General features: G+C 74.3%; 49 protein-coding genes. 26 read left to right on the top strand and 23 right to left on the bottom strand.

Translation table 11 applies throughout. The features are described from left to right. From ACFWJ4_RS21025 to ACFWJ4_RS21015, 3 genes are all read left to right on the top strand, one after another. The coding region (locus tag ACFWJ4_RS21025; protein WP_380545955.1) for an electron transfer flavoprotein subunit alpha/FixB family protein at window positions 1-698 on the top strand (698 nt) is incomplete at its 5' end. 271 nt (window positions 699-969) lie between these two features. Then, a complete protein-coding gene (locus tag ACFWJ4_RS21020) occupies window positions 970-2,391 on the top strand; it encodes an AMP-binding protein (protein ID WP_380545953.1) in 1,422 nt (473 codons plus the stop codon). A 299-nt stretch (window positions 2,392-2,690) separates the two neighbouring features. After that, on the top strand, window positions 2,691-3,560 hold the full coding sequence (locus ACFWJ4_RS21015; RefSeq protein ID WP_380545951.1) for a C40 family peptidase: 870 nt from the start codon (window positions 2,691-2,693) through the stop codon (window positions 3,558-3,560). Here ACFWJ4_RS21015 and ACFWJ4_RS21010 read toward each other — a convergent pair. After that, the gene (locus ACFWJ4_RS21010; RefSeq protein WP_380545949.1) at window positions 3,544-4,569 is read right to left on the bottom strand and encodes a ribokinase; all 1,026 of its coding nucleotides are present in this window, start codon (window positions 4,567-4,569) and stop codon (window positions 3,544-3,546) included. The two genes, ACFWJ4_RS21015 and ACFWJ4_RS21010, sit on opposite strands and share 17 nt — an antisense overlap. A 443-nt stretch (window positions 4,570-5,012) precedes the next feature. On the opposite strand from ACFWJ4_RS21010, the gene ACFWJ4_RS21005 reads away from it, so the two are divergent. Continuing rightward, window positions 5,013-6,080 (top strand): NUDIX domain-containing protein, encoded by a 1,068-nt coding sequence (locus ACFWJ4_RS21005; protein ID WP_380545947.1) that lies wholly within the window; start codon window positions 5,013-5,015, stop codon window positions 6,078-6,080. Window positions 6,081-6,280: 200 nt separating this feature from the next. Then, a complete protein-coding gene (locus ACFWJ4_RS21000; RefSeq protein ID WP_380545945.1) occupies window positions 6,281-7,177 on the top strand; it encodes a DUF4184 family protein in 897 nt (298 codons plus the stop codon). On the opposite strand, the gene ACFWJ4_RS20995 is transcribed toward ACFWJ4_RS21000, so the two are convergent. Next, window positions 7,153-8,517: a dipeptidase gene (locus ACFWJ4_RS20995; RefSeq protein WP_380545944.1), complete on the bottom strand. Its 1,365-nt coding sequence runs from the start codon at window positions 8,515-8,517 to the stop codon at window positions 7,153-7,155. The two genes, ACFWJ4_RS21000 and ACFWJ4_RS20995, sit on opposite strands and share 25 nt — an antisense overlap. Window positions 8,518-8,693: 176 nt before the next feature. Between ACFWJ4_RS20995 and ACFWJ4_RS20990 the strand changes: the two genes are divergently transcribed. Further along, the gene (locus ACFWJ4_RS20990; RefSeq protein WP_380545942.1) at window positions 8,694-9,950 is read left to right on the top strand and encodes a geranylgeranyl reductase family protein; all 1,257 of its coding nucleotides are present in this window, start codon (window positions 8,694-8,696) and stop codon (window positions 9,948-9,950) included. A gap of 104 nt (window positions 9,951-10,054) precedes the next feature. Here the strand turns inward: ACFWJ4_RS20990 and ACFWJ4_RS20985 are convergent, their stop codons facing one another. Then, window positions 10,055-12,358, bottom strand: coding sequence for a glycosyl hydrolase family 18 protein (locus ACFWJ4_RS20985; RefSeq protein WP_380545940.1), 2,304 nt, complete (start codon window positions 12,356-12,358; stop codon window positions 10,055-10,057). A gap of 189 nt (window positions 12,359-12,547) precedes the next feature. Continuing rightward, window positions 12,548-13,537, bottom strand: a complete 990-nt coding sequence (locus ACFWJ4_RS20980; protein WP_380545938.1) for an ArsR/SmtB family transcription factor — start codon at window positions 13,535-13,537, stop codon at window positions 12,548-12,550. 105 nt (window positions 13,538-13,642) lie between these two features. Between ACFWJ4_RS20980 and ACFWJ4_RS20975 the strand changes: the two genes are divergently transcribed. Further along, window positions 13,643-15,148 carry an MFS transporter gene (locus ACFWJ4_RS20975; RefSeq protein WP_380545936.1) on the top strand — a complete coding sequence of 502 codons (1,506 nt, stop codon included), beginning with the start codon at window positions 13,643-13,645 and terminating at the stop codon, window positions 15,146-15,148. 21 nt (window positions 15,149-15,169) lie between these two features. Here the strand turns inward: ACFWJ4_RS20975 and ACFWJ4_RS20970 are convergent, their stop codons facing one another. Beyond that, window positions 15,170-15,574, bottom strand: coding sequence for a RidA family protein (locus ACFWJ4_RS20970; protein ID WP_380545934.1), 405 nt, complete (start codon window positions 15,572-15,574; stop codon window positions 15,170-15,172). A gap of 63 nt (window positions 15,575-15,637) precedes the next feature. After that, entirely contained in the window at window positions 15,638-16,456 is an 819-nt protein-coding gene (locus ACFWJ4_RS20965; RefSeq protein ID WP_380545933.1) for an ATP-grasp domain-containing protein, read from the bottom strand. Window positions 16,457-16,695: 239 nt separating this feature from the next. Here ACFWJ4_RS20965 and ACFWJ4_RS20960 point away from each other — a divergent pair, with 239 nt between their 5' ends. Continuing rightward, on the top strand, window positions 16,696-17,469 hold the full coding sequence (locus ACFWJ4_RS20960; RefSeq protein ID WP_380353113.1) for an enoyl-CoA hydratase family protein: 774 nt from the start codon (window positions 16,696-16,698) through the stop codon (window positions 17,467-17,469). 106 nt (window positions 17,470-17,575) lie between these two features. On the opposite strand, the gene ACFWJ4_RS20955 is transcribed toward ACFWJ4_RS20960, so the two are convergent. Continuing rightward, the gene (locus tag ACFWJ4_RS20955; RefSeq protein ID WP_380545931.1) at window positions 17,576-18,343 is read right to left on the bottom strand and encodes a maleylpyruvate isomerase family mycothiol-dependent enzyme; all 768 of its coding nucleotides are present in this window, start codon (window positions 18,341-18,343) and stop codon (window positions 17,576-17,578) included. Between the two features lie 106 nt (window positions 18,344-18,449). On the opposite strand from ACFWJ4_RS20955, the gene ACFWJ4_RS20950 reads away from it, so the two are divergent. Next, window positions 18,450-19,205: an acyltransferase gene (locus ACFWJ4_RS20950; RefSeq protein WP_380545929.1), complete on the top strand. Its 756-nt coding sequence runs from the start codon at window positions 18,450-18,452 to the stop codon at window positions 19,203-19,205. A 65-nt stretch (window positions 19,206-19,270) separates the two neighbouring features. On the opposite strand, the gene ACFWJ4_RS20945 is transcribed toward ACFWJ4_RS20950, so the two are convergent. Then, window positions 19,271-20,584: a PucR family transcriptional regulator gene (locus ACFWJ4_RS20945; RefSeq protein ID WP_380545927.1), complete on the bottom strand. Its 1,314-nt coding sequence runs from the start codon at window positions 20,582-20,584 to the stop codon at window positions 19,271-19,273. A 113-nt stretch (window positions 20,585-20,697) separates the two neighbouring features. On the opposite strand from ACFWJ4_RS20945, the gene ACFWJ4_RS20940 reads away from it, so the two are divergent. Further along, window positions 20,698-21,681 (top strand): esterase/lipase family protein, encoded by a 984-nt coding sequence (locus ACFWJ4_RS20940; RefSeq protein WP_380545925.1) that lies wholly within the window; start codon window positions 20,698-20,700, stop codon window positions 21,679-21,681. A 165-nt stretch (window positions 21,682-21,846) separates the two neighbouring features. On the opposite strand, the gene ACFWJ4_RS20935 is transcribed toward ACFWJ4_RS20940, so the two are convergent. Further along, the gene (locus ACFWJ4_RS20935) at window positions 21,847-22,419 is read right to left on the bottom strand and encodes a HutD family protein (protein ID WP_380545923.1); all 573 of its coding nucleotides are present in this window, start codon (window positions 22,417-22,419) and stop codon (window positions 21,847-21,849) included. Window positions 22,420-22,534: 115 nt separating this feature from the next. After that, window positions 22,535-23,818: an MFS transporter gene (locus ACFWJ4_RS20930; protein ID WP_380545921.1), complete on the bottom strand. Its 1,284-nt coding sequence runs from the start codon at window positions 23,816-23,818 to the stop codon at window positions 22,535-22,537. Between the two features lie 17 nt (window positions 23,819-23,835). On the opposite strand from ACFWJ4_RS20930, the gene ACFWJ4_RS20925 reads away from it, so the two are divergent. Both ACFWJ4_RS20925 and ACFWJ4_RS20920 read left to right on the top strand, forming a co-directional pair. Continuing rightward, a complete protein-coding gene (locus ACFWJ4_RS20925; protein ID WP_380353122.1) occupies window positions 23,836-25,116 on the top strand; it encodes an ROK family protein in 1,281 nt (426 codons plus the stop codon). A 158-nt stretch (window positions 25,117-25,274) separates the two neighbouring features. Next, window positions 25,275-26,417 carry a PLP-dependent cysteine synthase family protein gene (locus ACFWJ4_RS20920; RefSeq protein WP_380545919.1) on the top strand — a complete coding sequence of 381 codons (1,143 nt, stop codon included), beginning with the start codon at window positions 25,275-25,277 and terminating at the stop codon, window positions 26,415-26,417. Window positions 26,418-26,559: 142 nt separating this feature from the next. On the opposite strand, the gene ACFWJ4_RS20915 is transcribed toward ACFWJ4_RS20920, so the two are convergent. From ACFWJ4_RS20915 to mscL, 5 genes are all read right to left on the bottom strand, one after another. Beyond that, window positions 26,560-26,859 (bottom strand): DUF6191 domain-containing protein, encoded by a 300-nt coding sequence (locus ACFWJ4_RS20915; RefSeq protein ID WP_380545917.1) that lies wholly within the window; start codon window positions 26,857-26,859, stop codon window positions 26,560-26,562. A gap of 88 nt (window positions 26,860-26,947) precedes the next feature. Next, on the bottom strand, window positions 26,948-29,449 hold the full coding sequence (locus ACFWJ4_RS20910) for a right-handed parallel beta-helix repeat-containing protein (RefSeq protein ID WP_380545915.1): 2,502 nt from the start codon (window positions 29,447-29,449) through the stop codon (window positions 26,948-26,950). A gap of 337 nt (window positions 29,450-29,786) precedes the next feature. Beyond that, window positions 29,787-30,662 carry an MOSC domain-containing protein gene (locus ACFWJ4_RS20905; protein ID WP_380545913.1) on the bottom strand — a complete coding sequence of 292 codons (876 nt, stop codon included), beginning with the start codon at window positions 30,660-30,662 and terminating at the stop codon, window positions 29,787-29,789. A 196-nt stretch (window positions 30,663-30,858) separates the two neighbouring features. Further along, window positions 30,859-31,638: a DUF6643 family protein gene (locus tag ACFWJ4_RS20900; RefSeq protein ID WP_380545911.1), complete on the bottom strand. Its 780-nt coding sequence runs from the start codon at window positions 31,636-31,638 to the stop codon at window positions 30,859-30,861. Between the two features lie 460 nt (window positions 31,639-32,098). Continuing rightward, on the bottom strand, window positions 32,099-32,545 hold the full coding sequence (gene mscL / locus ACFWJ4_RS20895) for a large conductance mechanosensitive channel protein MscL (protein WP_380353130.1): 447 nt from the start codon (window positions 32,543-32,545) through the stop codon (window positions 32,099-32,101). Window positions 32,546-32,991: 446 nt separating this feature from the next. Here mscL and ACFWJ4_RS20890 point away from each other — a divergent pair, with 446 nt between their 5' ends. The 3 genes from ACFWJ4_RS20890 to ACFWJ4_RS20880 all read left to right on the top strand — a co-directional run bounded on the left by ACFWJ4_RS20890 (window position 32,992) and on the right by ACFWJ4_RS20880 (window position 36,109). Next, complete coding sequence (locus tag ACFWJ4_RS20890) at window positions 32,992-34,266, top strand: glycosyltransferase family 4 protein (RefSeq protein WP_380545909.1); 1,275 nt, start codon at window positions 32,992-32,994, stop codon at window positions 34,264-34,266. Between the two features lie 174 nt (window positions 34,267-34,440). Further along, window positions 34,441-35,115, top strand: coding sequence for a thiol:disulfide interchange protein DsbA/DsbL (locus tag ACFWJ4_RS20885; RefSeq protein WP_380545907.1), 675 nt, complete (start codon window positions 34,441-34,443; stop codon window positions 35,113-35,115). Window positions 35,116-35,233: 118 nt separating this feature from the next. Next, window positions 35,234-36,109, top strand: a complete 876-nt coding sequence (locus tag ACFWJ4_RS20880) for an alpha/beta fold hydrolase (protein WP_380545905.1) — start codon at window positions 35,234-35,236, stop codon at window positions 36,107-36,109. A 111-nt stretch (window positions 36,110-36,220) separates the two neighbouring features. Here ACFWJ4_RS20880 and ACFWJ4_RS20875 read toward each other — a convergent pair whose 3' ends face one another. After that, a complete protein-coding gene (locus ACFWJ4_RS20875) occupies window positions 36,221-36,967 on the bottom strand; it encodes an SAM-dependent methyltransferase (RefSeq protein ID WP_380545903.1) in 747 nt (248 codons plus the stop codon). A 57-nt stretch (window positions 36,968-37,024) separates the two neighbouring features. Beyond that, window positions 37,025-38,212, bottom strand: a complete 1,188-nt coding sequence (locus ACFWJ4_RS20870) for a glycosyltransferase (RefSeq protein ID WP_380545901.1) — start codon at window positions 38,210-38,212, stop codon at window positions 37,025-37,027. An 18-nt stretch (window positions 38,213-38,230) separates the two neighbouring features. Here ACFWJ4_RS20870 and ACFWJ4_RS20865 point away from each other — a divergent pair, with 18 nt between their 5' ends. Further along, window positions 38,231-39,001 (top strand): glutamate racemase, encoded by a 771-nt coding sequence (locus ACFWJ4_RS20865; protein ID WP_380545899.1) that lies wholly within the window; start codon window positions 38,231-38,233, stop codon window positions 38,999-39,001. A gap of 820 nt (window positions 39,002-39,821) precedes the next feature. Here ACFWJ4_RS20865 and ACFWJ4_RS20860 read toward each other — a convergent pair. Continuing rightward, a complete protein-coding gene (locus tag ACFWJ4_RS20860; protein ID WP_380545898.1) occupies window positions 39,822-40,637 on the bottom strand; it encodes a polysaccharide deacetylase family protein in 816 nt (271 codons plus the stop codon). Window positions 40,638-41,507: 870 nt separating this feature from the next. On the opposite strand from ACFWJ4_RS20860, the gene ACFWJ4_RS20855 reads away from it, so the two are divergent. From ACFWJ4_RS20855 to ACFWJ4_RS20845, 3 genes are all read left to right on the top strand, one after another. Next, complete coding sequence (locus ACFWJ4_RS20855; RefSeq protein ID WP_359914598.1) at window positions 41,508-41,732, top strand: hypothetical protein; 225 nt, start codon at window positions 41,508-41,510, stop codon at window positions 41,730-41,732. Between the two features lie 284 nt (window positions 41,733-42,016). Then, complete coding sequence (locus ACFWJ4_RS20850; protein ID WP_380545896.1) at window positions 42,017-42,568, top strand: sugar transferase; 552 nt, start codon at window positions 42,017-42,019, stop codon at window positions 42,566-42,568. Between the two features lie 10 nt (window positions 42,569-42,578). Continuing rightward, on the top strand, window positions 42,579-43,067 hold the full coding sequence (locus ACFWJ4_RS20845; RefSeq protein ID WP_359914604.1) for an NUDIX domain-containing protein: 489 nt from the start codon (window positions 42,579-42,581) through the stop codon (window positions 43,065-43,067). Between the two features lie 123 nt (window positions 43,068-43,190). Here ACFWJ4_RS20845 and ACFWJ4_RS20840 read toward each other — a convergent pair whose 3' ends face one another. Then, window positions 43,191-43,730 carry a PTS fructose transporter subunit IIA gene (locus ACFWJ4_RS20840; protein ID WP_359914607.1) on the bottom strand — a complete coding sequence of 180 codons (540 nt, stop codon included), beginning with the start codon at window positions 43,728-43,730 and terminating at the stop codon, window positions 43,191-43,193. A 363-nt stretch (window positions 43,731-44,093) separates the two neighbouring features. On the opposite strand from ACFWJ4_RS20840, the gene ACFWJ4_RS20835 reads away from it, so the two are divergent. The 4 genes from ACFWJ4_RS20835 to ACFWJ4_RS20820 all read left to right on the top strand — a co-directional run bounded on the left by ACFWJ4_RS20835 (window position 44,094) and on the right by ACFWJ4_RS20820 (window position 47,280). Further along, window positions 44,094-44,321, top strand: coding sequence for a DUF397 domain-containing protein (locus tag ACFWJ4_RS20835; protein ID WP_359914630.1), 228 nt, complete (start codon window positions 44,094-44,096; stop codon window positions 44,319-44,321). Between the two features lie 734 nt (window positions 44,322-45,055). Then, window positions 45,056-45,550, top strand: coding sequence for a hypothetical protein (locus ACFWJ4_RS20830; RefSeq protein WP_030058989.1), 495 nt, complete (start codon window positions 45,056-45,058; stop codon window positions 45,548-45,550). 79 nt (window positions 45,551-45,629) lie between these two features. Then, the gene (locus tag ACFWJ4_RS20825) at window positions 45,630-45,713 is read left to right on the top strand and encodes a putative leader peptide (RefSeq protein ID WP_350526312.1); all 84 of its coding nucleotides are present in this window, start codon (window positions 45,630-45,632) and stop codon (window positions 45,711-45,713) included. 397 nt (window positions 45,714-46,110) lie between these two features. Beyond that, window positions 46,111-47,280, top strand: coding sequence for an acyl-CoA dehydrogenase family protein (locus ACFWJ4_RS20820; protein ID WP_380545893.1), 1,170 nt, complete (start codon window positions 46,111-46,113; stop codon window positions 47,278-47,280). A gap of 196 nt (window positions 47,281-47,476) precedes the next feature. On the opposite strand, the gene ACFWJ4_RS20815 is transcribed toward ACFWJ4_RS20820, so the two are convergent. Beyond that, on the bottom strand, window positions 47,477-48,487 hold the full coding sequence (locus tag ACFWJ4_RS20815; protein WP_359914633.1) for an aminoglycoside phosphotransferase family protein: 1,011 nt from the start codon (window positions 48,485-48,487) through the stop codon (window positions 47,477-47,479). Window positions 48,488-49,216: 729 nt separating this feature from the next. On the opposite strand from ACFWJ4_RS20815, the gene ACFWJ4_RS20810 reads away from it, so the two are divergent. Continuing rightward, on the top strand, window positions 49,217-50,698 hold the full coding sequence (locus ACFWJ4_RS20810; RefSeq protein WP_380545891.1) for a hypothetical protein: 1,482 nt from the start codon (window positions 49,217-49,219) through the stop codon (window positions 50,696-50,698). Between the two features lie 61 nt (window positions 50,699-50,759). On the opposite strand, the gene ACFWJ4_RS20805 is transcribed toward ACFWJ4_RS20810, so the two are convergent. Beyond that, window positions 50,760-51,329 carry a hypothetical protein gene (locus ACFWJ4_RS20805; RefSeq protein WP_380545889.1) on the bottom strand — a complete coding sequence of 190 codons (570 nt, stop codon included), beginning with the start codon at window positions 51,327-51,329 and terminating at the stop codon, window positions 50,760-50,762. A gap of 288 nt (window positions 51,330-51,617) precedes the next feature. On the opposite strand from ACFWJ4_RS20805, the gene ACFWJ4_RS20800 reads away from it, so the two are divergent. Further along, window positions 51,618-53,129, top strand: a complete 1,512-nt coding sequence (locus tag ACFWJ4_RS20800) for a HEAT repeat domain-containing protein (RefSeq protein WP_380545887.1) — start codon at window positions 51,618-51,620, stop codon at window positions 53,127-53,129. Between the two features lie 88 nt (window positions 53,130-53,217). On the opposite strand, the gene ACFWJ4_RS20795 is transcribed toward ACFWJ4_RS20800, so the two are convergent. Both ACFWJ4_RS20795 and ACFWJ4_RS20790 read right to left on the bottom strand, forming a co-directional pair. Beyond that, on the bottom strand, window positions 53,218-54,060 hold the full coding sequence (locus tag ACFWJ4_RS20795; RefSeq protein ID WP_380353153.1) for an undecaprenyl-diphosphate phosphatase: 843 nt from the start codon (window positions 54,058-54,060) through the stop codon (window positions 53,218-53,220). 253 nt (window positions 54,061-54,313) lie between these two features. Continuing rightward, complete coding sequence (locus tag ACFWJ4_RS20790) at window positions 54,314-55,009, bottom strand: class I SAM-dependent methyltransferase (protein WP_380545885.1); 696 nt, start codon at window positions 55,007-55,009, stop codon at window positions 54,314-54,316. Window positions 55,010-55,153: 144 nt separating this feature from the next. On the opposite strand from ACFWJ4_RS20790, the gene ACFWJ4_RS20785 reads away from it, so the two are divergent. Continuing rightward, window positions 55,154-55,777 (top strand): DUF4396 domain-containing protein, encoded by a 624-nt coding sequence (locus tag ACFWJ4_RS20785; RefSeq protein ID WP_380545883.1) that lies wholly within the window; start codon window positions 55,154-55,156, stop codon window positions 55,775-55,777. Window positions 55,778-55,833 lie beyond the last annotated feature (56 nt).

The raw sequence follows: 55,833 nt of genomic DNA, 5'->3' as shown, positions 1-55,833 counted from the left end.
CCGTGCTGGTGACGTCCTCCGGCGAGGGCAAGGAGGTCGCCGCGCGCGTCGCGCTGCGGATCGGCTCCGGCATCATCACCGACGCCGTCGACCTGCGCGCCGGCGACCAGGGCCCGATCGCCACCCAGTCGGTGTTCGCCGCCTCGTACACCGTCGACTCCCGGGTGAGCAAGGGCGCGCCGGTCATCACCGTCAAGCCGAACGCCGTCGCCCCGGAGGCCGCCCCGGCCGCCGGCGCGGTGGAGAACGTCGCCGTCGCGTTCACGGGCAACGCCGCCAAGGTGACCTCGCGCACCCCGCGCGTGTCCTCCGGCCGCCCGGAGCTGACCGAGGCCGCCATCGTGGTCTCCGGCGGCCGCGGCGTCGGTGCCGCCGAGGGCTTCGGCGTGGTCGAGGAGCTCGCGGACGCGCTGGGCGCGGCCGTCGGCGCCTCGCGCGCCGCCGTGGACGCCGGCTGGTACCCGCACAGCAGCCAGGTCGGCCAGACCGGCAAGCAGGTCTCCCCGCAGCTCTACATCGCGGCGGGCATCTCCGGCGCGATCCAGCACCGGGCCGGCATGCAGACCTCGAAGACCATCGTGGCCGTCAACAAGGACCCCGAGGCCCCGATCTTCGAACTGGTCGACTACGGCGTGGTCGGCGACCTCTTCCAGGTGCTGCCGCAGCTCACCGCCGAGGTGAAGGCCCGCAAGGCCTGATCCCTGGACGACAGCGGAGGGCGTGGCGCCGAGTGGTACTCGGTGCCACGCCCTCCGTCGTTCTCCGGCGCACCCCCCGGCACGCCGCCCTCCTCGGCCCAGCCCCCCTCGGCGCCTGAGCGCCGGCCCCGCCCGTCGTCCCCGGAACGCGGAGCGCCGGGCGGCGGCCCGTAGAGTCGGCGCCGGCGCGTGACGCGGAGGCGGACGCGCGGGTCGAGCGCGTGGCGCACGGGCGCGGCGCGGTGGCGTGGGACGAGGCGAGGACGGTGGCATGGCACTGCTGACGGCACTTCAGGGCGGTTTCGGCGACGGGGCGGAGGCGCTGCGGATCGACGGCCGGGCACTCTCCCGGGAGGACCTGCTGGGCGCGGCGACCGCCGTCGCCGACCGGGTGGCCGGTGCCCCGGCGCTCGCAGTGCTCGCCCGGCCCACCGTCGAGACCGTCACCGCCGTGGTCGGCGGCCTGCTGGCGGGCGTCCCGGTGGTGCCGCTGCCGCCCGACTCGGGACCCAAGGAGCGCGAGCACATCCTGCGGGACTCCGGTGCGGCGCTGCTCGCGCACGCCGTCGGGGAGACGCTGCCGCAGGACACCTCGGTGGCGGGGCTGCCGGTCGACCCCGAGCAGCGCTCCGCCACCACCTACGCCGAGCCGGACGCCGCGTCGACCGGCTTCGTGCTCTACACCTCGGGCACCACCGGCGCGCCCAAGGGCGCGGTGATCCGGCGCGAGGCGATCGCCGCCGACCTGGACGCCCTCGCCGCCGCCTGGCAGTGGACCGCAGAGGACACCCTCGTGCACGGCCTGCCGCTGTTCCACGTGCACGGGCTGCTGCTCGGCGTGCTCGGCGCCCTGCGCACCGGAAGCGGCCTGGTGCACACCGGGCGGCCCACCCCGGCGGGGTACGCGGCGGCCGGCGGCAGCCTGTACTTCGGCGTGCCCACCGTCTGGTCCCGGGTGGCGGCGGATCCGGACGCGGCGGCCCGGCTCGCCGCGGCCCGGCTGCTGGTCTCCGGCAGCGCGCCGCTGCCCGTCCCGGTGTTCGAGAAGCTGGCGGCGCTCACCGGGCACGCCCCGATCGAGCGGTACGGGATGACCGAGTCGCTGATCACCGTCAGTACCCGGGCGGACGGCGAGCGGCGCCCCGGCAGCGTCGGGCTGCCGGTGGACGGGGTCCGCACCCGGCTGGTCGGCGAGGACGGCGCGCCGGTGCCCCGCGACGGGGAGACCGTCGGTGAACTCCAGGTCAGCGGCCCGACGCTGTTCAGCGGTTACCTCAACCGGCCGGACGCGGACGCCGAGGCGTGGACGGCGGACGGCTGGTTCCGCACCGGTGACGTCGCGGTGATCGGGGCGGACGGCTTCCACCGGATCGTCGGCCGCGCCTCGGTGGACCTGATCAAGAGCGGTGGCTACCGGATCGGCGCCGGCGAGGTGGAGGCCGCGCTGCGCGACCACCCGGCGGTCGCCGACGCGGCGGTGGTCGGCGTGCCGGACGAGGACCTCGGACAGGCGATCGTCGCGTACGTCATTCCGGACGGCGCCGTGACGGGGGACCAGCTGACGGCCTTCGTGGCGGAGCGGCTCTCGGTGCACAAGCGGCCGCGCCGGGTCGTCCTGGTGCCCGAACTGCCCAGGAACGCGCTGGGAAAGGTGCTGAAGAAGCAGCTGCTGGCGGAGGCCGGCGGCCGCTGACGAGGGGGACGCCGGACGCCCCCTCGGATGACGGCCGTTCACCCTGATGCGCCGTCGGTGCTCACCACCGGTGACCCTTCCATTGGCGCACTCCACTGCGCGCAGTGAGCGGACGCGTGCCTAACGTGACACGCAGGCAGAACCGAATCCCCGGACGACACGCCGAGGCTTCCGGTCACAGGACCGGAAACCGCGGCGTGTCGGGCGGGGACCCTGCCGACAAGCACGGCCAGTCCTGGCCGGTCACAGCAATCCGCTGCAGTCCGCAGCGATCCGCAGCAGTGAAGGAAGTCAGCACGATGACCACCGTCAACACCGGAGCGCCGGCGGCCGCCGGCGAACCGACCGGGCAGCAGCCCGCCGCCACCGTCCGTACCTCCCGTCCGTCCCGCACCGCGCGACTCCGTCGGGGGATAGCCATGGTGGCCGTGGTCGCGACCGGGGCGGGCGTGATCGGCCTCGGCCTCGGCGCCGGCCCCGCGGCCGCCGAGCCCGCCCCGGCGCACGCCGGGTGGGACGGCTCCAGGTACTGGTTCAAGAACAGCCAGGGGCAGTGGCGCTGGACCTCGCACTACAGCGTGTACGCGGCCCGCACCGGGGGTGGCTCCGCGTCCGCCGCCAAGGCCACGAGCGGCTTCTCCGGCGGGATCCGGCAGGGCTGGGACGGCTCCCGCTACTGGTTCCGCAACAGCAAGGGCGAGTGGCGTTGGACCTCGCACTACGACATCTACCTGGACCGCACCGGCGGCGGTTCCTCGTCGGACTCCGCGGGCTCGGGCCACTACAACGACTCGGTCGCGGAGGACCGGGACGTCGAGACCGCCGTGCAGTTCGCCCTCGCCCAGCTGGGCGTACCGTTCCGCACGGCCGGCAACGGGCCGGACGGCTACGACTGCTCGGGCCTGGTGCAGCAGTCCTTCCGGCGCGGCGGGATCGACCTGCCGCGCGTGGCCAACGACCAGTACGCGGCGACCACGCCGATCGGGGCGAGCCAGTTGCGCCGCGGTGACCTGCTGTTCTGGGCGCCGGACGGGACCGCCCGGGGCATCCAGCACGTGGCGATCTACCTGGGCGACAACAGGTACGTCGAGGCCGCTCGGCCCGGGACCAACGTTCGGGTCTCGGGGATCAGCAGCGGCTACTACCCGGCGTTCATGGGGCGCCCGTAGCGGGGCCGGACGCCCGCCCGTCGGGGGTGCCGGGTCCGCCCGGTGCCCCCGACGGGCGCTGCGCGGGCGGGGCCCGGTGCTCGCCGACGCGTGGTCGGAGGTCCGTCGGGCGGGGCAGGGCGCCGCGGGCGCCGAGGCCGGTGACGGCGAAGGCCCCGGCGGCGACGGCGGTGGCGGCCGCCTCGGACAGCGCGGCGCCGCGGGCGAGCGTGGCGGCCAGGGCGCCGCAGAAGACGTCGCCGGCGCCGGTGGTGTCGACCACCCGGACGGCGGGGGCGGGCAGTCGGGCGGACGTTCCGGCCACGGCGACCAGCGCACCCTCGCCGCCGAGGGTGACCACGGCGCCCTCGGCGCGTTCGGCCAGGACCCTGGCGGCCTCGGCGACATCGGCGGCGCCGGTGAGCTGGCGGGCCTCGACGGCGTTCGCGACGACCAGCGGGCGGCGTCCGGAGGGGCCGGCGTCCGGCAGGGCCCCGGCGGGGGCGGTGTTGTGCAGCCAGCGGGTGCCGCCCGAGGGGCCCGCGGCGGCGAGGGCGGCGGCGGCCGCCCTGATGCACTCCGCGGGGACCTCGTTGCTGGTCAGGACCACGTCGACGGGGAGCAGGCGGAGGCGGGTGAGCGCGGCGGTGACCTCCTCCGGGGCGAGGTGGGCATTGGCGCCGGGCACGACGACGATGCTGTTCTCGCCGGACGGGTCGACCATGACGATCGCCTGACCGGTGGGCGCGCCCGGGTGAGTGAGCACGGCGCCCGTCTCGACCTGCGCGCCCCGCAGATCGGCGAGCGCCGCCTCGCCCTCGGCGTCCCGTCCGACCTTGGCGACCAGGTGCGTCGACGCCCCCAACCGGGCCGCGGCCACCGCCTGGTTGGCCCCCTTGCCGCCGAAGCCCCGGGCGGCGCCGGTGGCGAGGACGGTCTCGCCGGGAGAGGGGAGCACGGGGCAGCGGAGGATGCGGTCGATGTTGACCGAGCCGATGACGACGACCCGACCGGCGGGAAGCAGTTTCATCGTTCCTCTGTACGCGGCGGGGCGCGGGTGGCGCAAGGAGGCGGGCGGTGACGGGCGAACGCGGGGGCGAACGCGGGGCGGGCACGGCGTGAGCACAGAGCGGGCACGGGGCGTGCACGCGGGAGCGCGAGGGTGCTCGGGTGGGGGTGTGCGGAGCGTACGAGCGGGGCGCGCGCGGCAGGTCGACCCATCGGGCGCCCTGTGCTCCCGTCGTGGTGAAGGGGTGCAATTTTGATGTAGACCGGTCTGCATATTTCCGTCCACGGGCTCCTGACCTGGGCACATGCCGCTGTCACGGGGCAGACCGGGGCGTGGGGGCGGGCGCGCCGGGGAGGTATGGGGAGCGGCATGGCGCGGGTACCACCACGGGTGGCGCTGGTTCGACCGACGGGGGCGCTGCCCGGTGCGAACGGCATCGGGGGAAGCCGAGGGCAGGGGACGTTGTGATCGTCTGGGTCAATGGCACATTCGGGGCGGGCAAGACGAGCGCCTGCCGAGAGCTGGTGGAACTGCTGCCCGGGAGCGTGCTCTTCGATCCCGAGCTGGTGGGCTTCGGCCTGCGCCGGATGCTCCCGGCCGACCGGTTGGCGACGGTGTCCGACTTCCAGGACCTGGCGGCCTGGCGCCGGCTGGTCCCCGAGACGGCGGCGGCGCTGCTCGGTGAGGTCGGGGGCCCGCTGGTGGTCCCGATGACCCTGCTCAGGGAGGACTACCGGGACGAGATCTTCGGCGATCTGGCCTCGCACGGGATCACGGTGCACCACTTCGTGCTGGACCCTGAAGAAACGATCCTGCGCGACCGCATAGCCCACCGCGAGGAGTGCCCGGGCGATCCGCAGGGCAGCGAGCGGGTCCGCACCTGGTGCCTCGAACACCTGCCCCACTACCGCGCCGCCCGCCGCTGGCTGGTCGGGGACGCCCGGATGATCGACACCAGCGAGCTCTCCCCCCGGGAGACCGCGCACCGGATCGCCGAGCTGGTCCGGGTCGGCGCCGCCCGCTGTCCGATCGTCCAGACCCCGGACCCGACCGGGGACACCGTGGCCTCCGCCGTGCTGTTCTTCGACGAGCAGGACCGCGTGCTGCTGGTCGACCCGGTCTACAAGCCCGACTGGGACTTCCCCGGCGGCGTGGTCGAGCGCGGCGAGGCCCCCACCGACGCCGCCCTGCGCGAGACCGCCGAGGAGCTGGGCCTGCGCCTGGACCCGTCCACGCTGCGCCTGCTCGCCGTCGACTGGGAGCCGCGCACCGGCCCCCGCCGCGGCGGCCTGCGGCTGATGTACGACGGCGGCCTGCTGGACGAGGAGGGCCGGCAGCACCTGCTGCTCCAGCAGGAGGAGCTGCGCAGCTGGCGATTCGTCACCCTGGACGAGGCCGGCGAGCTGCTGCCGCCGGGGCGCTACCGGCGGCTGGCGGCCGCGCTGGACGCGCGGCGGAGCGGCGAGCTGCAGTACCTGGAGGCGGGGAGCCGGGTGGCCGTCGGGCTGGCGAGCACGGCGGACGCGGCGTAGGGCCGGTACGGCGGACGCGGCGCTACGGCCGGTGGGCGCGGCCGGTCGGTCGGTGGGGCCGGTCGGGGCCGGTCGGGGCGGGGCAGGGGCGTCGGCGCGGGGCGGCGGGTGGGGCGGGAGGTCGGCGTGGTGGCCCGTGGAACCCCGTCCGGTGCACCTCCGGTGCGCCGTGCCGCGGTGGCGGGCGGGAGGATGGGGGCATGCCGTTCACGCTGAGCCATCCCGCCGCCGTCCTGCCCCTGCTGCGTGCCGCCGGCGCGCGCGGGCCCCTGGTGGCCTCGGCGCTCGTCGCCGGGTCGATGGCGCCGGACGTGCCGTTCTTCGCCGAGTCCCTGCTGCCCGGGGTGTACGGCCACGGCGGGCTGACGCACCGCTGGTGGGCGGTGCCGACGCTGGACGTGGCGGTCGCCGGCGCGCTGGTGGCCGGCTGGCACGGGTTGCTGCGCGGGCCGGTGGTGGCGCTGCTGCCCGAGCGCTGGGCGGGTGGCGCCGAGGCGCTGACCGCCCGATGGGCTGCGGACGCCCGAGACCCCGGGGACACCCGGGACTCCGGGGACACCCGGGGCCCCGCAGGCGTCGGGACGGTCGGTGGCGCTGCGTGGTTCGCGGCCTCGGCGGCGATCGGCGCGGCCACCCACGTCGGCTGGGACGCGTTCACCCACGGGGGCCGGCTGGGGGTGCGGCTGCTGCCCGTACTGGACCGGCCGGTGGCCGGGGTCCCGCTGTACGAGGCGGTGCAGTACGGCAGTTCGGCGCTCGCCCTGGCGGCGCTGGGCGGCTGGGCGGTGCGTGCGGTGCGGGCCGTGGAGCCGGTGCGGCCGGCCGTGCGGCTCGCGCCCCGGACCCGGCGCGCGGCCGTCGCGCTGCTGGGCGCGGCGACGGCCGCCGGGGTGGTGCACCGGCTGAGCCCACTGCGGCGGAACCTGGTGCCGGAGGTCTGCTTCGGCGCCGGGGCCGGGCTCGCGGCGGGCGCGGTCGGGTACGCGGCGGTGCTGGCGGCCGCCCGCCGACTGCGCGGCGGACGGCCGGACGCCGTCGGGCGGGCTCCCCGTGGCGCCGCCCCGAAGGTCCGTCAGACGGAGCGCAGTTCGGCGTAGCGGCGGAGGAACAGCGCCTCGGTGAGGGCCATCCGCTCCAGCTCCTGCGGGTCGACGCTCTCGTTGACCGCGTGGATCTGGGTGGTCGGCTCCTCGACGCCGATCAGCACGATCTCGGCCTGCGGGTAGAGCGAGCGCAGCGTGTTGCAGAGCGGGATCGAGCCGCCCTCGCCGGAGGTGACCATCGGGGTGCCGAAGGCCTCGGCCATCGCCTCGCCCATCGCCTCGTACGCCGGGCCGCCGGTGTCGGCGCGGAACGGCGCGCCGCTGCCCTGGCGCTCGACGGTGAGCCGGGCGCCGAGCGGGACCTGCGCCTCCAGGTGGGCGACCAGCGCGTCCTGGGCGGCGTGCGGGTCCGAGCCCGGCGCGACGCGCAGGCTGATCAGGGCCTTGGCGGTGGCCTGGACGGAGGAGGTGGCGCCGATCACCGGCGGGGCGTCGATGCCGAGGACGGTGACGGCCGGGCGGGCCCAGAGGCGGTCCGCGATGGTGCCGGTGCCGGTCAGGGCGACGCCGTCGAGCACCTTGGCGTCGGCGCGGAACTGCTCCTCCGGGTACTGCACGCCGGACCAGGTCTGGTCGGCGGTCAGGCCGGCGACCGCGACGTCGCCGTTCTCGTCGTGCAGCGAGGCCAGTATCCGGACCAGGGACTGGAGGGCGTCCGGGGCGGCGCCGCCGAAGGCACCGGAGTGCAGGTTGCCGGCCAGCGTGGTGACCGTGGCCTCGACGACCGTCATGCCGCGCAGCGAGGCGGTCACGGTGGGCAGGCCGGGGGCGAAGTTGCCGGTGTCGCCGATGACGATGGCGTCGGCGGTGAGCAGCTCGGGGTGGGCCTCGGCGTAGCGCTCCAGGCCGCCGGTGCCCTGCTCCTCGGAGCCCTCGACGATGATCTTCAGACCGACCGGGTAGGCGTCGCCGTGGACCTGACGCAGCGCCCGCAGGGCGGTCAGGTGCATCAGGATGTTGCCCTTGCAGTCGGCGGCGCCGCGCCCGTACCAGCGGCCGTCGCGCTCGGTCAGCTCGAAGGCGGGGCTGAGCCAGGCGTCCTCGTCCAGCGGGGGCTGGACGTCGTAGTGGGAGTAGAGCAGGACGGTCGGCGCGCCCTCGGGGCCGGGCAGCTCGCCGTAGACGGACTGGGTGCCGTCCGGGGTGTCCAGCAGCCGGATGCCGGTCAGGCCCTCGGCGGCGAAGGCCTCGGCGACCCAGTGCGCGGCCTTCTCGCACTCCTCGACCGGGAACTGGCGCGGGTCGGCGACCGAGGGGAAGGCGACCAGCTCGGCGAGGTCGGTGCGGGCACGGTCCATCAGGGACCGGACGGCGTCGGCCAGGGGCTGTGACATCGGGGCTCCGAGGAGACGGTCCGCCCTGGGGTGGAGCGGGCGGAGGAGGTGATTTGCGGTAGTGCCGATCATAGGCGGGCGGAACGGGGAGTTCCGAGGGTGCGGGGTGAGCGGGTGGCGTCGGTGCGGGGGCGGCGCGCTCGCCGGGCGGGGCCGGACGCATAGGATTGCTCGACGTGACTGACTCCGGAAGCTCCGATTCCCGCAGCCCGCTCGACAGCCCGGCCGAGAACGGTCCGACCGACGACGCGGCCACGCCGCTGGACGGCGTCTGGGACGTCGTGGTGGTCGGCGCCGGACCGGCGGGCTCCTCGGCCGCGCACGCCGCCGCGGCTCAGGGCCGCCGGGTGCTGCTGCTCGACAAGGCCGAACACCCCCGGTACAAGACCTGCGGCGGAGGCATCATCGGCCCCTCCCGGGACAGCCTGCCGCCGGACTTCCGGCTGCCGCTGCAGGACCGGGTGCACGCCGTCACCTTCGCCTACGACGGCAGGTACACCCGCACGCGGCGGTCCAAGCGGATGCTGTTCGGCCTGGTCAACCGTGACGAGTTCGACCTGCGCCTGGTGCAGGCGGCCAAGCAGGCCGGGGCGGTGCTGGTCACCGGAGTGACCGTCACCGGCGTCGAGCAGCGCGGCGGCGAGCACCGGACGGCGCTGGTGACGGCCGCCGACGGGCGGACCTTCGAGGCCCGTGCGGTGGTCGGCGCGGACGGCAGCGCGAGCCGGATCGGCCGGCACGTCGGTGTGACCTTCGACCAGATCGACCTCGGCCTGGAGGCGGAGATCCCGGTGCCGGCGCAGGTCGCCGCCGACTGGGCGGGCCGGATCCACCTCGACTGGGGCCCGCTGCCCGGCAGTTACGGCTGGGTGTTCCCGAAGACCGAGACCAGCAGCCTGACCGTCGGCGTCATCTCGGCGCGCGGCGACGGCGAGCGGACCAAGCAGTACCTCGCCGACTACATCCGCCGGCTGGGCCTGTCCGGGTTCACCCCCCAGGTCGAGTCCGGGCACCTGACCCGCTGCCGGGCCGAGGACTCGCCGCTCTCCCGCGGCCGGGTGCTGGTCGCCGGGGACGCGGCCGGACTGCTGGAGCCGTGGACCCGCGAGGGCATCTCCTACGCGCTGCGCTCGGGCCGGCTGGCCGGCGAGTGGGCGGTGAAGGTCGCCGAGGCGGGCGACGCGGCGGCGGTGCGGCGCGAGGCGCTGAACTACGCGTTCGCGGTCAAGGCCGGGCTGGGCGTGGAGATGCGCGCGGGCAAGCAGCTGCTGGGCGCCTTCGAGCGGCGGCCGTACCTGTTCCACGCGGCGGTCTGCCTGGTGCCGGCGGCCTGGCGGGCCTTCGCCCGGACCACCCAGGGGCACACCTCCTTCTCCCAGGTACTGCGGCAGTACCGGGCTGCGCGGCGGCTGACGGCGATGGCCTCGCGGTAGCGCGGTAGCTCGGCCGTCGTGACGCGGGGCCGGGTCGCGGCGGGCGTGTACGCGGGCCCGGGCGGGGCCGGGCGTGTACGTGGGCCCGGGCGGCCTCGGGCGGACTACTTGAGGCCGGTGTCCAGCGCGGACATCAGGGTGCCGGACGGGGTGTCGCCGGACATCTCCCAGATCATGCCGCCGAGCAGGTTCTTCGACTTGAGGTAGGCGGTCTTCTGCGCGATCGACCACGCGTCGTCGAAGGTCCACCACTGGCCGCCGGCACCCGTGTAGCCGTACGTCGCGACGGACTTGGGGTCGTGGTAGACCTTGAGGCCGGAGAGGCTGGTGATCAGGTTGTTGTACCCGCGGGTACCGGCCTCGTCGGAGAACTGGCCCGGTGCGGCGCCGTTCGCCGACTGCCAGGCGCCGTTCGCGCCGCCGTCCGCGACGCTCTGCCAGCCGCGCCCGTAGAACGGGAAGCCGATGGTCAGCTTGCGCGGGTTGACCCCGGCGTTCAGGTACGTCTGGACGGCCGTGTCCACGCTGAAGTGGGTGGTGTACGGGTCGTTCGGGTCCTGGTAGAGGTTGGAGGCGTGGCCGGTGCGGTTCGGCTCCCAGGAGTTGTCGCTGCCCGAGCCGTGGAAGTCGTAGCCCTGGACGTTGGCGATGTCCAGCGAGCCGAAGATCTTCGAGAGGTCCCAGCCGGCGGCGACCTTCGCCGGGTCGGCCGGGGTGAAGGCGGTGAGCAGCTTGTGCGAGCCGCCCAACGCGTCCAGCTGCTTGCGGAATTCGGCCAGCAGCAGGGTCAGGTTGCCCTTGTCGTTGGCGCTCCAGTGGTTGCCCGGGTGGCCGTCGCCGGAGCCGGGCCACTCCCAGTCGAGGTCGATGCCGTCGAAGATGCCGGCGGCCACGCCGTCGCCGCCGGCGCCGTTGTAGGCCGGCAGGTTGCCCTTGATCCAGGTGTCGATGCAGGACTTGACGAACTTCTGCCGGGACGCGTCGGTGGCGGCGGCGTCGGAGAAGTACTTGGAGTAGGTCCAGCCGCCGAGCGAGACGACCACCTTCAGGTTCGGGTACTTGGCCTTGAGCTTCTTCAACTGGTTGAAGTTGCCGCGGAGTTTGCCCCAACCGTCGTCGGCCACGCCGTCCACCGACTGGTCGGCGCTCATCGCCCGGCCGTAGTCCGCGTCGGCGTCACCGGCGCCGGTGCCCTGGTCCGGGTCCTCCGGGTTGCCGCTGGTGCCCTTGGTGACGCCCGCCATGCAGGTCAGGTTGACCGGATCGATGTTCTCGAAGGCGTAGTTGATGACGTCGAGCTTGGCGGCGGCGCCCGAGGTGTCCAGGTTCTTGACGAAGTACTGGCGGCCGTAGATGCCCCACTGGACGAAGTAGCCGACCCGGGCGTACTTTCCGGCACCGACCAGGTCCGAGGTGGTCACGGAGAGCGGGGCGGACGCGGGTGAGGCGTTGTCGGCGGGGTCCCGGGCCTTCACGGTGAACGTGTAGGCGGTGGACGGCGACAGGTTGCCGACGGTCGCGCCGAGCGTGCCGCCGGTGACCGTGGCCGCCAGGGTGCTGCCCTGGTAGACGTCGTACGCGGCGACCCGGACGTTGTCGGTGGCGGCGTTCCAGGCGAGCTTCACGTCCGTCGAACTGACCGCCGTCGCACGGAGGTTGGTCGGTGCGGTGGGCGGCGAGGTGTCGGTGGACGGGTCGAAGGTGGACGCGGTGACGGACGGGCTGAGCGGGCCGGTGTTGCCGCGGCTGTCCTTGGCCCGGACGGTCAGGGTGTACGAGGTGGCCGGGGTGAGGCCGGTGACCAGGATGCCGGTGGACGGGCCGGAGGCGAGCACGGTGCCGCCGCTCAGCACGTCGTAGCCGACGACCGGGAAGTCCCCGCCGGTGGCGGCCGGCCAGCTCAGCGCGAGCGTGTGCGCGGTGGACTCGGTCACCGTCGGGGTGCCCGGCGCGGACGGCGGGACGTCCGCGGAGCCGTCGCACTTGTCGCCGTTGATGCGGCAGTTGAGCGGGGTGGAGACCGGCCCGTTGCCCACGAACCAGAAGCTGTACGGCTCGGTGGTGCCGTGGGCGTTGACGGTGGAGTTGTAGAACGCCGCCGTGGCGGTGACGTGCCGGCCGTTGACGGTGGCGGTGCCGTTGTAGCTGTTGCCGATGGTGACGCCGGCCGGGAGGTCGAACTCCAGGGTCCAGCCGCTCACCGCGGTGGCGTTGTCGTTGTGGACGATGTAGGTGCCCTGCCACCAGGAGCCGTTGTCGGCGGTGGTGAAGGTGGCGGTGAGCTTTCCGGCGGCGTTCGCCGGGGCGGCCAGCGCGGTGAGCGCGGCGAGGGGAAGGAGCAGGACGGAGAGCAGTGCCAGCAGTCTGCTGCGCACGTGCGGGCGCCCGGCCCGGGATCGAGCGGACATGGTTCTCCCTGTGGCTGTGGGGGTTGAACAGGGTGACGTAGAACCTTGGTTGATCCATTGATCCGTGTGCGATCGATGCCTGCGCCGTGGGGAGGCGAAGGCATGGGAACTGTAGGAGGACTGGACCAATGCGTCAACAGGTCTGTACCACTGATGGGTTCCCCGTCCCCGGCTTCGCCCCAGCCTCCGTCAGTTCGTTCCCGCCCCCGTCAGCTCGTCCCCGAGCGGGCTGCGCCGGTACAGCACCGAGCGGCCGTGCCGGGCCCGGGTGACCAGGCCGGTGGCGGCGAGGACGGAAAGGTGCTGGCTGACCGCACCCGGGGTGACGCCGAGGCGGAAGGCGAGGTCGGTCGTGGAGGCGGGCTCGGCGAGCAGCGCGAGCAACCGAGCCTTCGGCGCGCCGACCAGTGCCGCCACGGCCTGCGGCGGCACCGGCGTGCCCCGGCCGGCCAGCCCGGCCTGTCCGCGTGCCGGGTAACTGATCTGCGGCGCACGGTCATTGCTGATCATCGTGATCGCGCCGCGGACGAAGAAGGTCGGACAGAGCACCAGGCCGCGCCCGTCCACGGGTGTCTCCACGTCCCCGTCCGTCCAGTTCCGGCTGATCGACAGGACGCCGTTCTCCCAGTGGAGCCGGTGGTCCAGGTCGGCGAAGAGGGCCGCCGCGCCGTGTTGGGCGAGCAGCCGGGCGCGGTAGACCAGGTCGGCCTCCAGAACGGCGCGGGCCTGCGGCCACCAGGTGGGGGCGAGGCACACCTCCCAGTACTCCTCCAGCGTGTCGGCGATCCGCGCCAACAGCCGCTCCGGGCGGGCGAGTCCGCCGGCGAGTTCGGCGGGCAGCGGTTGGCCGTGCGAGAGGAACGTCTGCTCCAGTTCGGCGCGCAACTGCTCCGGCGGGAACGCCCGGACGGTCGCGATCTCGGAGCGGAACTCGGGGGAGGGGGAGGTGGGGCGCGGCGTCAGGAAGTCGGGGACGAAGCGGTTCTCGGCGACGAGCGAGAGCAGAAGACGGGAGTCCAGCCGTTCGAAGGCGGGCCTGAGCTGCTCGAAGGCCCGGGTCTGGAGGTGGTAGACGCCCGGGTGGGTCCACATCCGCAGGCTGAGCGCCGCCTCGTGGATCGGGGAGACGGCGAACCAGGTGGTGGCGAGGTCGGCCAGGCGGAGCGTGAACCGGTGCACGGGGCATCCTTCTGCGGGGATCGGCCGGGGCAGGCAGTCCGGCTTCGGATTCAGCCAGAGCCTAAAGGAGTACTGGTCCGCTCCGGTGCGCGGTGGGATCCATGCATGACCACCTCGACGGCGGAGTCCTCCGCACCTTCCCCTGCCGTGCCCGAAGACCGGGCTGCGCCTGCGACCCCCCGTGCCACCGGGCCCCGTGCCACCGGGGTCGTCGCCGCGCTGCGACGCCGGCTGCACCCCGACCCGACGGTCCGCCGGCTGGCGGGGATCACCCTGGTCAACACGGTGGGCAACGGCCTCTCCCTCTCCGTCGCGGTGCTGTTCTTCACCCGGGTGCTCGGCCTGAGCGCCGCCCAGCTGGGCCTCGGGATGACCGCCGCCGGCCTGTGCGGGGTCGTCGCGAGCGTGCCGGCCGGCCGGGCCGCCGACCGCTGGGGTGCGCGGCGGGTGCTGGTGGTGCTGGTGTCGGTGCAGGCGATCGGCACCGCCGGGTACGCGCTGGTGCACAGCTACGCGGCGTTCGTCGCGCTGGCCTGCCTGGTCTCCGCCGTCGACCGCGGCTCCGCCGCCACCCGGAACGCGCTCTACGCCGAGGTGCTGCCCGCCGACCGCCGGGTGGCGGGCCGGGCCCACCTGCGGGTGGTGACCAACGTCGGGATCTGCCTGGGAACGGCCATCGGCGCGATCGCGCTCCAACTGGACACCCGGCCGGTGTACCTGACGGCGATCCTGGCCGACGCCGCCTCCTACGTGGCCGTCGCCGTGCTGTTCCACCGCCTCGACATCCCGCAGCGCCCGTCGGCGACCGGAGCGTCGGAACCCGGAGCGGCAGCGTCGGAGCCGTCCGAGCCGTCGGAGTCCGGGGTGGCAGTGTGCGAGTCGTCCGAGCCGTCGGAGTCCGGGGTGGCAGTGTCCGAGCCGTCCGCGAAGACCGGAGTCGCGAACCCGTCGGACCCCTCGGGCCGGGGCGTCAAGCAGGGCCGGCGGCCGAACCCGGCGCTGCGGGACGGCCCGTTCCTGGCCGTGACGGTGCTGAACGCACTGCTCTGCCTGCAGTTCGCCGTCCTTGAGGTCGGCATACCGCTCTGGATCGTCCAGGAGACCGACGCGCCGCGGATCACCGTCGCGGGCACCCTGATCGTCAACACCCTGCTGGTGATCACCCTGCAGGTGCGGGCCACCCGGGGCACCGAGGAACGGACGGGGGCCGCCCGGGCGTGCGGGCGCGCCGGAGTGGTGCTGGCCGCCTCCTGCCTGGTCGTCTCGCTGGCGCACGGCCTGCCCGCGGGCGTCGCGGCCGTGGTGGTGCTCGGCGGGGTCGCGCTGCAGTCGCTCGGCGAGGTCGTCGCGCAGGCGGGCGGCTGGGCGCTCAGCTACGACCTCGCGGGCGAGCGCGATCACGGTGCCTACCAGGGCGTGTTCAACGCGGGGACGGCGGCGGCGCTGATGGCCGGCCCGGCGCTGGTCGGCACCCTGGTCATCGGGTACGGCATGGTCGGCTGGGTCGTTCTGGGCACGGTGCTGGCCGCGGCGGGCCTGGCGATGCGCCCCGCCGTCCGGTGGGCCGGGCGGCGGGCCGGGCGGCGGGACGCGAGCCCCGGCGCGGTGTGAGACGCGCCGGCCCCGGGCCGGCTACTCGGGGACGATCGCCATCGCCTCGATCTCGATCAGCACCTCGGGCTTGAACAGGGCGGCCACCTGCATCGCGGAGGAGGCCGGCAGCGGAAGGGAGCCGAAGTGCTCGTCGCGGGCCTCGCGGACGGCCGAGAGGTGGGCGATGTCCGTCATGAAGTAGGTGAGCTTCACGACGTGCTCGAACCCGGCCCCGGCGGCGGCCAGGCAACGCCGCAGGTTCTCGAAGACCTGCCGCGCCTGCGCCTTCGGATCGCCCTCGCCGACCAGGTTCCGCTGCTCGTCGAAGGCGACCTGGCCGGACACCTGGACCGTCCGGCCGCTGCCGGTGACGACCTGGGTGTAGCCGGTGCCGGGCGCGACTCCGGGGGGCTCGGTGATGTGGGTGAGGTGAGAGGTGGTCATGGCGCGGATCCTGACCCGTGATCCGCCGGAGCCGCAAGCCCCGGCCCCGAAGGCCAGCCGGCCTCAGCGCACCACATCGGGCAGTTCGCGCAGGAACGGACGGTCGGTGGAGGGGAGTTGGGCGGCCGGTCCGCCCGAGCGCAGCACCACGTCGAGGACGGCGTCCGGATCGGCGGCGTAACCACCGCTGGCCCACGCCGCGTTGGCCTCCACCACGGCCCAACGGCCGTCCTCCGTACGCCCGACGTCCACCACGGTGGCACTGGGCAGCGGCGCGCCCGACGCCGACGCGGCCAGCACGTCGGCGGTGAAGGCGAGCACCTCGGCGGTCTCCCCGCCGGGTGCCCCGGCGGTCTCCAGCGGCGCGACGGACAGGTCACCGTCCACGGCGTAGCGCGAGCCGGCCCGCACCGCGCCGTCCAGGACGAACAGCCGGTACTCGACGCCGAACCGAACGACCTCGCTCACCAGCACCGGCGTGTCACCGTCCAGCAGTTCGGGCCCCGGCAGCGTCCCGCCGTCGGGGTGGACCCGGGCGGCGAACAGCTTGTCCACCGGCGGCTTGACGAAGGCCGGGCGGCGCAGCCGGCGCGCCTCGGCCAGGGTGCCGAAGGAGACCCGGCGTCCGGTCAGCGCGAGCGGCAGCCGGGTCAGCCAGTCGGCGGCGGGCTCCAGCAGTCCGAGGCCGAGCTCCCGTCCGACGGCGTCGCCGAACAGCGGTCCGCCGTACACGTGCACCGCCGAGCCGCGCAGCCCGGGCGGCGCCTGCCAGGACGTCGCGGTGCACGCCCGCAGGCCGCGGCGTCCGGCGGCGGTGCGGAGCTGGAGGCCCGTCTCGTTGATGCGCGGGGCGAGCAGCAGGACGGGATCGGCGGTGGTCATGGCGACGATGTTGCCCCCGGTGCGGGGCCCGTCACCACCGGATTTCGGCGGGGAGGAGCGGCCGGGAGCCGGTACCGCCCGGCCGGTCGGCTCCGGCCGAGGGGCGGGTGGGCTCTGGCCGAGGGGCGGGTGGGCATGCCAGAGTCGTGCCGCGTCGTCCGGGGCACCTCCCGAACCGCACCCGCAGTTCCGACCCACCCGCAGTCCGACCCACCCTCAGCCGGAAAGCAGGCCCGCCGATGACCAGCGCAGCGCCCCTCGTCCACGTCAGCACCGCCGACGCCGTCACCACGCTCACCCTCGACTCGCCGCACAACCGCAACGCGCTCTCCACCCGGCTGATGGCCGAGCTGCACGCCGGGCTGGCCTCCGCCGCGGCCGACCCGGAGGTCCGCGCGGTGGTGCTCGGACACACCGGCAAGGTGTTCTGCGCGGGTGCCGACCTCTCCGAGGCGACCGGTGCGGACCCGACGGTCGGCCCGCGCGGCCTGGTCGAGCTCCAGCGGGCGATCGTGGACTGCGCGAAGCCGGTGATCGCCGTCATCGACGGGCACGTCCGGGCCGGCGGGCTCGGTCTGGTCGGCGCGGCCGACCTCGCCGTCGCCGGACCGGCCTCGACCTTCGCCTTCACCGAGGTGCGGCTCGGCCTCGCGCCCGCCGTCATCTCGCTGCCGCTGCGCCCGAAGCTGGAGCCGCGCGCCGCCTCCCGCTACTACCTCACCGGCGAGGTCTTCGACGCCGCCGAGGCCGCCCGGATCGGGCTGATCACCAGCGCCACCGACTCCGCCGAGTCCACCGGCGTGGTGCTGAAGGGCCTGCTGGACGCGCTGCGCCTGGGCTCCCCGCAGGGCCTGGCGGAGTCGAAGCGACTGGCCAACGCCGAGGTGGTGCGCTCCTTCGAGCGGGACTCGGACGAACTGGTGGAGCTGTCGGCGCGGCTCTTCGGCTCGGAGGAGGCGCAGGAGGGGATGCGGTCGTTCCTGGAGAAGCGGCCCGCGCGCTGGGTGCGCTGACGGCGGGGTTCCCCGGGCGACGGGCCCGCTCGCCCGGGGCACCGGCACACGCGGACGCCCGGGGCGCCGCCGCCCCGGGCGTCGCGGCCATCCGCGCGCGGCGGCGTCACGACCAGCGGACCGCCGCCGCGTCGCTCCAGAGACCGAGCAGGTCCTGGTCGCCGATCACCTTGGTCTCCGTGGCCTGCTCGGCGGACAGCCGGTTCCACAGCAGCGGGTAGAGCTCGTGGGCAGGGCCGGTGAGGGTCAGGTCGGCCGGCTCGGAGCTCTCGCCGGTGGTGACGACCGGCGGCTCCTGGGTGATGGTCAGTCGCCAGGAGCCGGCCCCGTCGGTGGCCCGGACCTGGAGGGTGCGCGGCCGGTCGCTGCGCAGCGCGGAGCGGCTGCGGGTCATGAAGCCGCTGACCAGTTCGTCGATGCCGTCCAGGGCGAGGGCGGTGTCCACGACCGGACCGGGCGTCCCGGCGGCGTCGGCGTCATGGCGGTGGATGGAGGTCTCGTGCGCCTGGCGCCGGGCCCAGAACGCCAGCGGGCGGGGCGAGGGCAGGAAGGTCCAGCACTCCAGGTCGGCGGGCGCGGCGGTGAGCACGTCCACCAGGGCGGCGTGGCCCTCGCGGTACCAGTCGAGCAGTGCGGCGTCCGAGGGCATCGGCCCGACGGTGGCCTGCGCGTCCGCCTCGTCCGGCCGGGCCCGCAGGCCCTGGGAGGGAATGGCGGCGGCCCAGCGGTGGACGGAGCCGATGTGCCGCAGCAGGTCCGTCAGCCGCCACTCCGGGCAGGTCGGTACGGGGGCGGACAGCTCGGTGCGGGCTGCGGCCTCGGCGAGCCGGGTGCCTTCGAGGCGCAGCGCGTCGATGTGCTCGGTGATCTCCATGGGACGGAGTCTTCCACCGCGATCGGCCACCGGTCGCGGACTTCGGACATTTCCTCGGACGCCTCCCGGCGATCGGGCGGACCCTACGGGCCGGTAACGTGAGCGCATGCCGATAACCCGTTCCCTCGTCTCAGCCGTCCGGACCGGTGGCCGCCGCGCCGCCGGACGCCTGGTCCACCGGGGCTGGCGCTGGGTGCAGCGGACCGGCGCGGTCACCAACCGCAACCCCGGCCCGTACCGGTTCGGCGAGCTGGGGGACGGCACGACGCTCAGCTTCCCGCTCGGGGCGGTGTTCAACGAGCAGTGGATCACCATCGGGCCGTTCTCGATCATCGGCGAGCGGGTCACCATCAGCGCCGGGTTCCTGCCCGGGCTCGACCTCGGGCCGGAGCCGATCGTGCGGATCGGCGGCGGCTGCGTGATCGGCCGGGACAGCCACATCGTCGGCCACCAGTCGATCGTCATCGGCGACGACGTGTGGACCGGGCCGGGCGTGTACATCAGCGACCAGGCGCACGAGTACCGGGACACCGAGCTGCCGATCGGCAAGCAGTGGCCGCGCAACGAACCGCTGGAGATCGGCGCGGGCAGCTGGATCGGCACCGGTTCGGTGATCCTGCCGGGGGCGCGGATCGGCCGCAACGTGGTGGTCGCGGCGGGGGCCGTGGTGCGCGGCGAGGTGCCCGACCACAGCGTGGTCGCCGGGGCGCCGGCCAAGGTGGTGCGCCGCTGGACCGAGGACGAGGGCTGGCAGCCGCCGCTGCGCCACGACGCTCCGCAGCCGGTGCCGGACGGCGTGACCGCGGAGCAGCTGCGCGCCCTGGTCGGCTGGGACCTGCGACTGCCGGGGGAGTCGGGCTGACGTCGCCCGCGAAGGGGCCGGCGCACTCCTCCGGTGCAGTGCCTTGAACTCGCGAGCGGCCTGAACTACCCCGCGAGGGAAGCCTGTTCGGCGGTGCGGGCGGCGATGGCGGCGGTGATCCGCGGGACGTCGGCGGGGCGCGTCGGATCCAGACCGGTCAGCGCTGCGATCCGGCGCAGCCGGTAGTCGACGGTGTTCGGGTGCAGGTGCAGAGCGCTCGCGGTGTGCCGGCGGTTCAGGTCCCCGGCCAGGTGGGTGCGCAAGGTGATGAGCAACTCCCCGCTGTCGGCCAGCGGTTCGAGTAGTGCGGCGAGCCGGGAGCGGGCCTGACCGGGCCGGGTGAGCTGGTACTCCAGCAGGACGTCGTCCAACCGGTGCAGGCCCGGAGGCCGGCCGAACGCCCGGGCCACGTCCAGGACTTCGTGGGCGAGGGCGGCCGCGCCGGGCACCTCGGCGGGGGCCGCGGAGGCCGCCCCGGCCAGTACCGGGGCGCCGGCCGCGCGGGCCGCCGCGGCGAGGATGGCGGCGAGCAGCGGCCAGGGCGCCTCGTCGGGATCGTCCCCGTCCGGACCGGGTGACGGCCCGAACGGGACGAGCACCAGGCCGCCCGTGGGGGTGAGTGCGGTGAGTGCCGACTGCCGGGTGCGGTGGTCGAGTTCGGCCTCGAACCGGCGGAGCTTGCGGCGGGCGGCGATGCCCGGGTCGACGCCGGGGGAGCGCTCGTCGGGGTGGTCGGCGACGGACAGGCAGAGCACGGCGTACCCCGTGGGCAGCCGGAGCCCGGCGCGGGCGGCGGCCCCGTCGGCGGGGGTGCCCGTGAGGAGCGCGCCGAGCAGGGAGTGCCGGGTGGCGCCGCGCCGGTCGGTGGTCGGGTGCCGGCCGTCGAGGTAGCCCGCCCCGGCGGCGGTGGCGGCCCGGCGGAGCTGGTCGAGCAGCAGCCGGTTGAGAACGATCAGGTCGGCGGCGTCACCGTCCCGGGCGTGCCGGGTCACGAACTCCCAGCAGACCTCCAGGCCGAGGTGGTGGGCGAGCAGTACGGCGTCCAGCGGCAGGCCTTCCTCGGCTCGCCGGGCGGCGGCCTCCCGGACGGCGGTGAACTCCTCGGCGGGGGCGGGGAGCCCGGTCCGTACGGTGTGGGCGAGGGCGCGGATGCGGCGTTCGGTGTCCCGGGTCAGCTCGCCGGTGAGCTGCTCGCGGGGCATCCGGCGGTAGGCCGGCACCCGCTCCACCAGGGCGGCGACCACGGTCTCGGCCAGCTCCCGCGCGCCGCCGATCAGTCGCTGGTCGGCCGGGAGCCCGCCGATCGCCGGGACGCGCCAGTCCGGCGGCCGGTCGGAGGTGTTCGGGGGCGGGCAGTGGGGTGCGTTGTGACCGGTCACAGAGAACACCGTCCAGGTCTGGGGAACGCCCAAGGGCCGGGCCGGAGGGGCGACCGCATGATGGAGCCCTCGGGTTACCTGTTGGTAACAAACTTCCGCCGTGGAGGCAACAGTTGAGAACCCCACTTCTCCGCTTCCCCGCAACTCCCGTGCGCGGCAGGGCCGGTGGCGCGCTGGGCGTCCTGCTGCTGGCGGGGGCGCTGCTGGTCGGGGCGACGGCGTCGCCGGCGGGCGCCGCCACGTCCCCTCCGGTGTCGGCTGCCGCCGCCGTGACCGCCACGCCTGACGGATCCGCCGAACTGCCGCCCGACGGTGACACGGTGGCCTCACCGCCCGGCGCCAACGACTGGACCTGCCGGCCGAGCACCGCGCACCCCGACCCGGTCGTCCTGGTGCACGGCACCTTCGCCAACCGCTACGAGAACTGGCTGGTGCTCTCCCCGCTGCTGAAGAGCCTCGGGTACTGCGTCTTCGCCCTCGACTACGGGACCATCCCCGGCATCACCTCCAGCGGCAGCGGCCTGCTGCTGCCGATCGGCGGCCTCGGGCCGGTCCCGGAGTCGGCGGCCCAACTCGCCCGGTTCGTGGACCTGGTGCGGAACGCGACCGGTGCCGCCAAGGTCGACATCGTCGGGCACTCCCAGGGCGGCATGATGCCGAACTACTACCTCAAGTTCCTCGGCGGCGCCTCCAAGGTCGGCAGGATGGTCGGGCTGGCGCCGTCCAACCACGGCACGACGCTCGACGGGATCACCAACCTGGTGCCGTACTTCCCGGGCGTCGCGGACCTGATCTTCACGGTCTGCCGGGCCTGCCGGGACCAGGCGGTGGGTTCCGACTTCAACAAGGTGATGGCCTCCCGGCCGGACACCGTGCCGGGAGTGAGCTACACCGTGGTCTCGACGGTCCTCGACGAGGTCGTCACCCCGTGGCGGACCCAGTTCCTGAGCGGCCCGGGCGTCGACAACGAGGTGGTGCAGGGGCACTGCCCGGTCTCGCTGGTGGAACACGTCGGGATCGCGTTCTCGCCGACGGCGCTGCACCTGGTGACCAACGCCCTGGACCCGGCGCACGCCACGCCGGTGTTCTGCGGGTGAGTCCGACGGCGTGCCGGTGACGGCGCTCCTGCCTCCGGGTGTTCCGGGCGGCGGGAGCGCCGTTCCGTGCGCGGGTGCGCGGGTGCGCGGGTGCGCGGGTGCGCGGGTGCGCGGGTACGGCGGCTGCGGGCGTGTCGGCCCGTCCGCCCGCCGGCCTGCCCGCTGTCAGGGGGTGGTGCGGAAGCCGACGACGGCGGTGGTGCCGCTCGGGTGCAGCGCGTACGTGCCCGGGGCATGGAGCAACGCGGCGTCGTAGCGGGTGAGTTCGACGCCGTCGACGGAGGCCGTGCCGGCGAGGCAGACCAGGAGGCCGGTGCCTCCGACCGGGACGTCGACCGCGGAGGCCGTGGTGGCCAGCTCCACCGTGGCCTCGACCCGTCCGCGGCGCGTCATCACATTGAAGTCCACCACCGGGCCGGCCAGCAGGCGGCAGTCGGTGGTGGCGTCGCCGGAGAAGGCGAACGGCCGGAACGGCGCGTCGACCAGCCGCTCGGCGCCGTCGACGGTGAGTGCCATGCCGGAGCCCTCGACCAGGGTGATCACCCGGTCGATCCTGGGAAACGGGGAGAACGGCCCGGCCGAGGCGACGTCCGCGAGGCTGACCCGCCAGTCGAAAGCGTCCAGCCCGGCTCCGGCGGGGAACCCGGCGACCTCCCTGGTCACGCCGCCGCCGTTGAGCCACGCCGTCGCCGGGCGCTCGCTCGCCCGCAGTACCTGGAAGCCTTCGCTGCTCGTCATGGCCCCGCATCCTGTCACATGGCGGACGGCGGACAGCGGGCAGCGGATGACGGATGACAGATTTCATCATCTGTCATCTGTCATCTGTCATCTGTCATCCGTCGGCTGTCGGTTGTCACCTGTCGGCTGTCACCCGCCGCCCGACCGACAGTGGCAGGAGCGCCGCCACCGTGGCCGCGAGCGTCACGGTGGTGAGGGCCAGTGGCAGCCCGGCGGCGTCGGCGAGGAAGCCGATCACCACCGGGCCGATCAGCATCCCTCCGTAGCCGAGCGAGGAGGCGAACGCGACGCCCTGCGGCCCACCGGCCTCGCCGGCCCGGGCGATGGCGAGCGGGAAGAGGTTGGCCAGGCCGAGGCCGACCAGGACGAACCCGCAGATCGCGACCGGCACCACCGGTGCCAGGGCGGCGATCAGCATGCCGACGGCCGCCGTCAGCCCACCGAGCAGCATCAGCCGGTTCTGGCCGAGCCTGATGGACAGCCAGGTACCGCTGACGCGCCCGCCGGCCATCGCGAACGCGTACGCGCCGTAGCCGGTGGCGGCCACCACGGAGCTCGCACGGACGTCGTCGGTGAGGTGGAGGGTGGCCCAGTCGGCGACCGCGCCCTCGCCGTACGCGGTGCAGAGCGCGGTGAGGCCGAGCAGCAGGACGAGCAGCCGGGTGCGGGCGCGGGCCGAGCCGGCATCCGCCGTCGCGGTGCCGGACGACTCCGCGGCACGGCCCGCACGGCCCGAACGATTCGGTGCGACGGCTGCCGCCGCCGGGCTGCGCAGCAGGACGATTCCCGCGCCGACCGTGACGGCCATGCCCAGTGCGGCGCTGAGGGCGAGCGCCCACGCGGTGCTCAGCGGGCCGGCGAGGAGTCCGCTGACCCCGGTGCCGGCCAGCCCGCCGAAGCTGTACCCGGCGTGGAAGCTGGGCATCACGGGCCGCCGCAGCTGCGCGACCAGGTCGACGGCGGCGCTGTTCATCGCGACGTTGGCCCCGCCGTACCCCGCGCCGAACAGCAGCAGCGCCCCGCCGAGCGCGGTGACCGAGTGGGTGTGGGCGGGCAGCAGGACGGCGAGGCTGAGCAGGGCGAGCGAGCCGACGGTGACCGGGCGCGAGCCGTACCGCAGGCAGAGCCGGCCGATCATCGGCATGGTGAGGACGGCGCCGACGGAGAGGCAGAGCAGGGCGAGCCCGAGGGCGCTGTGCGAGGCGTCGACCTGCCTGCGGATGTCGGGGATGCGGACGACCCAGGCGGCGAAGAGGAAGCCGTCGATGGCGAAGAACGCGGTGAGGGCGACACGTGCGGCCCCCCAGGGGCTGTCGGCCGCCGGGGGTGTGCTGCGAGACTGGGAGGAGGGATGATGGTTCGGGCGCGCGAGTGGACCGATTTTGTTTCGAAGCGACACAAAGTCACAATAGGGGCGTGCAGCTCTCACCATCAAGCCCGAGGCCCGGTACCGGAACCGACTCCGACGCGCAGCGCGACAGTCACCGCCGCGCCGCGCCCGACCGGGGCCGGACGCTGCTGGGTCCTGCGCTTTCCCTGATCCACACCGGCCAGACGCCGACCCGTTCGGCGCTCACCCGGGCACTGGACGTCACCCGGGCCACGGCCGGCGCGGTCACCGCCGAACTGGAGGCGCTCGGCCTGATCACCGTCGACTCGCGCCCGGCGGGCGGCGGCCGCGGCCGCCCCTCGCACCGGCTCGCGATCGACCCGCAGGGCCCGGTCGTGGTCGCCGGGCAGATCCACGCCGACGGACTGAGCGTCACTCTGGCCGGCCTCGGCGGACTGCTCGACCCGCCCGTCCATCTGCCGCTGCCCGCCGCCACCGACCCGGTCCGGATGCTGCGCGCCGTCGCCGTGGCGGGCGCCGAGCTGGCCCGCGCGACCGACCGTCGCTGTCTGGGTGCCGCCCTCGCGCTGCCCAACCCGGTCACCGAGCCGGACGGTGCCGCCCTCGCCGCGCTGCACTTCGCCTGGCCCAGCGGCACCCCGGTCGCCGACCTGTACGACGTCGAGGTCGGACGCGCCGACCACGGTCCCAGGGCGATGCGCCCGCTGCCCACCGCGATCGCCAACGACGCCAACCTGGCCGCGCTCGCCGAGTACCGGCACGGTGCCGGCCGAGGCGCCCGCCACCTGCTCTTCGTCACGTCCGGCCACCGCGGCGTCGGTGGTGCGCTGGTCATCGACGGCCACCTGCACACCGGCAGCGCCGGCCTGGCACTGGAGGTCGGCCACCTCACCGTCGACCCGCAGGGCCGACCGTGCAAGTGCGGCAACCGGGGTTGCCTCAACTCCGAGACCGACCCCGACGCACTGTTCGCCGCCGCCGGACTCACCCCGGAGCCGGGGCGCCCGCTGCTCGACCAGGCGCGCGAGCTGTGCCGGGCGGCCGCGACGGACGACCGGGCGCGGGCGGCGGTGGAGCACGTCATCGACCGGCTCGGGCTCGGCCTGGCGGGCGTCGCCAACATCCTCAACCCCGACCGGGTGGTCCTCAGCGGGCTGCACCTCCACCTGCTGGACGCCGCGCCCGACCGGCTGCGGTCGGTGGTCGCCGAGCGCAGCCTGTGGGGGCGCAGCGGCCGGGTGCCGATCGTCGGCGCGGAGCTGGCGCACGGCGCGCTCGCGGGCGCGGCCGAGCTGGGCTGGGGGCCGTACCTGGCGGATCCGCAGTCGGTGCCGGTTCTGCCCTGACGGCGATTGAGGGCAATAGAGGGCAAAAGAGGGCGATCGGGGGCGACAGGGCGATCAAGGCGATAAGCGGAAGCTGGGACTGCGAAAACGGTCACTTATCGTGACTCTCATACACTCGTAGTGAGCAGTGGGGGGTCACTACGAGGGAGACAGCGACCATGAGCACCCAGCGCGGCACCCACCCCCGCATCGAGCCCGGCATCGAGCCGACCGTCGACGTCGACCGCTCCGACCCGGAGTACCGCGCCTGGCTCAAGGAGGCGGTGCGCAAGGTCCAGGCCGACGCCAACCGCTCCGCCGACACCCACCTGCTGCGCTTCCCGCTGCCCGCTCAGTGGGGGATCGACCTCTACCTCAAGGACGAGTCCACCCACCCGACCGGCTCGCTCAAGCACCGCCTGGCCCGCTCGCTCTTCCTCTACGGGCTCTGCAACGGCTGGATCCGGCCCGGCAAGCCGGTGATCGAGGCCTCCAGTGGCTCCACCGCCGTCTCCGAGGCCTACTTCGCCCAGCTCATCGGCGTGCCGTTCATCGCCGTGATGGCCAAGAGCACCAGCCAGGCCAAGATCGACCTGATCCAGTTCCATGGCGGTGAGTGTCACCTGGTCGAGCGCTCGGACGAGGTGTACGAGGCCTCCGCCCGGCTCGCCGAGGAGACCGGCGGGCACTACATGGACCAGTTCACCTATGCCGAGCGGGCCACCGACTGGCGCGGAAACAACAACATCGCCGAGTCGGTCTTCGCCCAGCTGCGCCTGGAGCCGCACCCCGAGCCGGCCTGGATCGTGGCCACCGCCGGTACCGGCGGCACCTCGGCGACCATCGCCCGGTTCGTCCACTACATGCAGTACGACACCCGGATCTGCGTCGCGGACCCGGAGAACTCCTGCTTCTTCGACGGCTGGGTGCACCACGACCCGGACGCCGTCTGCGAGAGCGGCTCGCGGATCGAGGGCATCGGACGGCCGCGGATGGAGCCGAGCTTCGTCCCGGGGGCGATCGACCGGATGATGAGGGTGCCGGACGCCGCGTCGATCGCCGCCGTACGGGTGCTGGAGCGGGTGCTCGGCAAGAAGGCGGGTGCCTCCACCGGGACGGGCCTGTGGAGTGCGCTGCGGATCGTCGCCGAGATGCGCGCGGACGGGCGGACGGGCAGCGTGGTCGGCCTGATCTGCGACCCGGGGGACCGCTACCTGGACAAGTACTACTCCGACGACTGGCTGGCGGGCGAGCGGATCGACATCGCGCCGTACCGGGCGGCGCTGGAGTCCTTCCTCGCGGGCGGTGCCTGGGTGGGCTGAGCCCGGCGGGCGGACAGTCGAGGGCCGACGGATGACAACTGTCAGCTGACAGATTTCATCATCTGTTATCTGACATCTGTTGTCTGTCGCCTGTTCGCCCTCGCCTGTTCGCCCTCGGCCGTCAACCCGAGACCCGAGGCCGTCACCGCCGGATGACCGCCCGGCCGCCCGCGAGGTCGATCCCCGTACGCTTCGGTGCGCCGTCGTGCTCGTCGTCCCGCAGTACCAGTTCGACCCGCCGCTGCTCCAGCTGCACCCGCTTGCCCGGGTAGAGCAGCGCGTGCAGTTCCTCCGTGGCGGTCGCACCCGCACCGCGTCCGCCGCCCGCTTCCGCCGTCGGGCGGGCGCGCATCCGCCGCACCACCGCGCCCAGGAAGAACACCACGACCAGTCCGGCCGGCAGCAGCAACCCGCCCGCCGCGCCCGTCAGCAGCACACCCATGTCTGCCTCAACGGCCCGGTACGGCCGACGAGTTCCCCTGCCGCGACGCTGCCAGCCTGCTCCCTGCTCCCTGCCCCAGCCGCCGCCGCTACGGCAGCGGCGCCGTCGGCAGGTCGGCCGGGACGAGCAGCTGGAGTTCCTCCGTGGACGGGTTCGCGAGGTGGGCGATCCGCACCGCGTGCCGCTCGACCATGGTCTCGAAGACCTGCCGTGCGGTGCGCCCGTTGCCGAAGTTGGGCCCGCGCTCCAGCCCGCCGAAGTGTTCCAGCAGCGACTTCTCCGTGTCCTCGGAGAGCGCGTACTCGTGCTCGGCGCACTGCGCCCTGGCGATCTCCAGCAGTTCGTCCGCCGTGTAGTCGGGGAAGCCGATGGTGCGGGAGAAGCGGGAGGAGACACCGGGGTTGGCGGAGAGGAAACGCTCCATCTCGGCGGTGTAGCCCGCCACGATGACGACCACCTCGTCCCGGTGGTCCTCCATCAGCTTGACCAGGGTGTCGATCGCCTCGCGCCCGAAGTCCCGTGCCCCGTCCTCGGGTGCGAGCGCGTACGCCTCGTCGATGAAGAGCACCCCGCCGCGTGCCCGGTCGAAGGCGGCCGCGGTGCGGATCGCGGTGGAGCCGATGTGCTCGCCGACCAGGTCCACTCGGGCCACCTCGACCAGGTGCCCGCGCTGGAGCACCCCGAGCGAGGCGAGGATCTCGCCGTAGAGCCGGGCGACGGTGGTCTTGCCGGTGCCCGGTGCCCCGGTGAAGACCAGGTGCCGGCGCAGCGAGGGCGCCTTGAGTCCGGCCTGGCGGCGGCGACGGCCGACCGAGATCAGGTCGATCAGCGTGCGCACCTCCTGCTTGACCGTGGCCAGTCCGACCAGGGAGTCCAGCTCGGCGAGCGCTTCCTCGGCCGGCCGGCAGTCCGGGATCGGCGAGATGGTCGCCGAGCCGCCCGCCGGCGGTGCCAACACTGGTGCCACCGAGGCCAGTTGGGCCGTGCGCGGCGCCGGTACGTCGGGGGGTCCGAAGGACGAGCCCAGCCCCGGCCCGCGCCCGGACGCCGGTCCGGACCCGCGCCCCGGTCCCGCACCGCCACCGGGGGTGGCGGGGGCGGCCGGCGCCGGAGCGGCCGCGACATCGTCCGAGATGCACCCCTCCGTGACCGGTCCCGGTTCGGAGAACTCGAACCCGGTCCGCTGGTTGTGCTCCGCCCGGCACCGGATGAGCTGGGTCCGGCAGCCGTCGATGATGTGGAAGCCGAAGCCCTTGCCCTGGGAGACCCGGCAGTCCTCGAAGGTGCCCCGCCCCTGCGCCGAGACGTACACCCCGGCGTCCGTGCTGGCCCGTACGGTGCAGTCGCGCACCACCGGGTCGGCGCCCTTGGTGACGATCACGCCGGTGGCCACGTCGGAGATCTCGCAGTCGGTGAGGAGTCCGCCGCTGCCGTGGTCGCGGAACCAGAGCCCGGTGCCCGCCTCCTGCACCCGGCAGGAGGCGAGGGAGACGGTGGCTCCGCCGCTGACCGAGACCGCCGAACTGCGGATCCGGCTGAACGAGCAGCCCTCGGCGGTGGCGGCGGAGTCCCGGTCGAGGACGAACAGGGCGTCCGGCAGGTCGTGCAGCGAGCAGTCGGTGAGGGTCAGCCGGGCGCCGTCGCTGACCCACAGCGCCGGGTACTCGCCGGTCGAGCTGTGGATCTGGCAGGACTCGGCGACGGCCTCGGTGCCCTGGTCCCAGACCGAGAGCGCCCCGCGCCCGAAGTCCCGGACGGTGCTGTTCGCGAGGCTCAGTCGGGCGCGTCCGCGCAGGTCGGCGCCGTTCTCCGGCAGGTCGTGCACCCGACAGCCGGTGAGCACCAGCTCGGCCTCGCCGTCCAGGGTCAGGCCGTTGCCGGTGACCCGGTGGATCTCGCAGTCGATCAGCCGCCCGCCCGCCTGCGCCTCGGCCTGCACGCCGCTGCCGCGGATCTCGTAGATCTCGCAGCCGGTCAGCTCGGCCGCGCTGCCGGGGTCGGAGAGCAGGACGCCGGCGCCGGAGGCGTGGTGGACGCGGCAGCGGTCCAGGGCCGCGGTGGCGCCGCCGAGGACCGCCAGTCCGGCCTGGCCGGCGGCGGCGACCTCGCAGTCCTCGAAGGCGGCGGCGGTGTCCGCGCCGCGCAGGCGGAGCCCGAGCCCGCCCGGGTTGGTGACCACGCAGCCGCGCAGGGTCGGCCGGGCGCCGTCGGTGATCTCGATCCCGGTGGCCGAGCGGGTCTCGATCCGGCAGCCGCTGAAGGAGGGTGTCGCCTCCGGCCCGGTGACCAGGACGGCGGGGGTGGAGCTGTCGCCGCCCTCGACGACCAGGTCGCGTACGGTTGCGGCGGCGGTCACGGTGAGCGCCACGCCGGAGGGCGGGTCGATCCGGACCGTCCCCGGGCCCTGGGCCGGGACGAGCGTCACGGGCTTGTCCAGGAGCACGTTCTCCCGGAAGGTGCCCGGACGAACGGTCACGGTGTCGCCGGGTTCGGCGGCGGCGAGGGCCTCCGCGAGCGTGTCGTACTCTCCCGCGCGGCGACGCCAGCGGGATGCGCTGTCCTGGGTGACTCGGACCCTGTGCTCAGCCATGACGGTCTGTCGTCCCCACCTTCGTCGAGCCGGCGATCAACGGGCCGTACGCGCGGGGGTGCGCGGGCCGTCCGCCCACCGTAGCGCGCCCACGTGGGTGGTCCGGCCGCCCGCGGTCGCGCGGACACCGGTAGCGTTCAGCGCCGCCACAGGTTCCGACCACTTGTTTCAACGAGCGCGCACAGAGGTGGTTCCGCTCGGGTCGGCTCGCGAAGTCGCACGGGAGGTTGGGACGGGAGGTCGGAACGGTGGCCGACGCGGGCGTTCGGCACGGGCGGTCGGCACGGCCCGCCCCGCGGAATCCCGGTGCCGCCTACCCGCCTGCCCGCCCACGCGCTCAGCGCCCGTCGGCAGGCCAGTGCGCCCCGTCCTCCAGCACCTCGACCTCGTCGCCCAGCCGCAGCGTGCCGAGCGCGTCGCCCTCGACGCCGGCCGGCCGCTCGGGGATCAGGTTCTGCCCGAACGCGGCCTTGCGCAGCAGCCGGTGGTGCCGGGCCAGGGTGCGCAGCGGTTCCTTGCCGCGCCGCTCGCCGGTCTCCTGGTCGGTGGTGGTGATCACGCAGCGGCCGCAGGGCTTGACCACCTTGAAGGTGACCGAGCCGATCCGGATCCTGCTCCAGGTGTCCTCGGCCCACGGTTCGGCGCCGCCGACCACCACGTTCGGGCGGAAACGTTCCATCGGCAGGGTCTCGTGGCCGTCGGGGTTCTCGGTGGCGATCAGCTCGTTGAGCCGGTCCAGGGAGGCGGTGGTGGTGAGCAGCAGCGGGAAGCCGTCGGCCATCGAGACCTTGTCGTCGGGCCGGCCGTACTCCGGGTCGACCGGCCGGGCGCGCGGGTCGTCCAGGTGCACCAGGCGGTAGTCGCCGAGGTGCTCGGCGATCCACTGGTGCGTCTCCTTGTCGGCCTCGGCGGCGTGGAAGCGGGTGCCCCAGACCTCGACGTCGGCGAGCGGGTCGCCGGCCGCGACGGCGGGGGCGGTGACCTCGATCCGGGAGCCGTCCGGGGCGGTCAGGCCGAGGGCGCCTTCGGGCAGCAGTTCGGCGCGGACCTGTCCGAGGGCCGCGTTCTCGCGCTGGCTGACGAACCGTCCGGTCGCGTCGGCGAGCATCCAGCGGCGGTCTCCGGCCAGGCCCCACGGTTGGACCACTGCGGTGTCCGGGCTCAGGCGGTACATCGACTTGACGGGGTAGACGTGGAGTCCGGTGAGCTGCATTCCCCCATCCTGCCAGCCGGTCCCGGCCCGCAGGGAGGGACCCCGGATGCGCACGGACCGCCCGGACGCCGTGGGGGCGTGCCGGGCGGTCCGTGGATGACCCGTTTCTCCGTTCGCCCGGCGCACGGGGCGCCGGGTGGTGCTCAGGTGGTGCGGGTTCGGGCCGTGTGGGGGACGGCCTCGGGGCGGCAGTGGCTCAGTAGCCCTGGCCCTGCGGCTGGTAGCCGCCCTGGAACTGGCCGGGCTCGCCGTACGGGCCCGGGCGCTGCGGCTGCATCGGGCGGACCGGCGCGACCGGCGCCATGGCCGGGCGCAGCTGGGCGCCGCCGAAGGACTGGTCGCCGCCCTGACCCTGGAGGCCGGGGCCGCCGGCGCCCGGCCCGCCGAAGGACTGCGGGCCGCCGAAGCTCTGCGGACCGGCGGGCTGGCCCTGGCCGAAACCGCCCTGGCCGCCGGGCTGCTGCGCGCCGAAGGTCTGCTGGCCGCCCTGGGCGCCGATGAAGGTGTTCTGGCCGCCGAAGCTCTGGCCGCCGGTCGGCTGGTAACCGCCGCCGGTGGCCTGGGCGAAGGCGGGGGCGCCGGGCTGCGGTCGCTGGTACGGCTGGGGGGCGCCGTAGCCGGGGACCGGCGGCTGGGGAGCGGCGTACGCCGGCGCGGGCTGCGCGGGGATGTACGCCGTGGCGGGGCCGGCGGAGGGACCGCTGCTCGGGCCGGGGCCCAGGGCGAGGCGGGCGGGCGGCAGCGCGGGGAGGTTGCTGCCGGCGTTCTCGTACCCGTTGCCGTAGCGGTTCTCGTAGGACTGGCCGGGGCCGGATCCGTAACCGGACGACAGTGCCGGCGGCAGGGCGGCCGGCACGTTGATGGGCGCGATCTGGGGGACGCCGCGCTCAGCCACGAGGCTGTCGTAGATCGGCGTGCCGGAGGAGAAGGACGGAGAGGGGTAGCCGACTCCGTCGTAGGAGCGGGGCGAGGTCATGGGCCATACGGTAAGCCCACAACGCGCCTGCTGAGGAGAGCGGGAGGGGGAGCAGTTCGAGTGTTTACACAGTCTTCGCTCGCACAAAGGTTTCGAAAGTAGGAAAGACGGACATTCCGGCGTCCGGTTCCGGACAACCTTGGCGCCCCGTCAGTGGTCGAACGGTCGCCGGACGGAGTCGCCGGAAGGCCTTGTGGTGACCGGCCGGTAGACGGTCGGGGGCCCTGCGGAGAAACTTTTTCCGGACGGGGCGTACGCGGGCGCATTCGAGCCCCCGCCGTGGGGGCGGCGGAGGCTCGTGAATGTTTCGGGAATAAAATTCCCGTCAGTTCTCCGGGCGTTCGATTCAGGCCTGCGACCTGCCCGTGACCTGCGCCGTTGGCCCGTGACCTGCGTCGGCGGCCAGGGGCCGCCCGGGTTCCGACCCAGTGCCGGACGGGTGCCGGCCCGGTCCCGGCGGTCAGTGCGACTGCAGCGCCTGGGCCTGCGCGGGCAGGGCCGGCTTGCCGACCTCGGAGGTGCAGAAGGAGCACCGGGTCGCGGCGGCCGGGATCGGGCTCAGGCACTCCGGGCAGTCCACCTTCGAGGCCGGCGCGGGCTTGGCCGATTCGAAGCGTGCCTGGAGCTTGCCGACCGGCAGCACCACGGCGAAGTAGATGACGGCCGCGGTCAGCACGAAGCCGATGACCGCGTTGACGAAGAGGCCGTACGGGAACCGGGTGCCGGCCACGTCGAAGGTCTTCTGGGTGAAGTCGCCGACGGCACCGGACGCGACGCCGACCAGCGGAGTGAGGAAGGCGCTGACGAACCCGGTGACGACCGCGGTGAAGGCCGCGCCGATCACGATGCCGACCGCGAGGTCCACCACGTTTCCGCGCAGCAGGAAGCTGCGGAATCCCTTGAACACCGGGTGACTCCAAATCCGTACGAGGAAGGGGGAGATGGGGCGGCACGGCGGGTGCCGCCCCCGGCCGCACATCCTGCCGAGCGGCCCGGGTCGAGGTCCAACCGCGTTCACCCGAATCGGGTAACCGCCGCGGGGCCCGGCCCCGACCGGCCGGGCGGGGTGGGGGCGCTCCGCGTACCGGCCTTTCGGCGGTCGAGCACCCGGCTCAACCGCGCTGTGCGAAAGCGCATGTGACACCGGCACACGCCGACCCGGGACGGCGCCGACCCGGCGCGACGGGGTGAACCGGAGCGCGGCAGGGGGCGAGGCGGGGCGCACAGTGGTCGCATCCGGCGCACGACGGCGGCCCCGTGGCGCACATCGGGTGTACAAGTGCGGGCGGATGGGCCACCATCAGGTTGCGCGAAGGGGATGTACCGGACGGAGCACTGTGCCAAGGTCGGTCCATGCCCGACCATTTGTCGGCCGATCCGGCCGGAAACCGTCCGCGTGTCCTGCATCTGATCAGCGACTCACGCCGTGGCGGCGCACAGAACTTCGCCCGTGACCTCCACCGGGAACTGGGCCGTCGGGGGCAGTCCTCCGCGCTGTGCGCCCTCGCCCCGCATCCGGCCGTCCACCCCGGCCCCGTCGAGTCGAGGCGGGACTGTGCGGATCCGGGTCCCGACTCCGGCTCCGGGGACGGGGGTTCCGATTCCGCGGGCCGGGCTCCCGATTCCACCGACCGGGGCCCCGACTCCGCCGACCGGGCCTCCGTGGACTGCTCCGCCGCCTCCGGGTTGCGCTCCGCCGCCGTGCTGGGCCCCGGCCGGTTGCACCCGAGCACCCTGCGGGCGCTGCGCGCCGCCTCGCGCGCCGCCGACGTGGTGCTCGCCCACGGCTCGGACACCCTGGCCGCCTGCGCCCTCGCCCTGGCCGGGACCCGTACGCCCTTCGTCTACGTCTCGGTCGGCCACCCGCGCTACTGGACCGCCAACCGGCTGCGCCGGGTGCGCGGCGGCGCGCTGATGCACCGCGCGGCCGCCGTCACCACCCTCACCGACGAGGCGCGCGTCGTTCTGGAGGAGCAGTTCCGGCTGCCCGAGGGCAAGGTCCACGTGATCCCCAACTCCCGTGCCGCGGAGAGCTATCCGCCAGCCGACGGCCGGGACGACCGGAGGGCCGCGCGGCACGCGCTGGGCCTGCCGGCCGACGTGCTGCTGGTCGCCTGGATCGGGGCGATAGCTCCCGAGAAGCGGCTCGACCTCGCCCTCGACGTGCTCGACCGGCTGCCCGACGTCCGGCTCGCCGTCGCCGGGGACGGGCCGCTGCGCGAGGCGCTGGCCCGCCACCCGGCCGCCGCCCGCGCCCACTTCCTCGGCCCGCTGTCCGACCCGGCCCCGCTCTACCGCGCCGCCGACGCGCTGCTGCTGACCAGTGACAGCGAGGGCGTGCCCGGCGCGCTGATCGAGGCGGCGCTGGCCGGGGTGCCCGCTGTGGCCACTGACGTCGGCTGGGTGCGCGAGGTGGTCCGGGACGGTGCGACCGGCGCGGTGGTCGCCCCCGGGGACCCGCTCGCCCTCGCCGAGGCGCTGGGCAAGGTGCTGGCGGTCAACCGGGCGGGCCTGGGCGCGGCGGCCCGGGCGCACGCGCTGGAGCACTTCGAGCTGGGTGCCGTCGTGGACGCCTGGCAGCACCTGGTCGCCGAGGTGTGGACGGCGGGCCCGGAGGCCGCCGGCTGACCCGCCGCGCACCCCGGTCCCGCGGGCCCGCCGAGCACGTCGGTTCTGTTGGCCCTGTCGGGTGGTCCGTCCCGTCAACGGGCGCGGGCCCGGGTGCGCCGATCGAGCGAATCCGGCCCTGCCTGCGCCGCAGCAACCGGCCGGTAGCGAACCGTCGCCAGCACACTGCCCGGTGTGAACTCGAAGTCGCTGCTGCGGTCCACCGTCCTGCTCGCCGTCGCCGTCGGGATTGCCGCGTCCCCCGTCCAGGCCGGCGCGATGTCCCACCAATCCCCTGCCGAGGGCGCCAAGTTCGTCGAACTCGACCACCTGCAACCGGTGCGCGTGAGCGCCCGGACCGAGGCGGTCGAATTCTTCTGGTACGACTGCGGCCACTCCCAGGCGCTCGAACAGCCTTTGCAGGCCTGGGCGGAGAAGCACCGCGCCGATGTCGTGCTGCGCCGCGTCCCGGCCGTCTGGCCCGGCAGCCAGGACGAGGCCGTGCAACGCGGCCACGCCCGGCTGTACTACGCGCTGGACCGGCTCGGCCTGGTCGGCCGCCTCCAGACCAGCGTGTTCCGAGCCGTGCACAACGAGGGGCTCGACCTCACCACCGAGGCCACCGCCACCGACTGGGCCGTGCGCAACGGAGTCGACGCCCAGGCGTTCGGCCGGGCCTACCGCTCGGCCGCGGTGAGCCGGTCGGTCGACGAGGCCGCCGCCGCCTTCACCCGCTACGGCATCAACGAGCTGCCGACGGTTGTCGTCCAGGGCGAGTACCGTACCTCGCCGACCCAGGCCGGCGGGGTCGAGGCGATGCCCGAGGTGCTCGACCACCTGGTGCAGCAGGAGCGGCAGCACCGCCACTGAGCCGGGCCTCCCGGCCACGTCGGTGACATCGGATCAGCTCGCACATGTGCCTTGTCCGGCAAGCGGTTTGCCGGACAAGGACCTTGCCTAACCGTTCATATGCTGTTTAATGGTTAGCATGAGCGAGCTGACGATCCCGCACGTCCACCACCGCCACGTCGACGTCGACGGCCTGCGCGTCTTCTACCGCGAAACCGGCCCGGCAGACGCGCCCGTGCTCCTGCTGCTGCACGGCTTCCCGTCGTCCTCCCACCAGTACGCCCGGCTGCTCGACGCGCTCGGCACCCGCTACCGCCTGATAGCCCCCGACTACCCCGGGTTCGGCCACAGCGACAGCCCCGCGCCCGGCACCTTCACGTACCGCTTCGACAGCCTCGCCGAGGTGATCGAGGGGTTCTGCCTCGCCCTCGGCCTGGACCGCTTCGCGCTGTACGTCTTCGACTTCGGCGCCCCCGTCGGCCTGCGCCTGGCCACCCGGCACCCGGAGTGGATCACCGGCCTGGTGATCCAGAACGGCAACGCCTACGAGGAGGGACTCTCCGACCAGGCGCGGGAGTTCATCGCCAACAAGCGCGGCGTGCCGGGTGCCGAGCAGGCCGCCCGCTCGATCCTCACCCTGGACGTCACCCGCGACCAGTACGAGGGCGGCACAGGCGACCCGAGCCTGATCGCCCCCGACGGCTGGACGCTCGACCAGCACTTCCTCGACCTGCCCGGCCGCAAGGACATCCAGGTCGAACTCGCCCTCGACTACTTCTCCAACGTCGATCTCTACCCCGCCTGGCAGGCCTGGCTGCGCGCCGACCAGCCGCCCGCTCTGGTGCTCTGGGGCCTGGGCGACCCGTTCTTCACCGAAGCCGGCGCCCGCGCCTACCTGCGCGACCTGCCCCGGGCCGAGCTGCACCTGTTCGACACCGGGCACTTCGCCCTGGAGGAGAAGCTGCCCGAAATCGCCCCGCTGATCGACGACTTCCTCGCGCGGATCCCGAAGTAGCCGATCGCCCGGGCGGCGGGAACCCGGCCGCTCCGAACGCTCCAACGGGGCCGGAGGCTTCCGCGGCTTCGGCCGTCGTGGTCGTTCCGGTCACCTCAGTCGCGTCAGTCGTCAGTCGCGGCGCAGCAGGTACGTGACGAAGCCGAGCGTCCCCCGGTAGCCGTGCAGCCACTCGGTGCGGTGCCGGTCCGCGGCCTCGCGGGCGGCCGCCGCGCCCGGGTGGTCGGGGTGATCCAGCGCCCACTCGGCCAGCGAGCCCGTCCAGGAGAACTCGTAGTCGTCCCACTCCTGTTCGGAGCTGACGTGACCGAACACCGGCGTCCAGCCGTCCGCGAGGACCCGGCCGGTGGTCGTCGCCAGATCCGCGAAGTCCTCCCGGGCGGCGCCCAGCCCGTCCAGCGCCGGCTGCGACGGCTCGCACTGCCAGAACCCTTCGCCGACCAGCAACCGGCCGCCCGGGGCCAGGAGTTCGCGGGCCGCGGCGAGCGTCGGCAGCAGACCGCCGAACGCGTGGGTGGCGCCGACGCACAGCACCAGGTCGAACGGCTCCCTCGCGGTGAACTCCCGTACGTCCAAGTGGTGCAGGCCGATCCGGCGAACCACACCGAGCGCGGTCGCGGTCTCCCGGGCCCGGGTCAGCGCGGCCGCGTCCAGATCCACGCCCACCGCCCGCCAGCCCGGACGGGCGGCCAGCGTCCGGAGCAGCCAGGTGCCCTCACCACAGCCCAGGTCCAGGGCCCGGCCCCGCTCCGTCCCGGCCGTGGCGCGGTCCAGCAACCGGGCCACCGACTCGTCCGCCAGCGGGGCCGCGACCGGGTGGCGGGCATGGGCGAGGCGGGAGATCTGCTGACGGTCCATCCGAGCAGTATGGAACGGGTCGGCCCACCGCGCAGCGGGTTCGGCACGGGGGACTTCTCAGGCCCGGGAGTACGTCCGGCCCTTCCACGCGGCGCCCCGGCCGCGCCAGTGCCGCACCGCCGAGTCCACCGTCATCAGCAGGTACAGCCCCGCGGTGAACGGCAACAGCAGCACGGCCGCGGCCGGCTGCCCGTAGTACCGGACCATCGGCAGGTACGTGCCCGCCATCAGCGCCCACGCCGCCCCACCCGCGGCCGCCAGCGGCGGCACCCCGCCCACCAGCCCGGCCACCGTCGCCACCGGCGGCACCAGATAGACCAGCGCCAGCCCCAGCACCGTCCCGAGCAGCAGCACGGGCGAGTGCCTGAGCTGGGCGTAGGCGCTGCGCGAGACCATCCGCCACAGCTGCTCCAGCCGCGGGTACGGGCGCACGCTGTCCACGTCGTCGGCCAGGCCCAGCCAGGTCCGGCCGCCGGCGGACTTCACCGCCCGGGCCAGCGACACGTCGTCGATCACCGCGCCCCGGATCGCCGCCACCCCGCCCGCCCGCTCCAGCGCCTCGCGCCGCACCAGCGAGCAGCCGCCGGCCGCGGCCGCCGTCCGGGCACCGGGACGGTTGCTCCGGCGGAACGGGTACAGCTGGGCGAAGAAGTACACGAAGGCCGGCACGATCAGCCGCTCCCAGCCGGTCTCCACCCGCAGCCGGGCCATCTGCGACACCAGGTCCAGCCCGTTGCTCTCGGCGGCGGCCACCAGCTCGGCCAGCGAATCCGGGCCGTGCGCGATGTCGGCGTCCGTCAGCAGCAGGTACTCGACGTCCGGCCCGGCCAGCGCCACGCCGTGCCGCAGCGCCCACAGCTTGCCGGTCCAGCCCGGCGGCAACGGGGGAGGGGTGGTGACGGTCAGCTCCAGCCCGTCGATCGTCCGCAGCTCCGCCGCCAGGGCACCGGTGCCGTCCGAACTGTGGTCGTCCACCAGGAACACCCGGGCCCGCCCCGGATACTTCTGCGCGAGCAGCGTCGGCAGGCTCGCCGGGAGCACCGGGGCCTCGTCCCGGGCCGGCACCACGACCGCCACCTGCGGCCAGCGGACCGGTGGGCGACGAGGCGGCAGCCGTACGTCCGTGCGCCAGAACGAACCGTGGCAGCACGCCAGCCAGAGCCAGACCAGCAGGGAGAACGCGGCGATCCACAGCAGGACGGTCACCCCGGCAGTCTGCCGCAGAACCGGGCCGGACGGGCGCATCGACTAAAGTCTTGACCCGTGAAGATCGCACTGATGGACTCCGGAATCGGCCTGCTGGCCGCCGCCGCCGCCCTTCGGAAGCTGCGCCCGGACGTGGATCTGGTGCTCTCTTCCAACCCGGCCTCGATGCCGTGGGGGCCGCGTACGCCGGAAGAGGTAACGGAGCTGGCCCTCGGCTGCTGCCGGGCCGCCGCCGCGCTCGAACCCGACGCGCTGGTGATCGCCTGCAACACCGCCTCCGTGCACGCGCTCGCCACCCTGCGGGCCGAGCTGGAGCCCGGGCTTCCGGTGATCGGCACCGTCCCGGCGATCAAGCCCGCCGCCGCGCAGGGCGGCCGGGTCGCCATCTGGGCCACCCCGGCCACCACCGGCAGCGAATACCAGCGCGGGCTGATCCGCGACTTCGGCGGTTCGGCGGACGTCACCGAGGTCGCCTGCCCGGGCCTCGCGGACGCGGTCGAGCACGGCGACGACGAGGCCATCACCGCCGCCATCGCCGACGCCGCCGCCCGGACGCCGGTCGGGACCGACGTCATCGTGCTCGGCTGCACCCACTACGAACTCGTCGACGACCGCATCCGCGCCGCCGTCGCCCCGACCGCCTCGCCGGGGCTCACCCTGCACGGCTCCGCCGACGCCGTGGCCGCCCAGGCCCTCCGCCGCGTCGCCGACCCCACCCGGACGGGCGGCGGCACCCTCACCGTCCTCCACGCCGGCACCCCCGCCAACCTCCCCCCGGTCGCCGCCCTCTACCCCCAGGGCAACGCCCTCGCCACCCTCATCGGCTGACCCCGGACGGCCGGGCGACCGACCGACGCAGCGCGCGCAGGAAGTCGATCCGGTCGACTTCCCGCTCCGCGCTCGGGGCGCCACGGCTCCGCCGCCCCGAGGCTTGCTGATCGCCCACCCGAGCGCGCCTGGTGCGTGAGAAGTCGACCGGGCCGACTTCTCACGCGGCGTTCGCTTGGGTGGGCTTCACCTCTCCCGGCGTGGCCGGCCGCAGGCCGCAGGACTTTGGTGCGTGGACCTGCCGTGCGCGGGAAGTCGACCGGGCCGACTTCCTGCGCTGTGCTGCGCCGCGCTGGGGTGGCCGTTGCTCCGCTGCCCGGCGGCTTGCGGGCTTCTGATCGCCAGTCCAGGCCCTCCCGGTGCGGGGGAAGTCGGCCTGGCCGACTTCTCACGCCGAACTGCTGTGCGCGGGGCCGGCTTCGGGCGGCCTCTACGCGCATAGATTCGGGTCGTGGGGTGTGGGGGAGTCGGGCTGGCCGGATTTTGGCGCGGGGCCAACTTTGGGCGTGCGGGAAGTCGGCGGGGTCGGCATTCCTGGGGGCGCGCGGCTTCGGCCTCGTGAGTGCGTGAGAAGTCGATCTGGTCGACTTCTCACGCGGGGGTGATGGCCCGGACTGGCTCGTTGCTCACATGATCTTGGAATCGAAAAGTCGGCGCGGCCGATTTTCCGGTGCGGGGATTGCGGGAGGCCGGGCGGGGTGCGGCGGCCGTGCCTGGGTGGTACCTCCGGTGCCTGTGGGGCGAGTGGGTCGGCGGTGGTGCGCGCGCAGGAAGTCGGCCGAGCCGACTTCCTGCGCGCAGGTGGGGCCTGGTGCCCCCGTTAGGCGACGGCTTGACGGCGCCAGCGGCGGTAGGCGGGTTCCAGGCCGGACAGGATGGTGTCGAAGCGGCGGGTGCTGGTGGTGGAGTCGACCTGGAGGCGGCTGATCTGGAGGGGATGGGAGGGGAGCCGGGGGCCCAGGCGGTGGTCGGAGAGGAATCCGAGGCGGTAGCCGAGCTCCTGCAGAACGGTTTCAGCACGGACGTCGTGGCCGCCGTCCGGGTAGGCGAAGGCGATCGGTGGTTCGCCCAGCCAGTGGGTGAGGGCCTCGTGGGCACCGGTGATCTCGGTGCGCACGGTGTCGTCGTCGCAGCGTCCGAGGCACGGGTGCCCCTGGGTGTGGTTGCCGATGGCGACGCCCCCGTCCCGCAGGGCGAGCAGGTCGGCCGGGGTCAGCTGCTCCTGGCGGGGCGGCCGGCGGTCGGCGCTGACCCGCAGCTCGTGCAGGCTGCGCCGGCGGTCCGGGTCCGGCATGGCCTTGAGTCGCCGGAGCAGTTGGGACGGGTGTCCGCAGTCGAGCGAGCGGGCCCGGCCCCCGTGCCGGGCCAGGAAGTCGGCTTCGTGCCACCAGAACGGCCGCTCGGTGCCGATGAGCTCCGAGATGACGAACGCGGTGGCCGGAATGCCCCGGGCGTCGAGGGCCGGCAGGGCGTGGGTGAGCACGCTCCGGTCGGCGTCGTCGAAGGTGACCAGGACGCTCCTGGGCGGCAGCGGCCGCCGCTCGGTGACGGCCTGGAGGACCGCGCCGAGCGAGACGGGTGTCGCGAGCCGCTGGAGCCGGTCGAGCTGGGCGCCGAAGGAGTGGTGGTCGGTCACCCCGTGGTAGGCGAGTACGGCGAGTCGCTGGGCGGCCAGGGCCCGGAACAGCGGCTGGACGGGGGCGAACCGCAGCCATTCGCCCCGAGCGTCCTGCTGTTCCGTGCCGCCGGCCGCCCGGTGACGGCCCCCGCCGTCCCAGTGCCCGCCGTGACGGCCCCCGCCGTGACGGCCCCCGCCGTCCCGGTGCCCGGCATCCCGGTGTCCGGCATCCCGGTGTCCGCCGGGCCGAGGCTCGCGATGCCGAGGCTCGCCGTGTCGATGGTCGCCCTGAAGAAGCTCACTGCGCAGAAGCTCACTGTGCAGAAGTTCGCCGTGCAGAAGTTCGCCGTGGAGCAGCCCGCCGTGCAGACGGTCGGCGGGCCGTCCGGTGGGCGGGGGCAGCGCGCGAAGGCCGGGTGCCGGCCGGGCGCGGGCCGTGGAGATCGATGTACTGGACTGGGACTGCGGCACGGTTCCCCCTCGTTCGCCGAGCGGCGTGGCGGTACCGCCGGAGGACGGAGCCCGGCCTCCGACTCCAGGGGCGGCGGCTCCGCTCCTGGATATTCCTGTTCTCGGTGGGGGTTCACGCCCACCCTCGAACGGCTCCTGGATCACTCAATGCCATTGAGACCGCTGTACCGGACCGATGGTTGTACCGGGGGGACGAGGATTTTTCGTGGACTGATTGTGGAGCCGGAATGCCCGCGCCGACGTCTCGGGCACACCTCGCGGCGATCTCGGTGGGCCCCTGACCAGCCCGGATTCTCCGGTTGCAGAGGGTGTTCGACCCTTCACTCCCTGCGGGCTGCCACTCGCCCCGCCCCGGGGTACCTTGGGCTCATGGCAGATGCGGACCGTGATCCCTTCCATCTCCACGGGGCCTCCCGAATGGCTCGCGCGTGCAGTGGCGGAGCGCTGGTCACCCACCAGCTCCCGCTGGCCGTGGTGGGCCTGGCCTGCCTGGTGCTCGGCATCGCCGTGGCCGTGTTCGTGCCGGACAGTGACGGGCCGGCCTGGGCGATGGCGGTGGCCGGCTGTCTGGCCGCCGGTGTCCTGCTGCTGGGCCGGATCGCGTTCGGCGTGTTCCGCGACCGTCGCCGCGCCGTGCTCTGACGGTTCCCGGCCGGGGTGCCGGTCGTACGGCAGGCGGGTTCCGTCCGGGCGTCGCCCCCACCCGTTATGTCGATCGCTCTCGGCATTTCGAAACGGCCGATCGAGCGAAATTGGTCAGACCGACTGAATATCGTCCAGTCTGACAATCTAGGGTCCTCTTCTTTCACCATTCCCGGACAACGGCTTCATCCCACCTCTACTGTGAATGCGTTCTTCCGGCTCGACTCGAAGCGCCGCGGAGGGGGAGCGATGGGCGGCAGACCGGATCGTGCCGTGGCCGCCTCATGAGACGCGCCGGCGACCTCGCCGTCGCCGCCCTGGCCGCGGTCGTCGCGCTGCCGCTGGCCCTGCTGATCGCCGTCCTGCTCCGCTGCTCCGCCGGCGGCCCGGTGCTCCAGCGGCAGACGCGGACCGGACGGCACGGCCGCGAGTTCCAGATCCTGCGCTTCCGGACGGGCGGGGACGGCCGGCTCACCACCCTGTTGCGCCGCACCGGCCTGGACGAGCTGCCCCGGCTGTGGAACGTGGTGCGCGGCGAGATGGGGGTGATCGGTCCCCGGCCGGCCAGCCCCGTCCAGGTCGTGGACTACTCCCGCCGGGAGCGCGGCCGACTCGCGGTGCGGCCCGGCCTCACCGGCTGGGCCCAACTGCACGCCCTGGACCGGGGCCGGACGCCCCGCCCGCTCAGCCGTCCCGAGTGGGCCGAACTCGACCTCTGGTACGTCGAGCACCGCTCGCTCGGGCTGGACCTGCACATCCTCGGGCTCACCGTGCTCGCTCTGCTGCGGCCCGACACCGGCCGGGCGCACCGGGTCGGCCCGGAGCCGCCCCGATAGGCTGCGGTTCATGGCCATTCCCCCTTTCCTCGCCGAACTCCGCGCCATCGTGGGTACCCGTCCGCTCTGGCTCAGCGCCGTCGTCGCCGTCGTGCTGGACGACCGCGACCGGGTGCTGCTGGCCCGCCGGGCCGACGACGGCCGGTGGGCGCCGGTCGGAGGCATCCTCGACCCGGGCGAGCAGCCCGCCGACGGCGTGGTGCGCGAGTGCGAGGAGGAGACCGGGGTGGTGGTCGTGCCCGAGCTGCTCGCCTCCGTCACGGTCTCGCCGCAGGTCACGTACCCGAACGGCGATGTGACGCAGTACCTGGTGCTGACCTTCCGCTGCCGCGCGGTCGGCGGCGAGGCGCGGGTGAACGACGACGAGTCGCTGGACGTCGGCTGGTTCGGGTTGGACGAGCTGCCGCCGATGATCGAGACCGAGCACGAACGGCTGCGCCACGCGCTGGAGTGCGAGGGGCCGGCGGTCTTCACCTGGGAGGGCAAGGAACGCCCCTGAGCCCGAGCGGCCCACCGGCCGCCGCATCAGGGACGCCCGCCGCACCCGCCGCACCCGCCGAGCCGGCCGCACCCGCCTAGCCGGCCGCGCCCGCCCGACCCACCGGGCCCCGCCCGGGCGAGGTCAGCCCTTGTACTGCCGGTAGGCCTCCTCCGCCGCGTCCAGCACCGCGGCCAGGTCCCCGCCCGCCGTGGCGGTCGCGGTGGCGGCCACCGCGCCCTCGACGAACGGGGCGTTGGCGAACCTGACGGGGAACGGCAGTCCGTGCTCGTCCGCGTCGGACAGCAGCGCGCGGACGGTGGTGACCGCCCCGCCCAGGTCGGCGAGCACCACCACGCCGTGGCCCTGGTCCACCCGTCGGGTCGCGGCGGCGACCAGGACGGCGCTGATGCCCGGTCCGTCCGACGGATCGCCGCCGGTGGCGGCGACCGGTGCGGGGGAGTCGGATCCGGTCAACGCGAGCGCGAGGGAACGTACGGCGGTGGCCAGTTCCTGGCTGTGCGAGACCAGGACGATCCCGACCCGCCCGTGCACGGCGGGCCGGGCGGGGGTCGGTCGGGGCAACGAGGTGGGCGAGGGGGGCGTACGGGGTGCCGGGGGGTGGGCCGAGGGGGCGTCGGAGATGGGGATGACGTCGGCGCGGGTGCCGTCCCGGCGGCTCATCGGCTGCTCCCTTGAGCGGATCGTTGGGTGGACCGGTGGATGGATCATTGGGCGGGTCGTTGGGCGGGCCGGTGGGCGGGGCCGGTGAATGGATCGGCGTCCGGATCGATGGCTGAATCGTTCGAGTGGTGCGGGCCGGCGGGGCGGTCGGGCGGCGCCCTTGCAGCACTCTGGCAGCTGCCCGCCGCCCCCGCCGGTCGGGACACGCCTCGACCCGTCCTCCGGCGGTGTCCGTCCCCGCCCGGAGGAGTCCTCGTCAACCCGCTGACCGGGGCCGGGCGGTGTGGCTAGGCTGGTTCCGGAACGACGTCGGGAGGAGATCGGTCAGTGGGATCCAGCAGCGGGACGAATACGGAGGCCGGCGTGGCGCGGCCGGAGTTGGCGCCGAACGGGAAGCCCAGGGTGGACTTCACCGGGGCGGAGTGGCTGTGCAGCAGTCAGGGCGTCGGGGACGTGCAGATCGCCTTCGTGGACGGCTACATCGGGATGCGGGACGGCCGTCAGGAGGACGGGCCGGTCCTGGTCTTCACGCCGGGCGAGTGGCGGGCCTTCGTGCTCGGCGCCCGGGACGGCGAGTTCGACCTCACCTGAGGCGGCGTGCCGGGCGGTTCACAGCGGGAGCGGACCCCCGATCGACGGGGGTCCGCTCCGCAGACGATCTTTCGGGTCCGAACATCACAAGTGATGATCCATTGAGCGTGCCCCGTCAGAATTTCTGTTGACTGTTAGACAAACGCAGCTCAGAGTATGAGCACGGGCAGACGCCGTGCCCACCGCCCCCACGCGGCCAGACACGGCGCCTGCTGTGCGGCCCGGCACTACTGCCAGGCCATCCTCCCAGTCATCCCCTGCGCACCGGGGTGCGTCGGCCGGTCCCGGCCCCATGAGGGGCCGGCAGTCGCCGGGAGGTTGGCGCCGACGCCGAGAGCGACTCGGATGACGGCACCGATGCTCGGGACCCGCACGCCCCCACGCGGCGGCGTCCCGAGCAGATCCACGGGAGCGACGGGCCGGGGCCCCGCGGATCTGGCTTGTGATGCATGGAACTGTTGGCTTGTGTGTTCGTGCTGTGTGCGACGACGAAGCTGGGTGCTCGGCGGTTCGGCACGACAAGTGCACAGTGAGGGAAACGCGTGTAGGGCCGCGTTGCGACATGCCGTCCCCCCGAAGGGTGAAACCCAGAACGGCTGTCGTGCTGAACCGAACGTAGCCCGGACGGTTGCTCAGAGTCAACATTGGTCTCTGAGCGTCGATCTCCCGCTCGTCCCCCGGCGGCGCCCCACCCACCTCGCGAGCGTGGTCTGCCGGACACGTACGATGTTCCCATGTCTTTTCTCCGCCGTCGCTCCGGACAGCCCGCCGGCCCGGACTTCGACGTGCTCGCGATGGACCCGGGTGACTGGCCCGGTGACTTCGGTGCGGCCATGATGACCGGCCCGGACGGCTCCTGCCAGGGGATTTTCCTGCGCTACGACCTGTTCGGCGGCAGAGGCCCGGCGATGTTCATCGGCAACCTCCCCGAGGGTTCGCCCGCCCGGGAGACCGGCGACGACGTGCCCTTCGAGGTGCGGCAGCTGCTCGCGGCGCTGGAGAACGACGAGCCGGTCGAGTTCGTCTCGGCCGAGGACTTCCCGGTGATGCTCGGGGACGACCTGCTGATCGTGAAGAAGGTCAAGGTCAGCGAGGAACGCGTGTTCTGCGCCCAGTTCGGCCGCAGCGACGGCGTCCTGGTCACCATCGCGTCCTGGGACCGACCGATTTCGGACGACCTGTATCAGCTGCTGAAGCCGCTTCCCGCGGACATGTTCCAGCAGGGCTGATCCCGGCGGGGCCGGCCGGTCCCGCCCGGGGGCGGACGCTGCTTGACGGTATCGATCAACGGTTCGTACAGTCGCGAACATGCCGTGCCGTCTCCCGCTGCTGACCCGTCGCAGGCATCTGGACCTGCGGCGCACCGCCAGCGCGGCGTGTCCGGGCCGCTGAGGGGGGATTCGTCCCCCGGCGGCGGGCGGTCGGCCGGGTGTCCGGTCGGCGCCGACACCAGGGGGCGGGCCGTGAGCCGGCCTCCGGGGCCGCCAGTCGGTACCGCGCGCCCGTACGGCGTGCCGCCCGCATTCGCCGAGCCCACGCTGCCGCCCGGAGGCACCGCATCATGACGACCCGCACCGTCAACCGTTCGACCGTCGATCGTGCGTCCGAGGGCGCTCCCGCCGGACGCCGTTCCCGGACCGCCCCGCGAACGGCGGATTCCGACCGGTCCGATTCCGGCCATCTCGAATCCACCGGTTCCACACCCACCGGTTCCGCCGCTTCCGGCTCGGCGTCCGCCGCTTCCGCCGCCCCCGCTGCTTCCGCGTCCGCCGCCACCGACCCCGACCCCGTGCCCGACCGCACCGGGATCGAGGCCGCTCTCGCCGGGCTGCCCCGGGTGGTCGACCTGCTGGCCGCCCGCGCCGAGGAGCACGACCGCGACGCGACCTTCCCCTACCAGGGGATCGAGGCGGTCCACGAGGCCGGGCTGCTCACCCTCACCGTCTCCGCGCGGTACGGCGGTCCGGGCGGAACGCTCGCCGACACCGTCCGGGTGCTGTCCCAACTCGGCCGCGGCGACGCCTCGGTGGCCGTTGTCACCGCCTTCACCCTGCTCCGGCACGCCGAGCAGGCCCGCCGCGCCGACTGGCCGACGGCCGGCTACCGGCGGCTGCTCACCGAGTCCCGGCGCGGCCCGGTGCTGATCAACACCCTGCGGGCGGAGCCCGGGGCCGTCGTGGGCGAGCTGCCCGCCACGGTCGCCCGACGGGACGGCGACGGCTGGCTGCTGACGGGCCGGAAGACGTACTGCACCGGCGCCGAGGCGCTCGCCTGGATGGCGGTCACCGCGCGGACCGACGAGGAGGAGCCGAGGGTCGGCACCTTCCTGGTCCGCGGGGAGAGCGAGGGTCTGGAGATCGACCCGACCTGGGACCAGCTCGGCCTGCGGGCCAGCGCCAGCCACGATGTCGTACTGGACGGGGTCCGGGTGCCGGCCGACCTCGCGCTCGGCCTGACCACCGGCCGCCGGACGGCCCGTCAGGGCGTCGACGCCGAGGCCGAACTCTCCCTGGCCTGGCACGATCTGGCCCTCTCCGCGGTGGCGATCGGCGTCGCCCGGGCCGCCGAGGCCTGGCTGATCCGTTTCCTCAACCAGCGCACTCCGGCCAACCTGACCGAGCCGCTCGGCACCCTGCCGCGCTACCGGACCGCCCTCGGCGAGATCGAGGCCCAGCTGATCGGTGCCGAGGAACTGGTCGAGGGGCTGGCCTCCCGGGTGGACCGGGGCGAGCCGGAGGCGGTCGCCCGGACCGGTCCGGCCCACCTGCTGGCGACCCGGGCCGCGACGGCGGTGGTCCAGCAGGCCGTCGCCCTCACCGGCAACCCCGGCCTGAGCCGGCGTCACCCGCTGGAGCGCTACCTGCGGGACGTGCTCAGCAGCCGGGTGCACCTGGCCGCCGACGAGACCGTCCTGGAGGCCGTCGGCCGGGCCGCGCTGGAACGGGGCACCCGGCCGTAGCGCCCCGGCCCGGCGGTCGTTCCCGGGGCCATGACGTGCCCCGGCCCGGCGGCCGGGAGAGGCCCCCGACCTCCGCCCGGCGATGTCCGGGCCCCACCGCCGCGCCCCGTCCGCGCCGACCAGCGGGGCGAGCAGGGCAGGGCGGGCGGGCGGGACGGGGCGCGGCGGGACGGGCAGGGCGTCGGACCCCCGCGGCTCAGCGGGTCCCGACCGCGGCGCGGACGGCGCGGCGGGCGAGCGCCGCGTCGTCGTAGAGCCGGCGGATCATGATCCGCTGCTCCTCGCCGGCGCCCGGCACGTCGTACAGCCGGATCTCGCGCATGAGCACCAGCACCAGGTTCACCAGGAACGCGTCCCGGGCCATCGTGCCGCCGTTCTGGGCGAGTTGGCTGATCTGACGGCGTGCCGCGGTGTCCCCGGACAGGACGCTCCAGAGCACCGCCAGGTCGTAGCCGGGCAGGTACCAGCCGGCCTGCTCCCAGTCGACCAGCACCGGGCCGGACGGCGCCAGCAGCATGTTGCTGAGCAGGGCGTCGCCGTGGCAGAGCTGGAGCGGGGTGTGGCCGAGGCCGTGCAGCAGGCCGCGCAGGTCGCCGGCGTCCCGGTCGGTGAGCTGGCCCACCGAGTGGTAGCGGGCGATCTCCAACTGGTAGTCCAGGCGCGGCTGGAAGACGTCGGTCGGCGGCCGCCACAGGTTCAGCGTGCGGACCGCGGTGAGCAGCGCCCGCACCTCGCCCGGGGTGGGCGCGTTGACCGGGTGGCGCTCGCGGGCGGCCGGGCGCCCGGGGACGCGCTCCATGACCAGCACGCACCGGTCGTGGTCGGCCGCCACCAGCCGGGGCAGCCGCACCGGCGGGCGGTGCCGGACGAACGCCCGGTAGACCGCGACCTCGTGGTGGAAGTCGGCCACCAGCTGCTCGAAGTACTCACTCCGCACCGCCTGCGGCGCCAGGCACTTGGCGACCACCGGAGCCCGCCCGATGGTGCCCGCCACCAGGATGTGGCGGCTGCCCTCGCGCAGGACCTGGCGCGGGGTGAACGCGGGACATATCCGCGCGACACTGGCGAGCGCCGCCCGGACCGCCGGGGTCTGGAGCGCCGAGGGATCGATCCGCTCGGGGCCGCCGCCGGGCTGGCCGGGCCGCCGGGCTCGCAGCACCTGGCCGTCGGCCTGCCGGGCCAGCGGCATCCGGCCACCGGCCGGCATGGCGGTCTCGGGGGCGCGCAGCCCCAGCGCGGTACGGCCGGTGGGGCCCAGCGCCGTGCGGCCGGTCGGGACGACCCGGGTGTCCGTGGCCCGGCCCTCCGCGCCGCGCGGGGCCGCCGGACGGCTCGCCGGGGGCACCGCCCTCGGGCCGGTGCGGCCGGCGGCTGCGGCGGGGGGGCGCAGCGCGGGGCGGGTCGCGGTGGGCGTGGGGGTCGTCGCTGAGGAGTACATGGGCTGAGGGTGGTCCCTTCCGGTCCGTCGGCGGGTGTTGCCCCGCGGGGGCGGGGGAGGGCCGGTGCCGTGTGCTTCCTGGCGTGACGGCGGCCCTGCGGGTGGTGCGGTACGTCGGGTGGTGCGGTACGTCGGGTGGTGCGCGGGCGCCGGGCACGGACGCGGGGTCAGGAACCCCTGTTCGGCGGTGCTCCGGCCGTCCGCACCCTGGGGAATGCGGTCGGCCGGACTGCCGTGGCCGTGCCCGGCGCTCCCGCGCCACCCGGCCGCGCCACCCCCTCGGGTGAGGACCGGGAGCGCCCCGCGCCACCGTCGGGGGACAGCCCCGACGCTGGTGGGACGCCGCCCGACCCGGGGGGCGAGGTGGCGCACCCCTACAACACACCCGTCGGGCACTGGCTTAGTAGTCTGGCGGGCCCTGGCGAACGGTGGCGAATGCTCGCCCGGCACTTGCCCGAGCCTCTAGCCTCGGATCAGCCGAGGAACCTGGGGGCTTCATTGAGCAGGGAACCCAACACCCGACTGGCCGATCTGTTCGTCCTGACCGGATGGTCGAAGGGCGAGCTGGCGCGGCTGGTCAACCGTCGGGGTGCCGCGATGGGTCAGCTGCAGCTGTCCACCGACACGTCGAGGGTACGGCGTTGGATCGAGCAGGGGGAGATCCCGCGCGATCCGGTGCCGAGGGTGCTGGCGGCCGTGTTCACGGAGCGGCTCGGCCGTGTCGTCACCACTGAGGACCTCGGTCTGGAACGACACCGGCCCACCAGGTCCGGAGCGGACACGTCCGGAGCAGTCCCGTGGTCGCCGGATCGAACAGCCGCGGTCCTCACCGAGTTCACGGGAATGGACCTCATGCTGAACCGACGTGGATTGGTGGGCGCCGGAGCCGCGCTCACGGCCGGGGCGGTCATCGCCGACTCGCTGAAGGGCTGGCTGGGAGGGGACGCGGTCGCGTACGCGGCGTCCGTCCCCGGGCCGCGACAGGTGGTCACCGGGAGCGGAGCGCACCCGGTGGTGGACGTGTACGACGCGGGCCCGGTCGGGTTCGACGAGGTGGAGTCGCTGGAGCACTCGGTGCAGGTGTTCCGGGCCTGGGACGCCGCCCGCGGCGGCGGCTTGCAGCGCAAGGCGGTGGTCGGCCAACTGAACGAGGTCGGCGGGCTGTTGACGCACCGGCACGCACCGGCGGTCGAGCAGCGGCTGTGGCTGGTCGCGGCCAACCTGGCGGTGCTGGCGGGCTGGATGTCGCACGACGTGGGCCTGGAGCCCACCGCCCAGAAGTACTTCATGATGGCGGCGGACGCGGCCAAGGAGGCCGGCGACCGGCCGCGGGCGGGTGAGGCGATCTCCCGGGCCGCACGGCAGATGGTGCACCTGGGCCGGGCCGACGACGCGCTCGACCTGATGTCGGCGGCCAAGGCGGCCGGCGGGCGGCTGCTGCCCAGAACGCGCGCCATGCTCAATACCGTCGAGGCGTGGGCGCACGCGTCGATCGGGCACTCCCAGGACACCTACCGGCTGCTGGGGGAGGCCGAGGACCTGTTCGGCGAGGAGGCGTCGGAGCCGCCGCCCTCGTGGATGCAGGTGTTCGACGAAGCCGAACTGCGCGGTATGCAGGCCCTGGTGCTGCGCACGCTGTCGGAGCACGTCCCGGCGGCGGCCGCCGAGGCCCGTCGGCACGCGGAGCGGGTGATCACGCTGCGGGAGGGCACCGGGCAGCTGCGTTCGGCGTTGTTCGACCGGATCACCCTGGCGTCGGTGCACCTGATCACCGGGGAGCCGGACGCGGCACAGTTCCAGGCCAAGATGGTGCTGAACCTGATCGGCCAGAACTCCTCGCACCGGACCTGGGACCGGCTGCGGGAGATGTACCGGCTGACCGCGCAGTACCGGGGGCTGGCGGTGGTGGACGAACTGCGGGAGGAGCTGGGCCGGGAGCTGCGGGCGGCGGACGCCAAGAACCGGCGGCGGCTGACCTGACGGGCTCCCGGGCGGCCCCCGGCGGGTGCGCCCCGGGGACGCGGGCGCCCGTCCGTCGGAGTCAGAGCGGCGGGGCCGGGCGGAGCAGCATGTGCAGGGCGACCACGGTGCCGTCCGTGCCGAGGACGGGCTCGCTCGCGCACTCGACGCCGTCGTGCCGTCCGCAGGGGCGGCGGACCCGCAGGGTGCCGGCGGCGTGGCGGCCGTGCACCAGGGCGTCGGTCATCATCCGCCGCAGGAGCGGCCGGTCCGCTTCGGGGAGGCGGTCGGGCAGCCGGTCGAGGCTGAGCGGGCCGTGGTCCGGGTCGCAGCCGAGGAGGAGGTAGGTCTCCGGGCTCCAGTGGATCGCGTCGGTGAGCAGGTCCCATGCGGCGGAGCCGAGCAGACCGTCGTCGATCGCGCCGTGGCCGCCGCCGTTGTCCAGGTAGCGGCCGGACGGCTCCTGCGTGGTGCCGTCCACTCTGCCGTCCGTTCCGCTGCCGGCGTCGCCCGTGCCGTCGCCGGCACCGCTTCCGCCCGCGGTGCCGGGAACGTCCGCCGCGGTGCCGTGCACCGTGCCGCTCCCGCCCGTCGGGGCGCCGTCCACCGCGACGGCTCCCGGCGGGCGGGTGGCGCCTAAGGGCATGTTCATGGCGAACCCATCGCTCGGGTGCGGCCCGTGGGGTGCGGGCCGTTCGGACAGTGAGAAGACTGTCGCACAGCGTCGTCACCCTTGCGGGCGATTTGGACAGAACGCAGGCAAAATTCCTCTGGCATATGCCACTGTGGCCGGAGCCTTCGTCGCCCTGTGTGCGGACCGGGGCCCGAGGCGGTAACCTTCGGTGATTCCGGCGCCCGGGCGCCCACCGCAGTACCGACCAGAGACCCCGGCGACGGAAATCCCGTTGCCACTCCGACCGCCGCAACGGATGCTGACCTCATGTTCGAGCCAGTGATAGCACCCAGTGCCAGCCTCCTAGGCCTCCTTCAGCGAGGCCGTGGTGACGGGCAGCTCCACGCGCTGGCCGCCGACCGTGCCGAGGCCATCGCCGCGCTGGAGGAGTGCGTCACCAGGGACCCGCGAGCCGACTGGCAGGTCGAGAGCCGCTCCCTCTACTACGCCCGCATCTACATGGACCTGGAAGCCCCCCTCGAAGGCATCGAGGACCACCTCCACTCCGCCGAGGACCTGGTCACCGACGACGAGAGCCGCACCGGCCTCGCCCTTTCCGTCCTGGGCCACCTCGCCGCGTACGGCCGGCGCGACGCGCTGCTGATGCTGCGCGAGTACGCCGCCACCGGCGCCAACTGGTCCTGGGCCCTCGACGAGCTCGCCCTGCGGGACGACGACCGCGGCCTGCTGCTGCTCGGCACCGCCGTCCTGGACCACTTCGCGCCGGGCCCCGAGGGCGACGCCGAGCTGCGCGAGTTCATCCGCAACGCGTACGAGCCCCGGCCCTGGCGGCTGTGGGCGGCCTACCACCCCAGAGTGGCCGCGGCCAGCGAGCAGTCACCCTTCGACCTGTGGCAGCGCCAGATCAACCGCAGCGGCGTCACCCCCGGCTGGTCCACCGCCGACGTGCTGGCCTGGGCCGACCAGGGCGAGCTCGGCGGCCTCGGGGTCGGTGCCTTCCTCGGCCGCCCCGACGGCCGTGGGGAGCCCGCACGCGGCAGCGACGCGCCGTCCGGCCCCGACGCGGTGGACCGTCGCGCCGCCGCTGCCGCCCGCTGCCTGACCGCCGTGGTCCGGCCGGAGGACCGCCCGCTGCTGCTGGAAGCGGCGCGCGACGGCCTGCCCGGCGCGCGCCGGGCCGCCCTGCGCCACCTGGTCGAGCAGCGCGACCCGGCCGCCGTCGGGCTCATCGAGGCCGCCGCCGCGGACGTGGACGACCGGATCGTCCGGGCCGCGCTGGAACTGCTCGGCCGGATGCGCGGCCCCGAGGTGCTGGCCCACGCCCGGCGCTGGGCCGACCCGGCCAGCGGCGGCGCCGACAGCGCGCTCGGCGAGGCCGCCGTCCAGCTGCTCGCCGACGCCGGGGAGCCGGCCGACGCGCCGCTGGTGGTGGCCGGGCTGCGCCACTGGATCTCCGTGCGCGGGGTCAGCGGTACCGGGCTCGGGTCGCTGGTGGACGGTGCGGGGCGGCTGGCCGCCGCCGACGCCGTGCCGGTGCTGCGCCACATCTACGGCGAGGCCGCCTCCTCCGAGCTGCGCGGACGCGCCGCCCAGGCGCTGGCCGCGACCGACGTGCACTTCCCCGAGGGGCCCGCCGTCGAGTGCCTCTGGGACTGCGAGGAGTCCACGCGCGAGCTCGCCGCGCGCCACGTCGCCACCACGGGCGACGCGCGTGTGCTGGAGCGGTTGCGCAGGCTCGCCGCCGACCCGGCCGAGGAGGCCGAGGTCCACGCCGCCGTGCGCGGCCGACTGACCGCCGCCCGGGAGTTCGGGCGTTAGGGTCGGCCCACAACGTTCAGTGGGCCGGGACACCGACACGGTGTCCCGGCCCACTCGTTTCCGCGGGTCCTCGTACTGAAATCCGGTTCTACTTCACCGCGCCCGCGTCCGGGGTCAGCACGCCTCCGATGACCAGTCCGATGATCAGGACGCCGAGCAGGACCCGGTAGACCACGAACGGCATGAAGCTGTGGCTGGAGATGTACTTCAGGAACCAGGCGATCGCCGCGTAGCCGACCACGAAGGCGATCACGGTGGCCAGGATGGTCGGCCCCCAGGCCGGCGCCGGACCCTCACCGATCTTGAACAGCTCCAGCGCCCCGGAGGCGAGCACCGCCGGGATGGCGAGCAGGAACGAGTAGCGGGCGGCCGCCTCCCGGCTGTAGCCGAGCAGCAGGCCCGCGCTGATCGTGCCGCCGGAGCGGGACACGCCCGGGATCAGCGCCAGCGCCTGGGCGAAGCCGTAGATGCCCGCGTGCGGCAGCGTGAGGTCGGTGATCGGACGGGCGTGGCGGACGGCCCGGGTGCGGTCGGCGAAGGCCAGGACCAGGCCGAAGACGATCAGGGTGGTGCCGATGATCCGCAGGTCGCGCAGGTGGGTCTCGATGGTGTCCTGGAACAGCTTGCCCAGGATGCCGATCGGCAGGGTGCCGATGATCACGAACCAGCCCATCCGCGCGTCCGGGTCCGAGCGCAGCGCCGGCCGGAACAGGGACAGCGACCAGGTCTTGATGATCGAGGCGATGTCCCGGCGGAAGTAGATCAGCACCGCCGTCTCGGTGCCGAGCTGGGTGACGGCCGTGAAGGCCGCGCCCGGGTCGTCCCAGCCCAACAGGGCGGAGAAGACCCGCAGGTGGGCACTGGAGGAGATCGGCAGGAACTCGGTGAGCCCCTGGATCAGGCCGAGGACGGCCCCGTGGAACCAGTCGATCACCGGGCACCCGCCGGGGATATCCGTCGGGCGTGGGACAGGGGCGGCATGGGCGGGTCCTTGCGGGTCGGAAGGGCATGCGGGGCCGCCGTGCCCCGCCCGGCCCGCGGGCCGCGCGCGAGCCCGGCGCGCGGCTGATGGTACGGGGTGAAGGTGACGGTTCTTTGTTCACCCTTTGTCGCGGCTTTGCGCACAAGCCCGCCGCCGCTCCGGAACCCGCCCGGGGTGGGGTCCAGGGCGTGTCTGACACGTCCTAGAGCACCGGCCGGGCCCGGACCCAGGTGCGGTCCGCGGTCAGGTAGCGCTCGACCACCAGGTCGGCCTCTGCGAGCGCCCGCTCGAACGCCTCCGTGTCGAGCGGGCGGGACAGGAAGGTCTGCGTCCAGGTGCCGTCCGGGAAAACGTACTCGAAGCGCACGGAGTTGACGCCGTCGCCGACCGGCGTGGCCGAGACCAGCCGGGCCCGGGCGTCCGGGCCGATGGCGCTCTCCCGCGGCACGTTCCGGTGCCAGTCCTCGCCCTCGCGTTGCACCAGTACGCAGCCGTCCTCGGTGACGTGGCGGCGGCAGGTCTCCAGCAGGCCCCGGCGGACCGTCACGTCACCGGCGTGCACCAGGAAGGAGGCGAGCACGACGACGTCGAAGCGCTCGCCGAGGTCCAGCTCCTCGATCGGGCTGCGCACCGTGCGGACGTCCGCGCGGACCCGGGCCAGCATGTCGGGGGACTCGTCCACGGCCGTCACGGCGAAGCCGCGATCGGTCAGCGGGTGCGTCATCCGGCCGACGCCGCAACCGAGTTCGAGGATGCGCGCGCCGGGCGGCACCGCGGCCTCGATCACGTCCGGGGCGTCGCCCACGGGGAGCCGGCTCCACACCTCGACGGCGCAGCCGTCCGGGCTGATCGCACCCTCACCCGTTCCGTCGTAACCCGCGCGTCGTTCGTCTGCCATGCCCTTCATCGGAACACGGACGGGTGCACAGGGGAAGAGGGCGTCGGAACGGGATTGTCAGATACCCCAGGGGGGTATATGTTCGACAGTGACGGAGCGAGGGAAGCGGCGCCGAACGGGGCGCCGGGGCGCGTGGAGGACGACATGGCACACCCCGAGCAGCACCAGCGCAAGGAACACCAGGAGCAGGCCGACCGGCAGCACGCCGCTCACGAGCAGCATGAGCAGCACGAGCACCGCGGACACCACGAGCGACACGGGCACGACCATGTCGGCCACCAGGGCCACCGGGCCCACGGCGGCCACCACCAGGCCCACGGCGGTGGCGGAGCCGGCTGGCGGACGGCCGCGCAGGCGACCCTGCACTGCCTCACCGGGTGCGCCATCGGCGAGATCCTGGGCATGGTGCTCGGCACCGCCTTCGGCCTGCACAACGGCGCGACCGTGGTGCTCTCGATCCTGCTGGCCTTCGTCTTCGGTTACGCGCTGACCATGCGCGGCGTGCTGAAGGCCGGCCTCGACGTCGGCGCCGCGGTCAAGGTCGCGCTGGCCGCCGACACCGTCTCGATCCTGGTGATGGAGCTGATCGACAACACCGTGATGGTCACCGTCCCGGGGGCGATGGACGCGGGCCTCGGCGACCTGTTGTTCTGGGTGGCGCTGGCGGGTTCGCTGGCCCTGGCGTTCGCGCTGACCGTCCCGGTCAACAAGTGGATGATCGGCCGGGGGCGCGGCCACGCCGTGGTGCACGCCCACCACGGGCACTGATACCACCCCAGGGTATCGAAGCCTCTCGCCCGCGGCCCGCGCCGACCGTTCGACGG

The sequence above is a fragment of the Kitasatospora sp. NPDC127067 genome (genome assembly GCF_042724755.1).
GTDB classification, from domain to species: domain Bacteria; phylum Actinomycetota; class Actinomycetes; order Streptomycetales; family Streptomycetaceae; genus Kitasatospora; species Kitasatospora lactacystinica.
Note: the sequence above shows the minus strand (reverse complement) of the source record. Positions and strands in the feature narration are given on the sequence as shown.

What these genes read in the sequence shown, in the direction of transcription:
- ACFWJ4_RS21020 (WP_380545953.1), top strand. Translation starts at nt 970, where the DNA reads ATGGCACTGCTGACGGCACTTCAGGGCGGTTTCGGCGACGGGGCGGAG.
- ACFWJ4_RS21015 (WP_380545951.1), top strand. Translation starts at nt 2,691, where the DNA reads ATGACCACCGTCAACACCGGAGCGCCGGCGGCCGCCGGCGAACCGACC.
- ACFWJ4_RS21010 (WP_380545949.1), bottom strand. Translation starts at nt 4,569, where the DNA reads ATGAAACTGCTTCCCGCCGGTCGGGTCGTCGTCATCGGCTCGGTCAAC.
- ACFWJ4_RS21000 (WP_380545945.1), top strand. Translation starts at nt 6,281, where the DNA reads ATGCCGTTCACGCTGAGCCATCCCGCCGCCGTCCTGCCCCTGCTGCGT.
- ACFWJ4_RS20995 (WP_380545944.1), bottom strand. Translation starts at nt 8,517, where the DNA reads ATGTCACAGCCCCTGGCCGACGCCGTCCGGTCCCTGATGGACCGTGCC.
- ACFWJ4_RS20985 (WP_380545940.1), bottom strand. Translation starts at nt 12,358, where the DNA reads ATGTCCGCTCGATCCCGGGCCGGGCGCCCGCACGTGCGCAGCAGACTG.
- ACFWJ4_RS20975 (WP_380545936.1), top strand. Translation starts at nt 13,643, where the DNA reads ATGACCACCTCGACGGCGGAGTCCTCCGCACCTTCCCCTGCCGTGCCC.
- ACFWJ4_RS20970 (WP_380545934.1), bottom strand. Translation starts at nt 15,574, where the DNA reads ATGACCACCTCTCACCTCACCCACATCACCGAGCCCCCCGGAGTCGCG.
- ACFWJ4_RS20965 (WP_380545933.1), bottom strand. Translation starts at nt 16,456, where the DNA reads ATGACCACCGCCGATCCCGTCCTGCTGCTCGCCCCGCGCATCAACGAG.
- ACFWJ4_RS20960 (WP_380353113.1), top strand. Translation starts at nt 16,696, where the DNA reads ATGACCAGCGCAGCGCCCCTCGTCCACGTCAGCACCGCCGACGCCGTC.
- ACFWJ4_RS20955 (WP_380545931.1), bottom strand. Translation starts at nt 18,343, where the DNA reads ATGGAGATCACCGAGCACATCGACGCGCTGCGCCTCGAAGGCACCCGG.
- ACFWJ4_RS20950 (WP_380545929.1), top strand. Translation starts at nt 18,450, where the DNA reads ATGCCGATAACCCGTTCCCTCGTCTCAGCCGTCCGGACCGGTGGCCGC.
- ACFWJ4_RS20935 (WP_380545923.1), bottom strand. Translation starts at nt 22,419, where the DNA reads ATGACGAGCAGCGAAGGCTTCCAGGTACTGCGGGCGAGCGAGCGCCCG.
- ACFWJ4_RS20920 (WP_380545919.1), top strand. Translation starts at nt 25,275, where the DNA reads ATGAGCACCCAGCGCGGCACCCACCCCCGCATCGAGCCCGGCATCGAG.
- ACFWJ4_RS20915 (WP_380545917.1), bottom strand. Translation starts at nt 26,859, where the DNA reads ATGGGTGTGCTGCTGACGGGCGCGGCGGGCGGGTTGCTGCTGCCGGCC.
- ACFWJ4_RS20910 (WP_380545915.1), bottom strand. Translation starts at nt 29,449, where the DNA reads ATGGCTGAGCACAGGGTCCGAGTCACCCAGGACAGCGCATCCCGCTGG.
- ACFWJ4_RS20905 (WP_380545913.1), bottom strand. Translation starts at nt 30,662, where the DNA reads ATGCAGCTCACCGGACTCCACGTCTACCCCGTCAAGTCGATGTACCGC.
- ACFWJ4_RS20900 (WP_380545911.1), bottom strand. Translation starts at nt 31,638, where the DNA reads ATGACCTCGCCCCGCTCCTACGACGGAGTCGGCTACCCCTCTCCGTCC.
- ACFWJ4_RS20890 (WP_380545909.1), top strand. Translation starts at nt 32,992, where the DNA reads ATGCCCGACCATTTGTCGGCCGATCCGGCCGGAAACCGTCCGCGTGTC.
- ACFWJ4_RS20880 (WP_380545905.1), top strand. Translation starts at nt 35,234, where the DNA reads ATGAGCGAGCTGACGATCCCGCACGTCCACCACCGCCACGTCGACGTC.
- ACFWJ4_RS20875 (WP_380545903.1), bottom strand. Translation starts at nt 36,967, where the DNA reads ATGGACCGTCAGCAGATCTCCCGCCTCGCCCATGCCCGCCACCCGGTC.
- ACFWJ4_RS20870 (WP_380545901.1), bottom strand. Translation starts at nt 38,212, where the DNA reads ATGCGCCCGTCCGGCCCGGTTCTGCGGCAGACTGCCGGGGTGACCGTC.
- ACFWJ4_RS20855 (WP_359914598.1), top strand. Translation starts at nt 41,508, where the DNA reads ATGGCTCGCGCGTGCAGTGGCGGAGCGCTGGTCACCCACCAGCTCCCG.
- ACFWJ4_RS20850 (WP_380545896.1), top strand. Translation starts at nt 42,017, where the DNA reads ATGAGACGCGCCGGCGACCTCGCCGTCGCCGCCCTGGCCGCGGTCGTC.
- ACFWJ4_RS20845 (WP_359914604.1), top strand. Translation starts at nt 42,579, where the DNA reads ATGGCCATTCCCCCTTTCCTCGCCGAACTCCGCGCCATCGTGGGTACC.
- ACFWJ4_RS20840 (WP_359914607.1), bottom strand. Translation starts at nt 43,730, where the DNA reads ATGAGCCGCCGGGACGGCACCCGCGCCGACGTCATCCCCATCTCCGAC.
- ACFWJ4_RS20830 (WP_030058989.1), top strand. Translation starts at nt 45,056, where the DNA reads ATGTCTTTTCTCCGCCGTCGCTCCGGACAGCCCGCCGGCCCGGACTTC.
- ACFWJ4_RS20825 (WP_350526312.1), top strand. Translation starts at nt 45,630, where the DNA reads ATGCCGTGCCGTCTCCCGCTGCTGACCCGTCGCAGGCATCTGGACCTG.
- ACFWJ4_RS20815 (WP_359914633.1), bottom strand. Translation starts at nt 48,487, where the DNA reads ATGCCGGCCGGTGGCCGGATGCCGCTGGCCCGGCAGGCCGACGGCCAG.
- ACFWJ4_RS20805 (WP_380545889.1), bottom strand. Translation starts at nt 51,329, where the DNA reads ATGAACATGCCCTTAGGCGCCACCCGCCCGCCGGGAGCCGTCGCGGTG.
- ACFWJ4_RS20800 (WP_380545887.1), top strand. Translation starts at nt 51,618, where the DNA reads ATGTTCGAGCCAGTGATAGCACCCAGTGCCAGCCTCCTAGGCCTCCTT.
- ACFWJ4_RS20790 (WP_380545885.1), bottom strand. Translation starts at nt 55,009, where the DNA reads ATGGCAGACGAACGACGCGCGGGTTACGACGGAACGGGTGAGGGTGCG.
- ACFWJ4_RS20785 (WP_380545883.1), top strand. Translation starts at nt 55,154, where the DNA reads ATGGCACACCCCGAGCAGCACCAGCGCAAGGAACACCAGGAGCAGGCC.